Source organism: Pseudomonas sp. XK-1, from assembly GCF_038069885.1.
GTDB lineage: Bacteria > Pseudomonadota > Gammaproteobacteria > Pseudomonadales > Pseudomonadaceae > Aquipseudomonas.
Window position 1 is genome coordinate 219,788 of sequence record NZ_JBBPES010000005.1, and the last position, 54,797, is coordinate 274,584.

The 54,797-nt window shown below is 62.1% G+C and carries 58 protein-coding genes (2 of these 58 running past the window's edge); 21 read left to right on the forward strand and 37 right to left on the reverse strand.

The features are described 5' to 3' along the window. Together WMW70_RS14830 and WMW70_RS14835 are read right to left on the reverse strand one after the other, a co-directional pair. Positions 1-433, reverse strand: partial view of a zinc-binding alcohol dehydrogenase family protein gene (locus WMW70_RS14830; protein ID WP_341438232.1) — the beginning only. The gene continues 584 nt to the left of window position 1, outside the view; 433 of the gene's 1,017 nt are visible here — the first part of the coding sequence; it begins with the start codon at positions 431-433; its stop codon lies beyond the left edge, outside the window. A gap of 11 nt (positions 434-444) precedes the next feature. Continuing rightward, positions 445-738: a putative quinol monooxygenase gene (locus tag WMW70_RS14835; protein ID WP_341438233.1), complete on the reverse strand. Its 294-nt coding sequence runs from the start codon at positions 736-738 to the stop codon at positions 445-447. Positions 739-843: 105 nt separating this feature from the next. Here WMW70_RS14835 and WMW70_RS14840 point away from each other — a divergent pair, with 105 nt between their 5' ends. The 6 genes from WMW70_RS14840 to WMW70_RS14865 all read left to right on the forward strand — a co-directional run bounded on the left by WMW70_RS14840 (position 844) and on the right by WMW70_RS14865 (position 6,953). Continuing rightward, positions 844-1,761 (forward strand): LysR family transcriptional regulator, encoded by a 918-nt coding sequence (locus WMW70_RS14840; protein WP_341438234.1) that lies wholly within the window; start codon positions 844-846, stop codon positions 1,759-1,761. 83 nt (positions 1,762-1,844) lie between these two features. Continuing rightward, positions 1,845-2,231, forward strand: coding sequence for a DUF2946 domain-containing protein (locus tag WMW70_RS14845; protein ID WP_341438235.1), 387 nt, complete (start codon positions 1,845-1,847; stop codon positions 2,229-2,231). 89 nt (positions 2,232-2,320) lie between these two features. Continuing rightward, positions 2,321-3,700: a PepSY domain-containing protein gene (locus WMW70_RS14850; RefSeq protein ID WP_341438236.1), complete on the forward strand. Its 1,380-nt coding sequence runs from the start codon at positions 2,321-2,323 to the stop codon at positions 3,698-3,700. A gap of 78 nt (positions 3,701-3,778) precedes the next feature. Next, a complete protein-coding gene (locus WMW70_RS14855; RefSeq protein WP_341438237.1) occupies positions 3,779-4,261 on the forward strand; it encodes a copper chaperone PCu(A)C in 483 nt (160 codons plus the stop codon). Between the two features lie 132 nt (positions 4,262-4,393). Then, positions 4,394-4,759, forward strand: coding sequence for a DUF2946 domain-containing protein (locus tag WMW70_RS14860; protein ID WP_341438238.1), 366 nt, complete (start codon positions 4,394-4,396; stop codon positions 4,757-4,759). 82 nt (positions 4,760-4,841) lie between these two features. Continuing rightward, on the forward strand, positions 4,842-6,953 hold the full coding sequence (locus tag WMW70_RS14865) for a TonB-dependent copper receptor (protein WP_341438240.1): 2,112 nt from the start codon (positions 4,842-4,844) through the stop codon (positions 6,951-6,953). A gap of 70 nt (positions 6,954-7,023) precedes the next feature. Here the strand turns inward: WMW70_RS14865 and WMW70_RS14870 are convergent, their stop codons facing one another. The 10 genes from WMW70_RS14870 to WMW70_RS14915 all read right to left on the reverse strand — a co-directional run bounded on the left by WMW70_RS14870 (position 7,024) and on the right by WMW70_RS14915 (position 17,670). Beyond that, positions 7,024-7,971: an adenosine deaminase gene (locus tag WMW70_RS14870; RefSeq protein WP_341438241.1), complete on the reverse strand. Its 948-nt coding sequence runs from the start codon at positions 7,969-7,971 to the stop codon at positions 7,024-7,026. A gap of 184 nt (positions 7,972-8,155) precedes the next feature. Beyond that, the gene (locus WMW70_RS14875) at positions 8,156-9,124 is read right to left on the reverse strand and encodes a 2-oxoglutarate and iron-dependent oxygenase domain-containing protein (protein ID WP_341438242.1); all 969 of its coding nucleotides are present in this window, start codon (positions 9,122-9,124) and stop codon (positions 8,156-8,158) included. Positions 9,125-9,315: 191 nt separating this feature from the next. Next, positions 9,316-10,398, reverse strand: a complete 1,083-nt coding sequence (locus WMW70_RS14880) for a BMP family ABC transporter substrate-binding protein (protein ID WP_341438243.1) — start codon at positions 10,396-10,398, stop codon at positions 9,316-9,318. Positions 10,399-10,595: 197 nt separating this feature from the next. After that, positions 10,596-11,522: an ABC transporter permease gene (locus WMW70_RS14885; RefSeq protein ID WP_160016037.1), complete on the reverse strand. Its 927-nt coding sequence runs from the start codon at positions 11,520-11,522 to the stop codon at positions 10,596-10,598. 171 nt (positions 11,523-11,693) lie between these two features. Further along, positions 11,694-12,791 (reverse strand): ABC transporter permease, encoded by a 1,098-nt coding sequence (locus WMW70_RS14890; RefSeq protein WP_341438244.1) that lies wholly within the window; start codon positions 12,789-12,791, stop codon positions 11,694-11,696. An 11-nt stretch (positions 12,792-12,802) separates the two neighbouring features. Then, positions 12,803-14,377, reverse strand: coding sequence for an ABC transporter ATP-binding protein (locus WMW70_RS14895; RefSeq protein WP_445942150.1), 1,575 nt, complete (start codon positions 14,375-14,377; stop codon positions 12,803-12,805). Between the two features lie 274 nt (positions 14,378-14,651). Beyond that, entirely contained in the window at positions 14,652-15,110 is a 459-nt protein-coding gene (locus WMW70_RS14900) for an REP-associated tyrosine transposase (RefSeq protein ID WP_341438245.1), read from the reverse strand. 174 nt (positions 15,111-15,284) lie between these two features. Then, positions 15,285-15,869: an IMPACT family protein gene (locus tag WMW70_RS14905; protein WP_341438246.1), complete on the reverse strand. Its 585-nt coding sequence runs from the start codon at positions 15,867-15,869 to the stop codon at positions 15,285-15,287. Further along, the gene (locus WMW70_RS14910) at positions 15,869-16,540 is read right to left on the reverse strand and encodes a TetR/AcrR family transcriptional regulator (protein ID WP_341438247.1); all 672 of its coding nucleotides are present in this window, start codon (positions 16,538-16,540) and stop codon (positions 15,869-15,871) included. The genes WMW70_RS14905 and WMW70_RS14910 overlap by 1 nt, the downstream gene beginning before the upstream one ends. 209 nt (positions 16,541-16,749) lie before the next feature. Next, positions 16,750-17,670: a LysR family transcriptional regulator gene (locus tag WMW70_RS14915; RefSeq protein ID WP_341438248.1), complete on the reverse strand. Its 921-nt coding sequence runs from the start codon at positions 17,668-17,670 to the stop codon at positions 16,750-16,752. A gap of 137 nt (positions 17,671-17,807) precedes the next feature. Between WMW70_RS14915 and WMW70_RS14920 the strand changes: the two genes are divergently transcribed. The 3 genes from WMW70_RS14920 (at position 17,808) to WMW70_RS14930 (ending at position 21,895) form a co-directional block, all read left to right on the forward strand. Continuing rightward, a complete protein-coding gene (locus WMW70_RS14920; protein WP_341438249.1) occupies positions 17,808-19,154 on the forward strand; it encodes an aspartate aminotransferase family protein in 1,347 nt (448 codons plus the stop codon). Between the two features lie 106 nt (positions 19,155-19,260). Next, complete coding sequence (locus tag WMW70_RS14925) at positions 19,261-20,757, forward strand: CoA-acylating methylmalonate-semialdehyde dehydrogenase (protein ID WP_341438250.1); 1,497 nt, start codon at positions 19,261-19,263, stop codon at positions 20,755-20,757. 355 nt (positions 20,758-21,112) lie between these two features. After that, a complete protein-coding gene (locus WMW70_RS14930) occupies positions 21,113-21,895 on the forward strand; it encodes a gamma-glutamyl-gamma-aminobutyrate hydrolase family protein (protein WP_341438251.1) in 783 nt (260 codons plus the stop codon). A gap of 107 nt (positions 21,896-22,002) precedes the next feature. Here WMW70_RS14930 and WMW70_RS14935 read toward each other — a convergent pair whose 3' ends face one another. The 3 genes from WMW70_RS14935 to WMW70_RS14945 all read right to left on the reverse strand — a co-directional run bounded on the left by WMW70_RS14935 (position 22,003) and on the right by WMW70_RS14945 (position 24,234). Next, complete coding sequence (locus WMW70_RS14935) at positions 22,003-23,085, reverse strand: type I restriction endonuclease (protein WP_341438252.1); 1,083 nt, start codon at positions 23,083-23,085, stop codon at positions 22,003-22,005. An 82-nt stretch (positions 23,086-23,167) separates the two neighbouring features. Next, positions 23,168-23,716 carry an REP-associated tyrosine transposase gene (locus tag WMW70_RS14940; protein ID WP_341438253.1) on the reverse strand — a complete coding sequence of 183 codons (549 nt, stop codon included), beginning with the start codon at positions 23,714-23,716 and terminating at the stop codon, positions 23,168-23,170. A 149-nt stretch (positions 23,717-23,865) separates the two neighbouring features. Then, complete coding sequence (locus WMW70_RS14945; RefSeq protein WP_341438254.1) at positions 23,866-24,234, reverse strand: hypothetical protein; 369 nt, start codon at positions 24,232-24,234, stop codon at positions 23,866-23,868. Positions 24,235-24,455: 221 nt separating this feature from the next. Here WMW70_RS14945 and WMW70_RS14950 point away from each other — a divergent pair, with 221 nt between their 5' ends. After that, positions 24,456-24,872, forward strand: a complete 417-nt coding sequence (locus WMW70_RS14950; protein WP_341438255.1) for a CBS domain-containing protein — start codon at positions 24,456-24,458, stop codon at positions 24,870-24,872. A 128-nt stretch (positions 24,873-25,000) separates the two neighbouring features. On the opposite strand, the gene WMW70_RS14955 is transcribed toward WMW70_RS14950, so the two are convergent. Both WMW70_RS14955 and WMW70_RS14960 read right to left on the reverse strand, forming a co-directional pair. Next, entirely contained in the window at positions 25,001-25,582 is a 582-nt protein-coding gene (locus WMW70_RS14955) for a DUF1415 domain-containing protein (RefSeq protein WP_341438256.1), read from the reverse strand. 100 nt (positions 25,583-25,682) lie between these two features. Next, the gene (locus WMW70_RS14960) at positions 25,683-26,411 is read right to left on the reverse strand and encodes an endonuclease (protein WP_341438257.1); all 729 of its coding nucleotides are present in this window, start codon (positions 26,409-26,411) and stop codon (positions 25,683-25,685) included. Between the two features lie 214 nt (positions 26,412-26,625). Between WMW70_RS14960 and WMW70_RS14965 the strand changes: the two genes are divergently transcribed. Beyond that, positions 26,626-27,408 (forward strand): hypothetical protein, encoded by a 783-nt coding sequence (locus tag WMW70_RS14965; RefSeq protein WP_341438258.1) that lies wholly within the window; start codon positions 26,626-26,628, stop codon positions 27,406-27,408. Between the two features lie 6 nt (positions 27,409-27,414). Here the strand turns inward: WMW70_RS14965 and WMW70_RS14970 are convergent, their stop codons facing one another. From WMW70_RS14970 to WMW70_RS15025, 12 genes are all read right to left on the reverse strand, one after another. Further along, positions 27,415-27,609 (reverse strand): hypothetical protein, encoded by a 195-nt coding sequence (locus tag WMW70_RS14970; protein WP_341438259.1) that lies wholly within the window; start codon positions 27,607-27,609, stop codon positions 27,415-27,417. A 36-nt stretch (positions 27,610-27,645) separates the two neighbouring features. Next, positions 27,646-28,368, reverse strand: coding sequence for a substrate-binding periplasmic protein (locus WMW70_RS14975; protein ID WP_341438261.1), 723 nt, complete (start codon positions 28,366-28,368; stop codon positions 27,646-27,648). A gap of 491 nt (positions 28,369-28,859) precedes the next feature. After that, positions 28,860-29,201, reverse strand: coding sequence for a zinc ribbon domain-containing protein YjdM (locus tag WMW70_RS14980; protein ID WP_341438262.1), 342 nt, complete (start codon positions 29,199-29,201; stop codon positions 28,860-28,862). Between the two features lie 172 nt (positions 29,202-29,373). Continuing rightward, a complete protein-coding gene (locus tag WMW70_RS14985) occupies positions 29,374-29,712 on the reverse strand; it encodes a hypothetical protein (RefSeq protein ID WP_341438263.1) in 339 nt (112 codons plus the stop codon). 193 nt (positions 29,713-29,905) lie between these two features. Further along, positions 29,906-30,388 carry an LEA type 2 family protein gene (locus tag WMW70_RS14990; protein WP_341438264.1) on the reverse strand — a complete coding sequence of 161 codons (483 nt, stop codon included), beginning with the start codon at positions 30,386-30,388 and terminating at the stop codon, positions 29,906-29,908. A 274-nt stretch (positions 30,389-30,662) separates the two neighbouring features. Further along, complete coding sequence (locus WMW70_RS14995) at positions 30,663-31,457, reverse strand: outer membrane protein OmpK (protein ID WP_341438265.1); 795 nt, start codon at positions 31,455-31,457, stop codon at positions 30,663-30,665. A gap of 416 nt (positions 31,458-31,873) precedes the next feature. After that, a complete protein-coding gene (mapR, locus tag WMW70_RS15000; RefSeq protein ID WP_341438266.1) occupies positions 31,874-33,283 on the reverse strand; it encodes a GntR family transcriptional regulator MpaR in 1,410 nt (469 codons plus the stop codon). Between the two features lie 64 nt (positions 33,284-33,347). Further along, positions 33,348-34,763, reverse strand: a complete 1,416-nt coding sequence (gene ccoG / locus WMW70_RS15005) for a cytochrome c oxidase accessory protein CcoG (RefSeq protein ID WP_341438267.1) — start codon at positions 34,761-34,763, stop codon at positions 33,348-33,350. A gap of 219 nt (positions 34,764-34,982) precedes the next feature. After that, complete coding sequence (locus WMW70_RS15010) at positions 34,983-35,888, reverse strand: DMT family transporter (protein ID WP_341438268.1); 906 nt, start codon at positions 35,886-35,888, stop codon at positions 34,983-34,985. Continuing rightward, entirely contained in the window at positions 35,878-37,200 is a 1,323-nt protein-coding gene (ectB, locus tag WMW70_RS15015; RefSeq protein ID WP_341438471.1) for a diaminobutyrate--2-oxoglutarate transaminase, read from the reverse strand. The genes WMW70_RS15010 and ectB overlap by 11 nt, the downstream gene beginning before the upstream one ends. Positions 37,201-37,266: 66 nt before the next feature. Beyond that, complete coding sequence (locus WMW70_RS15020) at positions 37,267-38,610, reverse strand: SidA/IucD/PvdA family monooxygenase (RefSeq protein WP_341438269.1); 1,344 nt, start codon at positions 38,608-38,610, stop codon at positions 37,267-37,269. Between the two features lie 134 nt (positions 38,611-38,744). Further along, on the reverse strand, positions 38,745-39,368 hold the full coding sequence (locus WMW70_RS15025) for a glutathione S-transferase family protein (RefSeq protein WP_341438270.1): 624 nt from the start codon (positions 39,366-39,368) through the stop codon (positions 38,745-38,747). An 84-nt stretch (positions 39,369-39,452) separates the two neighbouring features. Here WMW70_RS15025 and WMW70_RS15030 point away from each other — a divergent pair, with 84 nt between their 5' ends. The 8 genes from WMW70_RS15030 to WMW70_RS15065 all read left to right on the forward strand — a co-directional run bounded on the left by WMW70_RS15030 (position 39,453) and on the right by WMW70_RS15065 (position 47,500). Beyond that, positions 39,453-40,298, forward strand: a complete 846-nt coding sequence (locus WMW70_RS15030) for an AraC family transcriptional regulator (protein WP_341438271.1) — start codon at positions 39,453-39,455, stop codon at positions 40,296-40,298. Positions 40,299-40,717: 419 nt separating this feature from the next. Further along, positions 40,718-41,206 (forward strand): hypothetical protein, encoded by a 489-nt coding sequence (locus WMW70_RS15035; RefSeq protein WP_341438272.1) that lies wholly within the window; start codon positions 40,718-40,720, stop codon positions 41,204-41,206. Positions 41,207-41,540: 334 nt separating this feature from the next. Further along, the gene (locus WMW70_RS15040) at positions 41,541-42,878 is read left to right on the forward strand and encodes a ferredoxin reductase family protein (RefSeq protein ID WP_341438273.1); all 1,338 of its coding nucleotides are present in this window, start codon (positions 41,541-41,543) and stop codon (positions 42,876-42,878) included. A gap of 359 nt (positions 42,879-43,237) precedes the next feature. Next, positions 43,238-43,492, forward strand: a complete 255-nt coding sequence (gene bufA2 / locus WMW70_RS15045; protein ID WP_341438274.1) for a BufA2 family periplasmic bufferin-type metallophore — start codon at positions 43,238-43,240, stop codon at positions 43,490-43,492. A 56-nt stretch (positions 43,493-43,548) separates the two neighbouring features. Continuing rightward, positions 43,549-44,394 (forward strand): MNIO family bufferin maturase, encoded by an 846-nt coding sequence (gene bufB / locus WMW70_RS15050; RefSeq protein ID WP_341438275.1) that lies wholly within the window; start codon positions 43,549-43,551, stop codon positions 44,392-44,394. Further along, the gene (locus WMW70_RS15055) at positions 44,385-45,173 is read left to right on the forward strand and encodes an HvfC/BufC N-terminal domain-containing protein (protein ID WP_341438276.1); all 789 of its coding nucleotides are present in this window, start codon (positions 44,385-44,387) and stop codon (positions 45,171-45,173) included. Before bufB ends, WMW70_RS15055 begins: the two co-directional genes overlap by 10 nt. Positions 45,174-45,308: 135 nt before the next feature. Then, positions 45,309-46,979, forward strand: coding sequence for a nitrite/sulfite reductase (locus WMW70_RS15060; RefSeq protein ID WP_341438277.1), 1,671 nt, complete (start codon positions 45,309-45,311; stop codon positions 46,977-46,979). Further along, on the forward strand, positions 46,976-47,500 hold the full coding sequence (locus WMW70_RS15065) for a DUF934 domain-containing protein (RefSeq protein ID WP_341438278.1): 525 nt from the start codon (positions 46,976-46,978) through the stop codon (positions 47,498-47,500). Before WMW70_RS15060 ends, WMW70_RS15065 begins: the two co-directional genes overlap by 4 nt. Before the next feature lie 13 nt (positions 47,501-47,513). Here WMW70_RS15065 and WMW70_RS15070 read toward each other — a convergent pair whose 3' ends face one another. Both WMW70_RS15070 and WMW70_RS15075 read right to left on the reverse strand, forming a co-directional pair. Continuing rightward, positions 47,514-48,362 (reverse strand): nitrate- and nitrite sensing domain-containing protein, encoded by an 849-nt coding sequence (locus WMW70_RS15070; RefSeq protein ID WP_341438279.1) that lies wholly within the window; start codon positions 48,360-48,362, stop codon positions 47,514-47,516. Positions 48,363-48,367: 5 nt separating this feature from the next. Next, positions 48,368-49,501 carry a methyl-accepting chemotaxis protein gene (locus WMW70_RS15075; RefSeq protein ID WP_341438280.1) on the reverse strand — a complete coding sequence of 378 codons (1,134 nt, stop codon included), beginning with the start codon at positions 49,499-49,501 and terminating at the stop codon, positions 48,368-48,370. A 336-nt stretch (positions 49,502-49,837) separates the two neighbouring features. Between WMW70_RS15075 and WMW70_RS15080 the strand changes: the two genes are divergently transcribed. Both WMW70_RS15080 and WMW70_RS15085 read left to right on the forward strand, forming a co-directional pair. Continuing rightward, complete coding sequence (locus WMW70_RS15080) at positions 49,838-50,377, forward strand: Tll0287-like domain-containing protein (RefSeq protein WP_445942151.1); 540 nt, start codon at positions 49,838-49,840, stop codon at positions 50,375-50,377. Beyond that, positions 50,370-50,639, forward strand: coding sequence for a metal-sensing transcriptional repressor (locus tag WMW70_RS15085; RefSeq protein ID WP_341438281.1), 270 nt, complete (start codon positions 50,370-50,372; stop codon positions 50,637-50,639). The genes WMW70_RS15080 and WMW70_RS15085 overlap by 8 nt, the downstream gene beginning before the upstream one ends. Positions 50,640-50,642: 3 nt before the next feature. Here WMW70_RS15085 and WMW70_RS15090 read toward each other — a convergent pair whose 3' ends face one another. From WMW70_RS15090 to WMW70_RS15115, 6 genes are all read right to left on the reverse strand, one after another. Beyond that, a complete protein-coding gene (locus tag WMW70_RS15090) occupies positions 50,643-50,939 on the reverse strand; it encodes a cyd operon YbgE family protein (protein WP_341438282.1) in 297 nt (98 codons plus the stop codon). Next, the gene (cydX, locus tag WMW70_RS15095) at positions 50,929-51,045 is read right to left on the reverse strand and encodes a cytochrome bd-I oxidase subunit CydX (RefSeq protein ID WP_341438283.1); all 117 of its coding nucleotides are present in this window, start codon (positions 51,043-51,045) and stop codon (positions 50,929-50,931) included. The genes WMW70_RS15090 and cydX overlap by 11 nt, the downstream gene beginning before the upstream one ends. A gap of 72 nt (positions 51,046-51,117) precedes the next feature. Continuing rightward, a complete protein-coding gene (cydB, locus tag WMW70_RS15100; RefSeq protein ID WP_341438284.1) occupies positions 51,118-52,257 on the reverse strand; it encodes a cytochrome d ubiquinol oxidase subunit II in 1,140 nt (379 codons plus the stop codon). A gap of 10 nt (positions 52,258-52,267) precedes the next feature. Then, positions 52,268-53,842, reverse strand: coding sequence for a cytochrome ubiquinol oxidase subunit I (locus WMW70_RS15105; protein WP_341438285.1), 1,575 nt, complete (start codon positions 53,840-53,842; stop codon positions 52,268-52,270). Beyond that, positions 53,839-54,057, reverse strand: a complete 219-nt coding sequence (gene cydP, locus WMW70_RS15110) for a cytochrome oxidase putative small subunit CydP (RefSeq protein ID WP_341438286.1) — start codon at positions 54,055-54,057, stop codon at positions 53,839-53,841. The genes WMW70_RS15105 and cydP overlap by 4 nt, the downstream gene beginning before the upstream one ends. 373 nt (positions 54,058-54,430) lie before the next feature. After that, positions 54,431-54,797, reverse strand: partial view of a rhodanese-like domain-containing protein gene (locus tag WMW70_RS15115; protein WP_341438287.1) — the 3' portion only. 14 nt of this gene lie beyond the right edge of the window; only the last 367 of its 381 coding nucleotides appear in the window; its start codon lies beyond the right edge, outside the window; the stop codon is at positions 54,431-54,433.

Sequence of the window (54,797 nt, forward strand, 5' to 3'; positions counted from 1 at the left end):
CCTGGGTGATTTGCAGGCGCTCGAACAGCAATTCCCAGGCGGTGATCGCGGTCAGCGGCAGGGCGGCAGCTTCGGCAAACCCCAGCGTTGCTGGCATATGCCCGACGATGCGCTCATCCACCACATGCAGCTCACTGTTGGCCCCGGCGCGGTTGATCGCCCCGGCGTAATACACCCGGTCGCCGGCCTGGAACAGGCTGACCTCGCTGCCCACCGCCTTGACGATGCCGCTGGCATCCCAGCCCAGCACCTTGGCGGCACCGTCTGTTGGGGCGACGTTGCGGCGGATCTTGGTGTCCACCGGGTTGACCGAAATGGCCTTGACCTCGACCAGCAGATCGCGCGGGCCTGGCGTGGGCGCAGGCAGTTCGACATCCTGCAGGGCCTCGGCGTGGTCGACGGGCAGGGATTGGTAATAGGCGACAGCTTTCATGGGGGCGCTCCTTAAAGAATGCGTTGCATCAGTTGATGATCGACCTGCTCCAGCAGGCTGCCGCAGGTTTCGCCGAAGTGCAGAAAATGTGCGGTCTGCTGGTGCGCGCTAAGGGCGGCGGCGTCCTGCCATTGCTCGATCATGATGAAGCGGCTGGGCTGCTCCTGATGGCGGTGCAGGTTGTACTGCAGGCAACCGGCTTCGGCCTGGCTCGGCGGCACCAGTTGGCGCAGGCCGGCTTCAACCGCCTCGGCTTGGCCAGGGCGGGCGGTGATAGTGGCGATCAGGGTGAGTGGGCTCGACATGGCTGGGCTCCGGTTCAAGAGGAGGCCATGCTCGGTTATTTGATTGACGAGAAAAACCGTCGGCTACTAGAGTCTCTTTCAATATTTTTTTGATAATGAGCCGCCATGCTGCGTTTTGATGATTTGCAGTTGTTTGTCACCACCGCCGATCTGGGCAATCTATCGGCGGCGGCGCGGCGTCTGGATATTTCCCCGGCGGTGGCCAGTGCCGGGCTTAAACGCCTGGAGCTGCAACTGCAGGTACGCTTGTTCAGCCGCTCCACCCGCAGCCTGCGGTTAACGCCTGAGGGCGAGCTGTTTCTGGGTCATGCGCGTCTGGCCTTGCAGAACCTGGATGACGGTCGGCAGCAATTGGCTGGCAGCAAGGTCGGCATCAGCGGGCCATTGCAGTTGTCCGCGCCTTCGGACTTTGGCCGCAATACTTTGCTGCCCTGGCTGGATGAATTTCAGCAGGCGCACCCACAGGTGCAGTTGCGCCTGCTGCTGGGCGACCGCGTGACCGATCTGTTTCGCGAGCCAGTGGACATCGCCCTACGCTATGGCGCACCGGAGGACTCCAGCCTGGTCGCCTTGCCCGTGGCGGCGCTGAATCGCCGTGTACTGTGCGCCGCGCCGCAGTACCTGCACAAGCATGGCGCGCCGCAAGCGGTGGATGAACTGGCCGAGCACAACTGCCTGCTCTATATGCTCGGCGGACGGCTGCATGACCGCTGGCGTTTCAGCGATGGCAAGCGCGAGCAGGGCATCAGCGTCAAAGGCGACCGGGTCAGTGATGACGCCGATGTGGTGCGCCGTTGGGCGGTGAGTGGTGCCGGCCTGGTGTACAAATCCTGGCTGGATGTGGCCGGTGATGTGCGCGCCGGACGGCTCCGGGTGCTGCTACCCGAGCTACGCGGTGAGCCGACACCGCTTAACCTGATCTGCGCGCACCGCGCGCAACTGAGTAAGCCAGTGTTGTTGCTGCGTGAGTTTGTCCAGGGACGCTGTGCGGAGTTATTGGCGGATGCACCCTGGCCGAACTAAGATTGCCCCGCCAGCGCGCTGCGGCAATCCATCGCAGTGCTGCTGCCTCACATGCGTCCCGGAGCAATGCTAGAGTCGCGCCCATGAAATTGACCCGTACTGACCGTCGCCTGCTGGCCTGGATGCTGTATTTCAGCGTGCTGTTCAGTGCGTTCGCCTGCAGTATCGGCCATGGGCAGATGGCCGGCCTGCAGCTCAGCGGGCTGAGCAGCCAGTATTGCTCCTTCGAGGGTAACTTCGGTGCAGGCGCGGATCTGGATGGCTCCGGTGTTGTCGCGGCCAATCCTGCCACTGGCTCAGGTTGTTCGCTGAGTTCCACCTTCAGCGCCATCATCCTGGCGGCGTTTTTTGGCCTGCTGGGGCTGCTTGCTCCCAGTCGCGCGCCACTGCTGACTTTCTTCTTCACCCCGCGACCTGTCCGCTATCTCTGGCCTTCGGCCAACCCCCGCGCGTCCCCGTTTATTCCATAGCCATCCGGCATTCCGCCCGGATATTCCTGCCGTTGCCGCGCCCGCTAGCCTGCGCGGGGCCGGTATATGCAAGCTATTGGAGTCGACTTATGAGCCAACCTGCGCGCTCTTTCTACAACCTTGCCTGGCGCTGGCATTTCTATGCCGGGCTGTTCGTGATTCCGTTTCTGATCCTGCTGTCGCTGACCGGGATCATCTACCTGTTCAAGCCGCAGCTCGATCAGTTGCTGTATGCCGAGCTGCTGCAGGTGACGCCTGCCGAGCAGGCGATCTCGGCGGACCAGCAACTGGCCCTGGTGCAACAGGCCTATCCCGAGGCTGCGATTAGGCAATACCTGCCACCGCTGACCGAGGGCCGCAGCGCGCAGTTCGTCGTCGAGCAGGGCGGGCAGGGCCTGAGTCTGTTTGTCGACCCCTACCGTGGCCTGCTGCTTGGCAGCCAGGATGCCAGTTACAACCTGCAGGCCATTGCCCGCCAGCTACACGGCGATTTGATGATCGGCACCCTGGGCGACCGCCTGATCGAGCTGGCCGCCGGCTGGGGCATCGTCCTGGTGGTCTCCGGCCTGTACCTGTGGTGGCCACGCGGGCGCTCCGGCGCGGGCGTGCTCTGGCCTCGATTGAGTGCCGGTGGCCGACTGCTGTGGCGCGACCTGCATGCGGTAACCGGCTTCTGGGGCTCGCTGCTGCTGCTGTTCATGCTGCTGACCGGGATGACCTGGACCGGCTTCTGGGGCGCGCAGTTTGCCGGGGCCTGGAACCACTTCCCCGCGGCTATGTGGGATGAGGTGCCGCAGTCCGGCACGCTCACCGGCAGCCTGAACAACAGCAGCCGGCAGACCGTGGCCTGGGCGGTGGAAACCACGCCGCTGCCGGCTTCCGATCCCCATGCTGCGCATAAGGGCCATGCCACCAGCACCGTGCCAAGTGCCGCGCCCCAGGTCAGCCTGCAACAGGTGGTCGACACCGCCCGCGCGCGCGGCGTGCAGCGGGGTTACAGCATCACCCTGCCGAAAGGCGAAACCGGGGTGTACAGCGTGGCCTTGTTCGCTGATGACCCACGTAACGACGCGACCCTGCACCTGGATCAATACAGCGGTGCGGTATTGGCCGATGTGCGCTGGCAGGATTACGGCCCCGTGGCGAGAACCGTGGAGACCGGGGTGAAGTTGCACGAAGGCAAGCTGTTCGGCCTGGCCAATCAGCTGCTGATGCTGCTGGTCTGCCTGCTGATTCTGCTTAGCGCGGTCAGTGGCCTGATCATGTGGTGGCAACGTCGCCCGGCCGGCAAGTTCGGCGTACCGCCGCTGCGTCACGACCTGCCGCGCTGGAAGACCGCCATCGTCATCATCGGCCTGCTCGGTGCCGTCTTCCCGCTGGTGGGGGCGTCCCTGCTGCTGATCTGGGCGCTGGACGGGTTGCTGTCGCGTCTGCCCTGGCAGCGCCTGGCTAACGCCGGAATGGAATAACCGGCGCGGGCCCGGCCCGCGTCAATGCTTCGCCTTACCACATACATCTGGACTGTCAGTCCTCTACAGGAGAACACCATGTTGCTGAAGAAGACCCTGCTGATCGCCGCACTGCTGAGCCCGAGCCTGTTTGCCAGCGCCCATGACTACAGCGTCGGCGAGCTGCACATCGAGCACCCCTGGTCGCGGCAAATGCCGGCCGTGGCACCCACGGCTGCGGCCTATTTCGTGGTGCACAACAAGGGTGCCGAGGACGATCGCCTGCTCAGCGTCAGCACCCCGCATGCCGGCAAGGCCGAGCTGCATGAGCATATTCACGCCGATGGTGTGATGAAGATGCAGCAGGTGCAGAGCGTGGCGATTCCCGCCGGCGGCGAAGTGCAGTTTGCCCCCATGGGTTACCACGTGATGCTGTTCAACCTGCAGCAGCAGGCCAAGGACGGCGAGCGTTTTCCGCTGACCCTGACCTTCGAGAAGGCCGGTGCGGTCGAGGTGGAGGTGGCGGTGCAGAAGGATGCGCCAGTGGCCGAGCCGGCCCAGGGCGAAGGGCACGGGCACTAATCAGCGTCATGCAATCCCGCTGAGTTGCAGCGGGGTTGCTGTTACCCATTGAAGGTCGCTGCCATTGATTTGCATCAGCCGTGCTGCCCAGGCCTTTGGCCATACTCGCCACAGTATTTTTGAGTTGTCGTGATGCCCCGCAACCGCTCCCTTACAGCCCACTACCGCGCGAGCTGGCTGGCCCTGTTGGCCATGCTGTTGCTCAGCGTCGGGCCGTTAGGGGCACAACTCAGTCAGCCTGCCGAACCGGCCTGGCTGACCGAGCTGGCCTGTGGCGAGCACACAGACAGCCAAAAACTGGACCATGAAGCGCTATGGGCCAAGTGCGGCTATTGCACCTTGCTGCTGAGCAGCCCGGCCACCGCTTGTGCCAGCCCGACGCTGGCGCTGGCCGCGACTGTATCTGCGGATCGGCATGCTGCGCCGGTGCGCAGCGGGGTGGCCCGCTCGGCCATTTTCCCCGGTTCACGCAGCCGCGCCCCACCTGTTTATTCCTGAGTCTTATCGCCCTGTTGCCTGTGTCACTGCCGCCTGAGCGGCACTGGCCATTCCCTGGTTTTGTCTCGATTCTGGAATAAGCATGTCTACTCGTTCGCTATTGATCAGCGCCGTACCTTTTCGTCTGGCCCCTCTCTGTATCAGCCTGCTCTGGGCTGCGCAGGCGCAGGCCGAGCAAGTGCCTGAGCCGTCGCTGCTGGAGCTGCCGCCCCTGGTGGTCACCTGGGTCGTGCAGAGTTCGCCGGTCACCGTGGTCACCGATCCCAAGCAACCGCGCCAGCCGGTGCCCGCTGCCGATGGTGCGGACTACCTGAAGACCATTCCCGGCTTCAATGCCATCCGCAGCGGCGGCACCAATGGCGATCCGCTGTTCCGTGGCATGTTCGGTTCGCGTCTGAATATCCTCAGCGATGGCGGCCTGCTGCTGGGGGCCTGCCCCAATCGCATGGACGCGCCGACGTCCTACCTGTCGCCGGAAAACTTCGACCGCCTGACCGTGATCAAGGGGCCGCAGACCGTGCTGTGGGGGCCGGGGGCCTCGGCGGCGACCATCCTCTTCGAGCGCGACACACCGCGCTTCAACGAGCTGGGCGGGCGTGTCGATGGCAGCGTGCTGGTCGGCTCCAATGGCCGCTTCGACCGCCGTCTGGACGCCACGGCCGGCGGCAGCCAGGGTTATATACGGGTGCTCGGCAACACAGCTCAAGCCGATGATTACAGGGACGGTAATGGCGATACGGTGCCGTCGCGCTGGGAAAAGTGGAACGGCGATGTGCTGCTCGGCTGGACACCCAATGACGACACCCTGATCGAACTCAGCGCCGGCCGTGGCGATGGCGAAGCCCGCTATGCCGGGCGGAGCATGGACGGCAGCCAGTTCCTGCGCGAAAGCCTCGGTCTGCGCGTGCGCCTGGACAACCTCGGTGAGGTGTTCCGCGGCCTGGAAGGGCAGGTGTATTACAACTACGCCGACCACGTGATGGACAACTTCAGCCTGCGCAGCCCCAACCCGCAGGACGTGATGGTGATGATGCGCAACCCCATGGCCAGCAACGTCGACCACCGCACCCTGGGTGGTCGCCTGGTCGGCACCTGGGATTGGCAGGCGTTTGAACTCAAGGCTGGGGTCGATGCCCAGCGTAACGAGCACCGCAAGCGCGCCTCCAGCTTCAATATGCTGACCCAGGCCTACAGCGACTATGACCAGTTCCGTTGGGACAAGGATGCCGTCTTCCACAATTACGGGCTATTCGGTGAGCTGACCTGGCAGCTCAGCAAGCGGGAGCGTTGGGTCGCTGGTGCGAGGCTGGACCGCGCCTCGGTCAAGGACTACCGGCAGACCCTCGGCAGCGGCACGACCCTGCGCGCCAATCCGACCGCCGAGCAAACCCGCAGCGACACCCTGCCCAGCGGCTTTCTGCGTTACGAGCACGACCTGTTGCGCCTGCCGGCTACCTGGTATGCCGGCCTCGGCCATACCCAGCGCTTCCCCGATTACTGGGAGCTGTTCTCCGCCAGCCCTGGGCCGATTGGTTTCGTCCAGCCGATGCAGAGCCTCGACCCGGAAAAAACCACCCAGCTGGACCTGGGCATCAACTACAGCGGCAAAAAGCTCGAAGCCTGGGCCTCGGCCTATGCCGGCCAGGTGCGTGATTACATCCTGTTCAGCTATGGCCCGGGGATCATGCCGGGGCATGTGCGTTCGCAGGCCAGCAATATCGATGCGCGCATCATGGGCGGCGAGCTGGGCCTGAGCTATCGCCTGGACAGCAACTGGAAAACCGATGCCAGCCTGGCCTACGCCTGGGGCAAGAACAGCTCCGATGACCGCCCGCTGGCGCAGACCCCGCCGCTGGAGGCGCGCTTCGGCCTGGCCTATGAGCAGAGTGACTGGAGCGCCGGGGCCCTCTGGCGCGTGGTGGCTGCGCAGAACCGGGTGGACGAGGGCAAGGGCAACGTGGTCGGCAAGGACTTCGACAGCAGCAGCGGCTTTGCCGTGTTCTCGCTTAATGCCGCCTACCGCCTGAGCCCGGAAGTGAAGGTCAGCGCCGGCATCGACAACCTGTTCGACAGGGCCTACAGCGAACACCTGAACCTGGCCGGCAATGCCGGCTTCGGCTTCGCCATGGACGATCCGCAGGCCTTTAACGAGCCGGGGCGTACGCTGTGGACCAAGCTGGATTTCAGCTTCTGATCCGGCCAACAGCGTTTGCGTAGGAGCGGGCTTCGCGGGCATGGCCCGCTCCTACGGTATTGCGGCCGCCTTAGACCAGCCTTGCATCCAGGCTGTTCTGCGCCAGGCGCTGGGCCTGTTCCCGGGTCATGCCCAGGCTGTCGTGCAGGGCGACGAAGTTTTCGGTGACGTAACCGCCGAAGTAGGCCGGGTCGTCCGAATTCACCGTCACCTTCACCCCGCGTTCGAGCATCTGCAGGATGTTGTGCTGGCGCATATCGTCGAACACGCAGAGCTTGGTATTCGACAGTGGGCAGACGGTCAGCGGGATCTGCTCGTCGATAATGCGCTGCATCAGTCGCTCGTCTTCGATGGCGCGCACACCGTGGTCGATGCGCTCGATCTTGAGCAGGTCTAGCGCTTCCCAGATGTATTCGGGCGGGCCTTCTTCACCCGCGTGGGCGACGGTCAGCAGGCCTTCGCTGCGCGCCTTGTCGAACACCCGCTGGAACTTGCTGGGCGGGTGGCCCATCTCCGAGCTGTCCAGGCCGACGGCGATAAAGGCATCGCGAAATGGCATGGCCTGTTTCAGCGTGTCGAAAGCGGCTTCTTCGGGTAGATGGCGCAGAAAACTCAGGATCAGGCCATGGCTGATGCCCAGCTGCTTCTCGCCATCGACCAGGGCCTGCTTGATGCCGCGCAGCACCACCTCGAAGGGAATGCCACGGTCGGTGTGGGTCTGCGGATCGAAGAACGGTTCGGTGTGGATCACGTTCTGCGCCTTGCACTTTTGCAGGTAGGCCCAGGTCAGGTCGTAGAAATCCTGCTCGGTGCGCAGCACATCGGCACCGGCGTAATACAGGTCGAGAAACTCCTGCAGGTTGTTGAACGCGTAGGCACCGCGCAGCGCTTCGACGTCGTTCCAGGGCAGGGCGATCTTGTTGCGCTCGGCCAGGGCGAATAGCAGCTCGGGCTCCAGCGAGCCTTCCAGGTGCAGGTGCAGTTCGGCCTTGGGCAAGGCATTGAGCCAGTCGTACATGGTCAGGTCTCGTTATCAGGCATGGTCGCGACAAAGTTTAACCGTAAGGACAGGATTTCGCCGAATCAGTCTGCGTAGGGTGGACATCGCTTTTTATGTCCACCAGGCGGGCGGCGCGGTGCCACAGGTGGTGGATGAAAAAAGCGTCAGCTACGCGCCCCGATCCACCCTACGCCTGACGGTGTTATGCGTCGGCCTGTACTTCGCGCCGATACGCATAGGTGTCGGCAAAGCGCGACAGCAGGTACTCGGCACTGGTCACGCTCGGGTACTTGGGTGGATTGGCGGCGTCCGAGCAGTTGGGCAGGCAGCTGATTTCGGTGTCCGGGTGCGGTTCGGCGAAGAACGGCATGGAGTAGCGATCCACCCCCAGTGGGCTGATCACCCGATGCGGGGTCGAGGTGTAGCGGTCGTTGCTCCAGCGCGCCAGCATGTCGCCGATATTCACCACAAAGCTGCCGGCAATCGGCGGCGCATCGATCCACTGGCCATCGCGGTGGCGCACCTGCAGGCCACCGGCGTCGTCCTGGTAGAGCAGGGTGATGCAACCGTAATCGGTGTGCGCCCCGGCACCCTGCTGGTCGGCACTGCTGGCGGTGTGGCGCGGTGGGTAGTGGATCATGCGCAGCACGCTGATCGGTTCATGGAAGCGGCTGTCGAAGAAGTCGCGGTCGATATCCAGGGCCAGGGTCATGGCGCGCAGCAGGGTCTGCGCCAGCGCCTGCATATCGCGGTAGTGCTGCTCCATCAGCTCTTCCCAACCGGGCAGCTGTGGATGCCGATTTGAGCCGCGCAGCGGCTTATCAGCCAGTACCTCAGGATGATCGGCGGGCATATGGAAACCCATGTCGAAGGTTTCCTTGAGGTCGCTGGGCTTGCTCGGGTCCAGCTGTTCGGTGGCAATCGCGCCGTAGCCACGGTGATGGGCGGTCTGGGTGATGTCGATCTTGAGCTTTTCTGCGGCCGGCAGGGCGAAGAAGGCCTTGGCGGCGCTCAGCAGCTCGGCAATGCGCGCCGGGCTGATCGGGTGCCCGGTGATATAGAAGAAGCCCCATTCGCGGCAAGCGCGGTCGATCTGTTCGGCCACGGCCGGCCAGGCGGATGGATCGGCTGAGTAAAGCGGGGCGATATCGATAATCGGTAGGCTGTGCATAGAGGCTCCGGGTGGGGCGTGCTGCGAGTCTTCTCGTACCCAGGGCAGCGAAAAAGGACGATGCCGGGTTAGGGCATCGTCCTTCTGATGCGGTTCTGCCAGAGGGCAGGGACGGCATCGGTGATTGCTGAAAACTATCGCCGCTAAAGCGCCTCCCACATTGTGGGAGCGGCTTGAGCCGCGATTCCAGCTTACTTCGGCAGTTCAGCCTTTACGTTTTCCACGTAGTAGTTCATCGAGGCCAGTTCGGCGTTGGTCGCGGCGACGCCGGCCGGGATCTTCTCTGCGCCGCTCTGGTCCTTGATCGGCCCGGTGAACGGGTGGAAGGCCCCGCTCTTGATGTCGGTGATGATCTGCTCGGCTTCGGCTTTCACCTCGGCCGGTACCAGATCGCTGATCGGCAGACGGATGGTGTCTTCAGCCAGGCCGCCCCAGAAATCTTCGGATTTCCAGTTGCCGTCGATCACCGCCTGGGTAGATTTGACGTAGTGCGGGCCCCAGTCGTTGACGATCGAGGTGAGCACAGCTTTCGGCCCGAAGTGGGCCATGTCCGAGGCGTAGCCCACGGAATAGACACCGCGACGCTCGGCAGTCTGGATCGGGGCCGGGCTGTCGGTGTGCTGGAATACCACGTCGACGCCCTGGTCGATCAGGGCGTTGGCGGCATCGGATTCCTTGCCCGGATCGAACCAGGAGTTGACCCACACCACCTTGATCTCGGTGCCGGGGTTGTACTTGTCCAGGGCCAGCTGGATGGCGTTGATATCGCGGATCACTTCCGGGATCGGGAAGGAGGCGACGTAGCCGATCTTCTTGGTCTTGGTCATCTTCGCCGCGAGGAAACCGCCGACATAACGGCCCTCATAGGAGCGGGACAGGTAGGTGCCGAGGTTCTTGTCCTGCTTGTAGCCGGTGGCGTGCTCGAAGGTCAGCTTGGGGAACTGCTTGGCCACTTTCAGCGTCGGGTTCATATAGCCGAAGGAGGTGGTAAAGATCAGGTCATAGCCGCCCTTGGCCATGTTGCGGATCACCCGCTCGGCATCCGCCCCTTCCGGCACGTTTTCCACATAGCTGGTCTCGACCTTGTCGCCGAGCTGCTTGATCACCGCCTGGCGACCCTGCTCGTGCTGGTAGGTCCAGCCATGGTCGCCAATCGGGCCGATATAAACGAAGCCGACCTTCAACGGATCGGCGGCGACAGCGCCCAGGGTGGCGCTAAAGCCAAGGGCGGCGACGAGGGCACGCAGCAGGGGTTTTTTGCTCTTCTCGAACATGGTCGGTGGAACTCCGATGTGTGTGGGTACGTTGTTGTTAAACAGCTGCCGGTTGGATTGCAAAAAGCTGACCAACTGGACAATTAGCGTGTAATGCCGCGCTATTACGCAGAACCCCGCCGGGGCGGGGTTCTGCGGTAGTGCTGTGCTGGTGCGTAAGGAGCAGGTCGTGCTGCCTGCTGGTGCGTAGGCGTAGCTTAGTGTCCCGGCTGCCAGGGCTTGCCCAGTGACACCGGGGCAAACAGACGTGTCTTGATTGCATCCCTTGAGAGCAGAACCAGCACCAGAATCGTCGCCACATACGGCAGCATCGCCAGCAGGTTGGAGGGGATCGACAGGCCGATGCCCTGGGCCACCAGGTGGATGATGCTGGCCAGGCCGAACAGGTAGGCCCCGAGCAGCACGCGCAGCACCCGCCAGCTGGCAAACACCACCAGCGCCAGGGCGATCCAGCCGCGCCCGGCGGTCATGTTTTCCGCCCACATCGGCGTATAGGCCAGCGACAGGTAACCGCCGGCAAGCCCCGCCATGGCACCGCCGAACAGCACCGCCAGGGTGCGCACGCGCAGCACCGGCAGGCCCATGGCGCTGGCGGCGTCGGGGTTTTCGCCGACCGCCTGGATGATCAGGCCGATGCGGCTTTTCAGCAGGACCCAGGCCACCAATCCGAACAGGGCGAAGGACAGGTAGACCAGGATGTCCTGGGCAAACAGCATGCGTCCGATCAGCGGAATCTCGCTGAGCAGCGGAATGGCGATGGGCTCGAAGCCTGCCAGTGGCTTGCCGACCCAGGCCGCGCCGACAAAGGTCGACAGGCCGACGCCAAAGATGGTCAGCGCCAGGCCGGTGGCCACCTGATTGGCGTTAAAACCCAGGGCCACGGCGGCGAACAGCATGGACAGCAGCATGCCGGCGCTCATCGCCAGCAGCACGCCGAGCCACAGGTTGCCGGTACTCAGGGCGACGATAAAACCTATCACCGCGCCGAACAGCATCATGCCTTCCTGACCGAGGTTGAGCACACCGCTCTTCTCGCAGATCAGTTCACCCAGGGCCACCAGCAGCAGCGGCGTACCGGTGCGCACCATGGCGTAGAAAATATTGCTTAACAGGTCGAGGTCCATCGGTTGCTCCGGATTTGGCTATTGCTTCAATTCATCTGCAGAGGCTTCCCCCCCTCACCCCAGCCCTCTCCCCGGAGGGGCGAGGGAGCTGTACCGCGTTGACTCGAAGTCGCGCGCCGCTTCTGTCCCCTCTCCCTTTTGGGGAGAGGCTTAGGGTGAGGGGGCGTCCGTTCAGGCTGCCACTTTTTTCAGTACCGGAAGGCTGGTCCATTTCCACTTCAGCCGTGGCCGATAGAGGATCAGCACGTCACAGGCGAGCAGGAAGAACAGCATCATTCCCTGGAACAGCTGGGTGATCGCCTGGGGCAGGTTCATGGTCATCTGTGCGTTCTCGCCGCCCAGGTAGAGCAGGGCCATCAGCAGGCTGGCGCAGACGATACCGAGCGGATTGAGGCGGCCGAGAAAGGCCACGGTGATCGCCGCGTAGCCATAGCCTGGGGAGACCTGCGGCACCAGCTGGCCAATCGGCCCGGCCACTTCACCGACCCCCGCCAATCCGGCCAGGCCGCCGCTGACCAGCAGGGCAAACCACACCAGGCGCTTCTCGCGAAAGCCGACAAAACCGGCAGCGCGGCGGTCGAGGCCGAGTACCTTGATCTGAAAACCAAGAAAGCTCTTGTGCAGCAGCACCCATACCGCCACCAGGGCCAGCAGGGCGAAGTACAGGCCGGCGTGCAGGCGGCCATCTTCACTCACCAGAGGCAGGCGGCTGGCATCGCCAAACATCGCCGACTCGGGGAAGTTGAAGCCGGCCGGGTCCTTCAGCGGACCATGCACGAAGAACAGCAGCAGGTTCAGCGCGATGTAATTGAGCATGATGCTGGTGAGAATTTCGTTGGCATTGAACTGGGTGCGCAGCCAGGCGGTCAGCCCGCCCCAGGCTGCGCCGGCGGCCATGCCGGCGAGTACCACCCAGACCAGCGCCCAGCGGCTGTCCCAGTCGATAAGCTGGATCGCCATGGCGCTGCCGGCCAGTGCGCCGAGCAGCAGCTGGCCTTCCGCGCCGATATTCCAGATACGGGCCTGGTAGGCCACGGCCAGGCCGAGGGCGCAGAGCAGAATCGGCAGCGCCTTGACCAGCAGTTCGGAGACGCCGTACCAGTCGGCCAGCGGCGCAATCAGCAAGGTGTGCAGGGTCTGCAGCGGATCGTGGCCGAGCAGGGTGAACAGCAGCGCGCCGCTGCACAGGGTCAGCACGGCGGCGAGCAGCGGCGACAACCAGAGCATGGCGCGCGATTGCTGACCGCGCGGTTCGAGGGATAACAGCATGGGAAACTCCGTCAGCTCAGGTGGGCAGCAGGGGCTGCCAGCGGGCTTGTGATGGGGGGCAGCGGGGCGAATTCGCCGGCCATCCAGCGGCCGACTTCAACCGCTTCAGTTTCTGCGGTGGCGGCCAGGGGCGAGAGCTTGCCGCTGCACAGCGCGCCGATGCGGTCGCTGATCTGGAACAGCTCGTCGAGGTCTTCGGAAATCACCAGGATCGCTGCACCGGCATCGCGCAGGGCAATCAGCGCGCGATGAATCGCCGCCGCCGCGCCCACGTCCACGCCCCAGGTCGGGTGCGCCGCCACCAGCAGTTTGGGCTGCTGCAGAATCTCGCGGCCGAGGATGAATTTCTGCAGGTTGCCGCCGGAAAGGCTGCGCGCCAGCGCATCGGCATCCGGCGTTTTCACCGCAAAGCGCTGGATGATCTGGTCGGCCAGGGCGCGCACCTTGCCGCGCTGAATCAGGCCCTTGCTCAGCAGGCCCTGCTGGAAGGCAGTGAGCAGGGCGTTGTCGGCCAGGCTCATGTCCGGCACCGCGCCATGGCCCAGGCGCTCGGCCGGGACAAAGGCCAGGCCGAGTTTGCGTCGCGCATCCGGGTATAGGTGGGCGATGGGCTGTTGATCGAGGCTGATGCGCGCGTGCTCGTTGCGCGGCAGCCGGGTTTCGCCGCTGAGCAGGGCGAGCAGTTCATCCTGGCCATTGCCGGCCACCCCGGCGATGCCGACGATCTCACCGCTGCGCACCTCCAGGCGGATCTGCCTGAGGGTGCAGCCGAACGGATCGGCGTCGTGCCAGCTGAGGTCATCCACCCGCAGTCGCGGCAGGCCGCCACTGGCTTTCGGGTAACTGCTTTCCAGCCCTTCGGCGTCCCCGACCATCAGCCGCGCCAGCTGCAGGTCGCTGCATTCGGCCGGTACGCAATGCCCCGACACCTTGCCGCCGCGCAGCACCGTGGCGCTCTGGCACAGGGCACGCACTTCGCCGAGCTTGTGGCTGATAAACAGAATGCTGCAGCCCTCTGCTGCCAGGCGGCGCAGGGTGACAAACAGCTCGTCGGCCTCCTGCGGGGTGAGCACCGAGGTCGGCTCATCGAGGATCAAGAGTTTGATGTCCTGCATCAGGCAGCGCACGATCTCCACCCGTTGCCGCTCGCCGATGGACAGGCTGTGCACCAGCCGGCCCGGTTCCAGGGCCATGCCATAACGCTGCGAGACTTCGCGAATCTTCGGCTCCAGCTGCTTGGGTGTGCCGGCCGCCGCGCCCATGGCCAGGGCGATGTTTTCCGCCACCGTCAGAGTTTCGAACAGCGAGAAGTGCTGAAACACCATGCCCACACCGAGGCTGCGCGCCATGGCCGGGTCGCGCATCTTCAAGGCTTCGCCCTGCCAGCGGATCTCGCCGCTGTCGGGCTGGGTGACGCCGTAGATGATCTTCATCAGGGTGCTTTTGCCGGCACCGTTCTCGCCGAGCAACGCATGGATTTCCCCAGGGGCAATGCTCAGGTCGATACGGTCGTTGGCCTGGCAGCCAGGGTAGCGCTTGCTGATACCGCTCAGCTGCAAGCGTGGAACAGAGGGGGAACTGGACATGGGCAGTGGCTCAGGAATGACAACTGGCCTGGCTAAAGCAAAAAGCTGGCCAGTGGGTCAGAAAAGCCAGCGGCCCGCACTCGTGCAAGCCCCGCCACAACGCCGCGCCAGCGGGTGGCTCCAGCTTGGTGCGTGGTCTTGATGGCTGGTGCGTTTTGGCGCATCGCGGGCAAGCCCGCTCCTACCAAAGCCCGCAGCGCCAGGTAGTCGCTGTTACACCGCTATCCTTGTAGGAGCGGGCTCGCCCGCGATCATTCGTCAGACCGACGCAGGCTCATAACCACACCGCATCCCATAACGGGTAATCGCCAATACGTGCCACCAGGCCTGCTCGCAGCGGATTGGCGACGATATAACGAGCCGCCGATTGCAGGTCTTCATCCCGGCGCAGCGCGCGGTCGTGGTAACCCGGCTGCCAGATCGGGCCCTGTGTGCCCAGGCGCTGATTGATCAGCCGTGCGCTGTTGCTTTTGATAGGGCGCATCAGGTCATCCAGAGAGCCTGTTTGCAGTTGTACAAGCCAATGCAGGTGATCGGGCGTGACTACCCAGGCTAGAGATGCCACCTGATGTTGTTCATGGGCTGCGCGCAGCTCTGCCACCAGTAGACGCGCCAAAGCGAAGTCATAAAACAGCGGGCGGCGCTGTAACAGTGTGGTGGTCAGCAGGTAAAGGCGTCCCGGCTCTGAATAGCGGCCACGCCGCAGGCTATGGCCATGGGGTTTCGCAGGCATTCCATTGCCTCCATGGGGTATTCGAAATGGATCGCGGCCAAGGCCGCTCCTACAAAAGCGTGCCGCGCCCGGCAATCGCGGTCACGCCGCTATCCCTTGTAGGAGCGGGCTTGCCCGCGATAATTCGTGAAGTTGGTTGCAGACTCACAGCCACAATGCAGAAGCGTAGTGCACCTATAGCGGTAGCAGCTCGATCCGCCCACGGCTGATATCCGCCAGCAACCGCTGCAGCTCGGCGACCCGTGGGGCAGGGATGGCCAGCTGCAGTTCGGCCCCCGTGGCGTCGTAGCTTTCGCTTTCCAGCAGGCAGTCCAGTTCCGCCAGACGCGCCTTGAGCAGCGGCAGTTCGGCGAACAGGCAATGGCAGCGGTACTGCTCGCGGGCCACCAGCTCGATGCGCGGGGCGCTTTGCAGGCATTTGTTGGCGCTGCCGCCGTAGGCGCGGGCCAGGCCGCCGGTGCCGAGCTGGATACCGCCGTACCAGCGGATCACCAGTACCGCCACCTGGTCCATATCCTGGGCTTCGATCGCCGCGAGTATCGGCCGGCCAGCGGTGCCGCCGGGCTCTCCGTCATCGCTGAAACGGTACTGCTGGCCAACCTTCCAGGCCCAGCAGTTATGGCTGGCGCTGGCATCGCTGTGCGCCGCGATAAACGCCTGCGCCTCGGCCGCGCCGGCAACCGGCACGGCGAGGGCGAGAAAGCGGCTTTTGCGAATCTCCTCGCGGTAATCGCAAGGGCCGAGCAGGGTAAAGGGCATCAGGCGTCTTTGACAGGAGGCGTCAGACCGCAGCCCTTGAGGATGATGCGGATCAGGTTGTCGCCGGCCACTTCATAGTCCTGCTTGGTCAGGCGCGAGGTGCCGGTGACACGGCAGATCTGCGAGGCAAAGTCGGCGTAGTGCTGGGTGCTGCCCCACAGCAGGAAGATCAGGTGCACCGGGTCGACCGGGTCCATCTTGCCGGCGGCGCTCCAGGCCTCGAACACCGCGGCGCGACCACGGAACCAGGTCTGGTAGTCCTGGCTGAGCATCTGCGAAAGGGTTTCGCCGCCGCTGATCACTTCCATGGCATAGATGCGCGAGGCTTTCGGATGGCGGCGGGAGAATTCCATCTTGGCGCGGATATAGCGGGTCAGGGCTTCGGCCGGGTCGTCGTCGACGGTCAGGTTGTTGAAGGTGCTGTCCCACAGTTCGAGGATATTGCTCAGCACCGCCTGGTACAGGCCCAGCTTGTTGCTGAAGTAGTAATGCAGGTTGGCCTTGGGCAGGCCGACGTTCTGCGCGATGGTGTTCATGCTGGTGCCCTTGAAACCGTGACGGGCGAACTCCTCCTCGGCGGCCTTGATGATCGCTTCTTCGTTTTTCTGCCGAATCCGCCCGGCGGGTTTGGCGCTCGGGTCGGTACAGTGGGCGAGTACTTCAACAGTCATGGGCGCTTCCGCAGTGGTCAGGTTTTCGGACGACTGCACTGATAACCCACACTCGCCGAAGTGACAAGCGCAAGGGGCAAAAAAACGCGATAACCGCCATTTAGGCGGGCATTTGCACCGTATTCGTGCATGCTCAGCCCCTTGGTTAGCAGGCCGTTTTTGCCTTGTCTTGCCAACGTAGGTAGTTTTTCAGCGGTCTGTTAGGGTGTTCAGGCGCTGGCGGCCAGCGCCTCGAGAAAGCTTTCCAGCACCAGGTGCGGGCGGCGGCCCTTGCGGGTGACCGAGGCCAGGCTGATGTCGTAGAAGCGGCTGGTCGGTTTCAGCACCCGCAGGCGGCCCTGCTGCACCCAAGCCTGGGCGTAATGGTCGGGCAGGTAGCCGATATAGCGCCCGGTGAGAATCAGAAAGGCCATGCCTTCGCGGTCCGAAGCGCTGGCGGTGCAATTGAGCGCCTGGTAGTGGCTCTGCGCCTCGGGCGGCAGGCGAAAGGTCGGGGCGATGGCTTCCTGAGCGTTCAGCCGTTCATCTTCCAGCTGCTGATCATCGACGTAGAACAGCGGGTGGCCGACCGCGCAGTAGAGCAGCGAGCGCTCATCGTACAGCGGCTGGTAGTCCAGCCCGGACAGCGCCGTCACTTGCGGCACCACGCCGATATGCAGACGGCCATCGAGTACGCCTTGTTCGACCTCGCTCGGCGGGGTCATGCGGATATGGATATGCACGTCCGGGCCACGCTCTTTCAGGCGCGCCAGGGCGTTGGTGATGCGCATATGCGGCACCGTCACCAGGTTGTCGGTCAGGCCGATATTCAGCTCGCCGCGCAGGTGCTGGTGCAGGCCGTTGACCTCGGTACGAAAGCTCTCCAGCGCCGCCAGCAACTGCTGGGTGCTCTGGTACACCTCGCGGCCTTCTTCGGTCAGGGCAAAGCCGGCGCGGCCGCGTTGGCACAGACGCAAACCGAGGCGCTGTTCCAGATCGCTCATCTGCTGGCTGATCGCCGAGCGGCCGATCCCTAAGGCGCTTTCCGCAGCGGAAAAACCGCCGCATTCCACCACGCTGCGAAACAGCTTGAGCAGGCGAATATCAAAATCACTGACCTGGGCCAGCGGGTCGGGGCGACGGGTGCTCATGTTGGGAGGCTCATTGTTTAGTGAGGGCTTAACTAAAGATAAGAAGAGTCTGGTTTTCATGACTCTAAGCCCGTGGCACCTTTACTGGCAACTGCTTCTCTATCTAAGAACACCGCCCTTCCTTGCGAGGCCGCACCATGAACATGCCGCAGACCGAAGTCCCGTCCCTGGCCAGCCAGCTCAAGCTGGATGCGCACTGGATGCCGTTCTCCGCTAACCGCAACTTCAAGCGCGACCCCCGCCTGATCGTGGCTGCCGACGGCAACCACTTTATCGACGACAAGGGCCGCCGCGTGTTCGACAGCCTGTCCGGGCTGTGGACCTGTGGTGCCGGACATAACCGCAAGGAAATCCAGGACGCCGTGGCCAAGCAGCTGGGCACCCTCGATTACGCCCCGGGCTTCCAGTACGGCCACCCGCTGTCCTATCAGCTGGCCGAGAAAATCACCGAGCTGACTCCGGCCGGCCTCGACCACGTGTTCTACACCGACTCCGGCTCCGAGTGCGCCGACACCTCGGTGAAGATGGCCAGGGCCTACTGGCGCCTGAAAGGCCAGCCGAGCAAAACCAAGTTTATCGGCCGCGCCCGTGGTTACCACGGCGTGAATATCGCCGGCACCTCGCTGGGCGGTATCGGCGGTAACCGCAAGATGTTCGGCCAGATGATGGACGCCGACCACCTGCCACACACCCTGCAGTCGCACCTGGCCTTCACCAAAGGCATGGCCGAGACTGGCGGCGTGGAGCTGGCCAACGAGCTGCTGAAACTGATCGAACTGCATGACGCCTCGAACATCGCTGCCGTGATCGTCGAGCCGATGTCCGGTTCCGCCGGCGTGATCGTGCCGCCTGTTGGCTACCTGCAGCGCCTGCGTGAGATCTGCACCCAGCACAACATCCTGCTGATCTTCGACGAAGTGATCACCGCTTACGGCCGCATGGGCAAGTGGACCGGTGCCGAGTTCTTCGGCGTGGTCCCGGACATCATGAACACCGCCAAGCAGGTCACCAACGGCGCGATTCCGCTGGGCGCAGTGATCGCCTCCAGCGAGATCTACAACACCTTTATGAACCAGGCGATCCCCGAGCACATGGTCGAGTTCGGCCACGGCTACACCTACTCGGGCCACCCGGTGGCCTGCGCCGCCGGCCTGGCAACCCTGGAACTGCTCAAGCGCGACAACCTGATCGAGCAATCCGCCGCCCTCGCGCCGATCTTCGAAGACAAGCTGCACAGCCTCAAGGGCAGCAAGAACGTGGTCGACATCCGCAACTGCGGCCTGGCCGGCGCGATCCAGATCAGCCCGCGTGATGGCGACCCGGTGATCCGTCCTTTCGAGGCCGGTATCAAACTGTGGAACGCCGGTTTCTACGTGCGCTTCGGTGGCGACACCCTGCAGTTCGGGCCAACCTTCAACACCAAGCCCGAGCAGCTGGACTCTGTGTTCAACGCCGTCGGTGATGTGCTGAACAACCTCGACTAAGCCACCCACTATTCCCTGTAGGAGCGGCCTTGGCCGCGATCAAGCCACCAGCGAATCGCGGGCAAGCCCGCTCCTACACAACAAGATCCGTTATTAAGGAATTGCCATGACCATCGTTAACCACCTGATCCACGGCGAACTGACTACCGGCACCGGCCGCAACGCAGACGTGTTCAACCCGTCCACCGGTGCAGTCACCAAGCAGGTCGCCCTGGCCGACCGCGCCACCATGCAACTGGCCATCGACTCGGCCAAGAGCGCCTTCCCGGCCTGGCGCAACACCCCGCCGGCCAAGCGCGCCCAGGTGATGTTCCGCTTCAAGCAGCTGCTCGAGCAGCACGAAGCGACCATCTCCAAGCTGATCAGCGAAGAGCACGGCAAGACCCTGGAAGACGCCTCCGGTGAACTCAAGCGCGGTATCGAGAACGTCGAATTTGCCTGCGCCGCCCCGGAAATCCTCAAGGGCGAGTACAGCCGCAACGTCGGCCCGAACATCGACGCCTGGAGCGACATGCAGCCGATTGGCGTGGTGGCCGGCATCACCCCGTTCAACTTCCCGGCCATGGTGCCGCTGTGGATGTACCCGCTGGCCATCGTTTGCGGCAACTGCTTTATCTTGAAGCCGTCCGAGCGTGACCCAAGCTCCACCCTGTATATCGCCCAGTTGCTGATCGAGGCCGGTCTGCCCAAAGGCGTGCTCAACGTGGTGCACGGCGACAAGGAAGCCGTGGATGCGCTGATCGATGCGCCGGAAGTCAAAGCCCTGAGCTTTGTCGGCTCCACGCCGATTGCCGAATACATCTACAGCGAAGGCACCAAGCGCGGTAAGCGCGTGCAGGCTCTGGGCGGCGCGAAGAACCACGCCGTGCTGATGCCCGATGCCGACCTGGACAACGCCGTCAGCGCACTGATGGGCGCGGCCTACGGCTCCTGCGGCGAGCGCTGCATGGCCATCTCCGTGGCCGTATGCGTAGGCGATCAGATCGCCGATGCACTGGTCGAGAAGATCGTGCCGCAGATCAAGGCCCTGAAAATCGGTGCCGGCACCTCCTGCGGCCTGGACATGGGCCCGCTGGTTACCGGCGCTGCGCGTGACAAGGTCAAAGGCTACATCGACGCCGGCGTGGCCCAGGGCGCAAGCCTGGTAGTCGACGGCCGCGATCTGGTGGTGGCGGGCAACGAGAACGGCTTCTTCGTCGGCGGCACCCTGTTCGACAAGGTGACCCCGGAGATGACCATCTACACCGACGAAATCTTCGGCCCGGTGCTGTGCATCGTCCGCGTCGGCAGCCTGGAAGCCGCTATGCAGCTGATCAACGACCACGAATATGGCAACGGCACCTGCATCTTCACCCGCGACGGTGAAGCAGCGCGGCTGTTCTGCGACGAAATCGAAGTCGGCATGGTCGGCGTCAACGTACCGCTGCCGGTACCGGTCAGCTACCACAGCTTCGGCGGCTGGAAGCGCTCGCTGTTCGGCGACCTGCACGCCTACGGCCCGGACGGTGTGCGCTTCTACACCCGCAAGAAGGCCATCACCCAGCGCTGGCCGCAGCGCGCCAGCCACGAAGCGGCGCAGTTCGCTTTCCCAAGCAACGGTTAAGCAATATCCAAGGGGGCTGATCGCAAGATCAGCCCCCTTTTTTAGATGTGGATGACGACCTGTAGGAGCCAGCTTGCTGGCGATCTTTCGCGACCAGCAGTAACCCTCAGGCGCAATTATTCTGTAGGAGCGGCCTTGGCCGCGATCAAGGCCACCACCGAATCGCGGGCAAGCCCGCTCCTACACAAGCAGCATCGCAACACGTTTACGCAACAAACCAGCCGCGCGGGCGCGGCGTTGGTGCAGTGACCGCAGGTTACGGCACCCCTTGGGTGAGCGGGTTCAGGGTTTCCTGGCCTGCAAGCCCGCTCTCCCAAGGGCAGCCCACTTCAATTGACTATGAAGAGGACTCCCTATGACAAAACCCATGATTGGCCTACCCCTGTGCCGCTGGCAGCTGACCAGCCGTGATATCGGCTGGTTTCACCTGGTCGGCGAGAAGTACATCCACGCCGTCACCGGCTACGGTGCCTTCCCGCTGATGATCCCGGCCTTCGGCGATGATCTGGACATGGACACCGTGCTGGATAGCGTCAGCGGCATCATGTTCGGCGGCTCGCTCTCCAACGTGCACCCCAGCTTTTACGGCGACGAGCATCCCGGTCTCGGCCTGGCCGACAAGCCCCGCGATGAAACCGTGCTACGCCTGATGCGTGCCTGCCTGGAGCGTGGCATTCCCTTTATCGGCATCTGCCGGGGCGTCCAGGAAATGAACGTACTGTTCGGCGGCACTCTGCACCGTGAAGTGCATGAAGTGGAAGGGCGTCTCGATCACCGCGAAGTGAAGGACGTACCCGACGACGTGGCCTACGGCCCGATGCACAACGTGGCCCTGACCGAAGGCGGCGTGCTGCACTCGCTGTTCGGCGAGCGGCAGATCAAGGTTAACTCGTTGCACGGTCAGGGGATTGATCGCCTCGGTGAGGGCTTGCAGGTTGAAGCCGTGGCCGAGGATGGGCAGATCGAGGCGGTCAGCGTGATTGGTGCCAAGGCGTTTGCCGTTGGGGTGCAGTGGCATCCTGAGTATCGCTATTGGGAGAAGGCGGATTACAACGCGCTGCTGGGGGCGTTTCATCAGGCGGCGAGGGAGTATCAGGCGAAGAAGCTTGAGCGTCGTAGCGAGGCGGCGGTGGCCTAAACACTGCGCTGATGATTGAAAGCAAAAGGCCCGTCGATTGACGGGCCTTTTGTTTTGAGAATTGATGGGTATCGCTGCGCTTAACCCATCCTACGTGCTACGTGCAGTCAGTAGAAACTTATGGTTTTTTTCAATTGATCAGCAAAATCATAAATTTCGTCGAGTGAGCTGATTGGGTGACGTGTTTCGTTCTTTTCTTGGTCAAAAATACCGATATATTTCTGGGTGCGGTTGAAGTGCAAACGGCATATCGGTTTGCGATTGTTGTCGTCTAGCAGTATTCCAAAGTAGCTTTGGGTGTCGCGTTGAATGATTCGTTTAGAGTCGACAGCGGAGCGCACAATTGCTTTGACGATATGGTAGCCCTCAAGCTCTTCTAAAGTTGTCAGAACCTTATCTTCTGCCGCTTCGTCAGTTTTCTCATTTGAAGGGTCTGCTGGCGATGCGGTAGTGGCAGCGTAGCTGGGTTGAATTGCCCCGCTCATTGCAGATTTCAGTCGGTCGTTGATTTGGTCGTTCAAGAACTGTGCGACTGCCTTACGGGTCAGTTCTGTAAATTGCTCGCGTACTTTCTGAGTGATCATTCCTTCGTAAACGCGGGATGCAAAGAATTTTACGAAGTCGTCGTCTGGTTTAGTGAATTGAAGTGCGATCTCTTTCTTTATTTGGCTGACGTATTTTAATTCCCCAGCAGCACTGACTATCGACTCAACATCGAAGGCTGACTTCGTAAGCTTTATAAGTTCAGGTACCGCATGCTCATCAATGTCTAAGAGGTCGAGCTCAAGGAATGGCTTTTCATCCATCTTGTTTGGGGCGTCAAGGTCAGTGAAGAATTTATAGACTTGACCATTGGTGAGGATGGAAATTCGAGCATTTGTTACATGGAAATAGCGAAATAATTGAGAGGCGTGATTGATGTTAAGAGGTTCGCCGATCTTCTTGCATTCGATCAGTATCTGAACTTCGCCATCTTTTAATATGGCGTAGTCAATTTTTTCACCCTTCTTCGTGCCAATGTCACAGACGAATTCTGGGGTTACTTCCCTTGGGTCGAATACGTCATAGCCGAGGACGGTGTTTATAAATGGCATGACAAAAGCGTTTTTCGTTGCTTCTTCCGTTTTAATTGCACTTGCCTGCTGTCGGATTTTTGCAGAAAGGCTGTTTAGCTTCTCGAAGAACTCCATTTTTTGCTCCTTGCTATGTCATGCGTTATTTTTCTTAGAACCCGTAGGATGGGTTGAGCGTAGCGATACCCATCAATAATGGCTATCTGAAATCATCGCTGCTGCGCTCGCCAACGGCTTCATCTATCTCTTCGCTACCCGCCCAATCCCCCGGCAATAAACCCGCTCGCACATACCGGTGAAACGACGACCACGGCCAATCGGCTACGTGCTGCACATGCCCGTGCTTGCGTGGATTGTGGTGGATGTAATCGATATGGCGGTTGAAATCCGCCTGGTCACGGATGCGATGTTCCCAATAACGGCGCTGCCAAATGCCGCGCTCGTCTTTGCGCTGGCGGCTGGCGGATATGTGCTCGCCATAAGGCAAGGCGCGGGAAAAGCCGGTTTTGATCAAGCGCCAACGTACGGCGAAATCGGCATCACCAACGGGCAGGGTGCACAGGGCATGCAGGTGATCCGGCAGGATTACGATGGCGTCGATTTGCCAGGGATGTTGGCGCATGACCTTGCGAAAACTGGCGCGGAGCAGATCGATCTGTTCGGTTAATAACGCCTGGCGGCGGTCGGCCAAATTTAGGGTAAAGAACCAACTGGCTCCTGGGGTGTGATCGCGGCGGTAGTCGGTCATGGCTGCAGTCCTTTGCAGAGGCGGGTGTTGGCTGAGTGTAGTCGTGCGAGCGGCGTGCGATTGGGTGATGGGTATCGCGTTGCTCAACCCATCCTACGGGTGGGGGCGGGCGCACAAACAACAAACCCCGCCGAAGCGGGGTCTGGTGTTTAGCGGCGGTTGTCATATTGGCCGTGCTGGCCACGGTGGTTTTGGTAGCCGTTATGGCTGTCGTGGCGGTGGTGCTGTTTATGCCAGCGCTGGTGTTTATGCGGCTTGGCCTTGTAGTAGATCGGGGCCGGTTGGTAGTAAACCGGGCTGGGCTGGTAGTAGGCCACCCGGGGCTGATGGTAGACCGGTGGTGGCGCATGGTGGGGCACCTGCACCTGGCGGGTCTGGCTGGCGATAACGCCGCCGACTACGGCACCGATAACCACGCCGGCAATCGCAGCGTCGCGGTTGGAGGCTTGGGCGGGAGCTTGGGCGATCAGCGCGAGGCTGGCCACCAGGCCGGCGATAAGCGGGATACGTAAGCGCATGAGCGGAACTCCTCTTGGGCACCGGTTTGTCCGGTTAGTAAGTTCGACTGCGCTCTGGCGCTGGCATTGCGTAAGCGAAGGTAAAGCCTGTGTAAACAGTTAGTGGTCATCGTGGGGGGATTTGGTGGGTTCTGCGGGAAATGGGTGTGGAACTTGCTAAAGCTAAATTCCCGGCCGCAGAGCCGGATGCCTATGACGCCAATTTTTGCGGAGCCCGTTTGATGATCACTGCCTCTATCGCCGATTGCATGAGCAAGGAATTCGCCCGTATTCACCCGCAGATGCCGGTGGTGCAAGCCGCCAATCTGCTGCTCCGCCATGCCGCCCTGGGCGGGCCGGTGGTCGATGACGATGGCCTGTTGCTGGGCTGGTTGTCCGAGCAGGATTGCCTGCGGGTGGCGGTGCAGGTGGCCTATTACAACCAGCGGGTGGCCACGGTGCGCGACATCATGCGCAGCGATGTGCTCAGCGTGCGCGGCGATATGGACCCCATGGCCCTGGCCCAGCAGATGCTCGGCGACAAGCCCAAGAGCTACCCGGTGGTGGATGCCGCGGGCAAGGTGCTGGGGGTGATCAGCCGTCGTCATGTGCTGCAGCAACTGGATCGGGTGCTGGATAAATTGTCCACGCCAGCCTGACTCAGCTGCGCACCGCTGCGGTGCATGGTCGCGGCGAATAGCGGCGGCCTGCACCAAAATGCGCTGGCGGGCGCTGGTGCCGACCCATGCGGCGCGCCGTCGGCTGTGCCCTGAGTTTTAACAGCCTGTTAGCTGTCCTTGGCATCCTCGCGGCACTGCGCCTGCAGGGCGGCCCAGCCGTCTGCACCGAGTGCTTCCAGGGTTTCGATATTGGCTTCGAAGATCGCCTCCGGGTCGGGAAAGGCGGCTACGGCGCGGTCGATGCTGGCTTCGCGGAGGAGATGCAGGGTCGGGTAGGGCGAGCGGTTGGTGGCGTTGCCCATATCCGCGGCATGGGTGTCGGCAAACTGGAACTGCGGATGGAAGCTGGCCACCTGGAGGATGCCGCTGTAGCCGAGGTCGTCGAGGCTGTCGTCGACCACGGCGAGGAAGTCGTTGAAGTCGAGAAAGTCGCCGAGGACCGCGGGGTGGATCAGCAGGGTGGTGTCGGTTTCCTGCGCGGGGCAGTTGGCCAGGTGGTGCAGTTCGTCGATCAGCATCGCCAGCAGGTCGGCGGGCTCGGCGCTGGCGCAGACCACATAGCGGACCTGGCCCTTGACCTGCACCGCCTTGGCGAACGGGCAGAGGTTCAGGCCGATCACGGCACGTTCGACCCAGGCGCGGGTTTCGGCGATGGCGCGGGCGGCGCTCGGGGTAGTGGTGCTGGACATAGGGTGAACGACTCGGGCTGGCTGGGATGGCGTGAAGTTTAGCGCCAATAGCGGCGCGTCGGGTTTTTGCGCGGTTGTCGGGGCTGGCAACCGCGGGGGCTTAGCCGCTGTTGCGTTGCGGGTTGCCAGCGCGGCGCAGCGGGCTGCAGCGCGCCGTGTCGACGGCCCCGACATAGGGGTTGCCGTGGCCCATCACGCAGCCGACCTTCTGGTTGCGCCAGCGCTCCCACTCACTGACCGGGTACTGGCGGTTCCAGGCCTCGTAGGTGCGCCGGTCGAGCTTGGACAGGCGCAGTTGGTAGTGGTCGGCCATATACAGGTAGATACGCGCCGCGGCTCCGCGTACCGGTTGCGGCGGCATGGCGGTTTTCGCCTTGAAGTTGACCACCATGGGGCAGGCCCCGTACTGCGTGGGTTTTTCACCGAGCATGCCGAGGGCGTAGTTGGAACGGTCGCCGTTGACCTCGCCGATACTCGGCACCAGGTTGTGCAGGTCGGCTTCGGCGGCCTTGAAGGTGGCGTCGCTGCGGGTGCAGTTCTTGCGCCCACCGTTTTGCCAGCACTGGCGCTGATGGCCGATCACCCAGGCCGGCACCACGTGCTCCCATTCCACCCGGGCGGCGCGTCGCTGCTGCTTGCGCACACTGTAGCCGCAGCTTCCGAGATCGACCCGGTTGCCCTGGTAGGCGCAGGCGCAATAGAAGGTGCTGGGCCGTTCGGCGTACAGCCGCCAGGCGATTTTCTTGGCGGCGGCGAAGTTTTGCGGGGCGTCGGGGTAAACCGCTGGGGCGACCAGCAGCAGGCAGAGCAGGGCAAGCAGGCGGGACATGGGCGACTCGGGGCAAAAAAGCCGCGCATCATAACCGCAGCGGCCTGCTGCCGTGAGGGCTTTCCTGGTGGCTGCGCAATCTGTTGTGTCGCTTTAAGTTACGTGGCTAGGTGCTTGATTGCGTTGCAGGTCATATTTTCTGTACAAAAAACGCACAGGACGGATTTTGTTGCTAGCGTTACTCCATCGGATCGCCGCGAAGGGATTGCCTCTGATGGGATTTGGCTACCGCTGGATACGGCCGCATGGCCCTCTGCACACCTGGCTCGGGCTGTCGTCGACGCGCCTTTGCCGGGCCGTGGCGCTGGCGTTGCTGGGGCTCGGCCTGGCGGGGTGCGTTGGCCAGGATCATCAGTCGATTGTCGGTAACCGCAGCCCGATCAAGGCCACCGAGCTGCTGCAGAGCAATGCCGACCGCATGGCCACCCTGAGCATGCGCAACAACCTCAATAGCCTCTATCGGCTGATGGACAAGCTCTACGCGCGCAACCCGCAGGAGTGGCGCAAGGGCGGCTTTGCCGACCTGCCCGCGGCCAAGCGCGCGGTGCATGTCGCGGTGGAGCAGAACCAGCCACTGGCGGAACTGGGCGGGCGCACCGATGTGGCGGCCCTGAGCTATGCGCTGAGTGCGCAGTACCAGGGCGACCGGGTCGCGGCCTTTATCTATGCCATGGCCAGCATGCTGATCACCGCCCACGGCGGGCGTACCCAGTACTACCTGACCGATTCGCTGGATGCGCAGTTTATTCACAACGCCGCGCGCAATATCGAGAAGGCCCACTGGATGCTGGTCAACCGTCGCGACAGCCAGGGCCGGCCCTGGCTGCTGTCCAACGAGATCTCGGCCGAGGGCTATAACCTCAGTTATGCCGTGGAGTTCGGCAAGATGGTTGCGCGCCTGGATCTGCTGACCGATGTGCTGGATGAGCGTTACCGGCGGATCGGCGTTAACTACGCCCACGGCCTGCTGTTCCTCAATTTTCTGCCGGTGCAGTAGCGGGGCTTAGTAGGCCTCTTCGAGACGCTTGTTGTTGACCTGGTTGGCCTGCTCGATCTGTTGCTTGAGCTGCTCCATCTGCTGCTGCGCCTGGGCGGCCTTTTTTGCCTGCAAATCAGCGACAACCGCGGTTTCGCCTGCGCCGCAGGCCCCGAGGGCGAGCGTGGCGGCAAGTAGCAGCGAGTGGAGAAACTGACGCATGGCGGACTCCGAGGCGGGATGGCTGACGAGGGCCGATTATTGCCAGCGCTGGTAGATCTGGTCCAGTTTGCCGTTCTGCCGCAGGCGCTCCAGGGCTGCGGCAAACTGCTTGGCGCGAACGCTGTCGCCCTTGGCGAAGGCCACATAGCGCGGCATTTCCACCAGCGGTTTGGGCAGGATGCGCACGTGTTGTTCGGCACGCTGCTCGCGGACGAAATACATCAGCTGCACCCGGTCGCCGATGATGATGTCGATGCGTCCGGCCAGCAGCATGGACACCAGTTGCCGCGGGTTCTGCGCGCTGGTGTCGCGGGCCAGGTCGGCTTTGTCGAAGTCCGACTGGTAGGCATAGCCCCTGACCTGGCCGATCACGTAGGGCGACAGGTCGTCCAGCTGTTTCCAGTCGCCGATGGCGGTCTTGCTGGTGGTCATAAAAACCGTGGAGCCGGTGCGCAGGGGGCCGATCAGCTCGTATTGCTGCATGCGCTCCGGGGTGCCGGCGAACTGGAAGGCCATGGCCACCGTGCCGCGGTCGAGCATGCGCTTGACCCGCTCCCATGGATAGAGACGCAGAATATAGGGGGTTCCCGCTTCCCCCAGCACCGCCTCCACCAGTTCGACATCCAGCCCGAGCGGGGTGTCGTTTTCGAGGGTGACATAACTGTAAGGGGCGAACTGCTCATCGCCGACCACCCGCCAGGGCTCGGCCTGCACTACGGAGGTGAATAGCAGCAACAGACAGAGCGCAACACGCGGCATGACGGTCTCCTGAACCCTGCACGCGATCCGGGCGTGCAGTGCATTAACAAGGCTAGCCAATGGCGGGAAAAATGCTGCGCTTGCCGAGCGATTGAGCCGGAGCGGAAACCGTAGGGTGCGCCGTGCGCACCGAGATTGACTCCTCTACCTCAGGCGCAACGCGATGCCTGCGGGGCCTGCCATGGCCTGTTGGGCTTCGCGGCGCTCAACGCCAACCTGTCCGCGTGGGCCTGATCCCTGGGCGTGGGGGAGAGCCCGCGGTCACGTCGGTGCGCACGGCGCACCCTACCTGTTGCACGATTTTCCCGCGTACGCCGATGAGTCCCCTCGCCCCTTGGGGGAGAGGGTTAGGGTGAGGGGGAGCGTTCGCCGCACAGTCACGATACTCATAAGAGATCGCGCCTAAACAGTCAACGGCCACACCGCCACAAAAAAGCCCCGGCTGCTGGGCCGGGGCTGGGGTGTTGCGGGCGCGGGTTGTTAACAGGCTGTCAGACCTTGCGCACAAACTCGGACTTGAGCTTCATCGCGCCGATACCGTCGATCTTGCAGTCGATATCGTGGTCGCCGTCGCACAGGCGGATGCCCTTGACCTTGGTGCCGACCTTGACCACCAGCGAGGAGCCCTTGACCTTGAGGTCCTTGATCACGGTGATGGTGTCACCGTCCTGCAGCACATTGCCGACCGAATCCTTGATCACCTTGGTATCGTCCGCGGCGTCTGCACCGGCGCTGGCCGACCACTCGTGGGCGCACTCCGGGCAGATCAGTAACTCGCCGTCGGCATAGGTGTATTCGGAATTGCATTTGGGGCAGGCTGGCAACGTGCTCACGCGAGGTCCTCGGCTTGGGAATAATCAAAGCCGCATAGTATATAGGGTTTTATCGCGAGTCGGCGGTGCGCATGGCCGCAGGTGCGTCGCCAGGGCTCTGTAACGGGCTGCGCGCGGCAGGCCGCCGCGCTTTTAGCGGCAATAGGTGCCTGCGCCATGGGGGCTTGGCCTACTACCAGCTGTAGTAGTCGCGGTCGTAACGATGATGTTTGCGGTGATGCCTGTGGTGCTTGTGATGACGCGGTTTGTAATAGCGGTGCTCGACCACTACCGGGTAGGGCTCGTAATAGCGTGGGCGGGGTTCGTAATAGACGACCTGAGGTGGCGGCGGTGCCACCTCGACATAGACCGGCGGAGCATGCCGGCTGCTGGCAATCACGCCACCGACCACGGCCCCGACTACGGCTCCGGCAATCAGCGCGTCGCTACGTGAGCCATGGTCGGCTGCCGCCTGACCGGCAAAAGCCAGGCTGCCAACAAGCACCGTGATTAAGGGAATGCGGCCAATCATGAGTGAAAATCCTCCAGGGGGGCGGCACGCGCCGATTAGAACTTTTGACCCTGCGTCCGGAAAAAATTCCGCTGGAGATTGTGTAAAGCTTTTGTAAAGAGAGTGCCCGGCCGACCAGTGGCGATATCCCTGCGCCGGCGATAGCCGGGGCCCGTAGGGTGCGCCGTGCGCACCGGGGCGGCCGCCGCAGCTGTTAGCGCGCGGCCGGCTCGGGCCAGTTGAGGCTGCCGCTGTCGCTGAAGCGCCGGGTGCCTAACAGGCCGCCGGCCAGTTTGCCGCGCAGTTCATAGGGCAGGCCCTTGGCCCCCTGGTAGCCCGCTGCGCCCCAGGCCTGGCGCATGGCCGAGTAGGCGGAAATGCTCACCGGGATGCTGATAACGGTCTCGCCAAAGCGCGGCACCTGGCCGCTCTGGTTGCTGACGCCGCTGGCCAGCGGCTGTTTGTTGATATCCAGCTGCACGGCCACGCCGTTGAAGTCGATGGGGGTTTCGTTGGGGTTCTGCACCCGCAACTTGAGGGCGAAGCGCACCTCCAGGCCCTGGCCGGGCAAGGGTTCCAGGCCGACCAGGTCGATATGCAGCGGGTCGCGCGGGGCCAGGGTGCTGCAGGCGCTGAGGCCGAGCAGCAGCAGGGCCAGGCCCAGGGGACGTAAAGGCTTGATCAGGGTGGCGGGCATGCTCGGGTTTTCCGTTATGGCGGTCAGGGCAGGATAGTAGACCCTGCGCCTCGGCTTTTGCTCACCGCATAGTCGCCTGATGTTGCACCACAGCTGAGCAGAGGCCCATGCGGTCTGTTGTATGGGCTGCCCTTGCGGGTGGCGATTGGCGAAGTCAGTGGCAGCACGGCGTGGTTGCGTATCGCCCACAGCGCTGCTGAAGTGCCCGGGAACGGGCGGGGGGGCTGCAGCTACGCGCTCGGCCCGGGGTTGCCCGGACCGAGACGGCAGTGGATCAGAAGTGTGCTTTTACCAGCAGGCTGGCAGTGTTCTGATCGGTCGGGCCGACGAAGTTGTCGCTGACAAAACCGCTGTTCTGGATGCCGTACTTGTCCTTCCAGTAGTCGTATTCGATGCCGACATACAGCTGCTTCTCGCCCCAGTTCATGGCCTTGCCCAGGTCGTACTTGATCTGCGGGTTGAAGTGCAGGTTGGCGTGGTAGCTCTCGTCGTTGTCTACCACCCAGTCCATAAAGCCGTCGATAACGATGTCGGATTTGCCCACCGGAATGGTGTAGCTCCACACCGGGGTTACCTGCCAGACGCCACTGCCATCACGGTCGCCGTCGGTTTCGCGATGGTAGAAGTTCAGCGAGAAGTAGTCGAAGCCGGGGATCGCCAGATCGAAGCCCGGGCCGATCAGGTAGGACTCGACATCGTCTTCGCCGAACTCGTAGGTAGCGGCCAGCAGCACGTCCTTGACCGGGCCGAATTCCAGCTTGCTGTCGAACAGCTTGCCGAACGACAGGCGCGGTGAGAACTCACCGTAGAAGGTGTGGCCGTCGCCCGCGCCATTGGTGGCGTCGGTGTTGTACTTGATGGTGTCGACGAAGAAGAACAGGTCGCCGATAGCCCAGCCGCTGGCGTGTTCGAAGGTCACAGTCTGCTGGATTTCCGGGTCGATCTTGAAGTCCTGGCCATAGAGGTAGGTCAGGCTGTTGTTCTGCCAGTGCATCAGGTCGCCGGCAATAGCCTGGCCGCCCGCCAGCAAACCGCCGGCCAGGACCAGGGAGGAAAGGGTACGGTTCATCGAGTGGTGCTCCCCAAAGTGCTGAATTATGGTTTTAAACCTGTCTGAGTGGTCAGGCTGTCGGAGCTAGAGCAAGAACAAGGCCAAGTCCTGGGTTTTTCTCCGGCAACGCTTTAGCGCGGGGGAAGAGGTGCTGGCGCGTGATCATCGCGGATGTGGCGCGGGCGGCAATCAAGGGTCGATATGCCCCTTTTTTTGACCGATAGGACAATTTTTGCCTTGAGTTGGTGCGCGCCGAGGGCTATCGCTTGCCTTGGGCGGCGATTCAGGCTCTGCAGGCCCTTGAAAAATGTAGGCGAGGCAGCCGAGGCAAGGCGAAAACAGGCGAGGAAGCGGAGTTTACGAGCTGTAAATGAGCATTCCGAGTCTGTTTTCAACGCCGTATCGGCAACGTAGGTAGTTTTTCAATGGCCTGCTCAGAACGAGTCGATGATGCGCCCGAGCACGGCCATGGCCTGTTCGCTCTGGGCGCTCCAGGGATGGCCGTAGTTCAAGCGTGCGCAGTTGCCGAAGCGGCGGGTGGCGGAGAAGATCGGCCCCGGGGCCAGGCTGATGCCCTGGGCCAGGGCCAGCTGGAACAGCTGCAGAGAGTCGACCCGCTCGGGGAACTCGAACCAGAGAAAGTAGCCGCCGCTGGGCCGGGTGACCTTGGTGCTGGCCGGGAAGTGCCGTGCGGCTGAGGCGAGCATCGAGGCCTGCTGGGTTTCCAGGGCGTGGCGCAGCTTGCGCAGGTGGCGGTCATAACCGCCGTGCTGCAGGTAATCGGCCAGGGCGGCCTGAGCGGGCACCGAGGGCGAGATGGTGGTCATCAGCTTGAGCCGGCTGATCTGCTCGGCATAGCGCCCGCCGGCCACCCAGCCGACCCGGTAACCGGGGGCCAGGCATTTGGAAAACGAGCCGCAGTGCATCACCAGGCCGTCGCGGTCGAAGCTCTTTACCGGCTTGGGCGGCTGGCTGCCGTAGTACAGCTCCGCGTACACGTCATCCTCGATCAGCGGCACCTGATGGCTGTGGAGCAGCTCGTATAGCTCGGCTTTCTTCGCCTCACTCATGCTCGCGCCCAGGGGGTTCTGCAGGCTGCTCATAAACCAGCAGGCCTTGATCGGCAGACTGGCCAGGCGCTCGCTCAGTACATCCAGATCGATACCTTCACGCGGGTTGACCGGGATTTCCACCGCCTTGAGCTTTAAGCGCTCCAGTACTTGCAGGGTGGCGTAGAAGGCGGGGGCCTCGATGGCCACCAGATCGCCCGGCTGGGTCACGCACTGCAGGCACAGATTGAGCGCCTCCATGGCCCCGCTGGTGATCACCAGTTCCTCCAGTGGCAGCCTCACGCCGCTGACCATATAGCGCAGGGCAATCTGCCGGCGCAGGTTGGGGTTGCCCTCGGTCATGTCGGCGATCACCGCCTGCGGCTGCATATCGCGCAGGCTGTGCGCCATGGAGCGGGCCAGGCGCGGCAGGGGAAACAGGTCGGGGCTGGGAAAGGCCGAGCCGAACGGCACGGTGCCCGGGTCCTTCAGCGAGGCGAGTACCGAGAACACCAGTTCGCTGACATCCACCTCGGTGGTCTGCGTCGGCTGCTGGCTGGTTTCCGGTTCGGCCAGGGAATGCCGCGCCAGCTCGCGCACGTAGTAGCCGGAGCGCGCGCGGGCCTGGATCAGGCCACGGTCTTCCAGCAGGTAATAGGCCTGGAACACCGTGGACGGACTGACCCCATAGGTGCGGCTGGCGTGGCGCACCGAAGGCACCTTCTCGCTGGGGGCGAGCATGCCGCTGCGGATCAGCTCGGCAATCTGGTCGGCGAATTTCTCGTAGCGTTTCATCGTATTCGTAGGTGCGCTGAGCATTCCAACGTACTCTACGGGGAGTTGCCGCGCCATGCGACTGTCAGCGCCCGCGCGGGGCGATGAATACGCTTTGGCTGTGTGCGCGCTCATCCGCATCGGCCAGGTTGCTCAGCTCGAAACGCACCGGCCTGGTCGCGCCGCTGGCCTGCTCGACCAGCTGCACCACCGTCACCGGCACATCGAGAATTTCCCCGGGGTTCAGCTGCAGCTGCTGCGGGGCGTCGAGGCGCAGGCCGGGGCTGTCGACCAGCGTCAGGCCATAGCGCTGCGGCTGCTGGGTCTTGTTGATCACCTTGAGCAGGTAGGTGTTCTCGATCTGCCCCAGCTGGTTTTCGCGGTACATGCTGCGGTCCTTGGCCGAGTCGATGGACAGCATCGAGCGCGCGCTCAAAGCCCAGACAAAGGCTCCGATCATCAGCACCAGAGCGATGCCATAGCCGACCAATCGTGGCCGCAGCCAGTGGGTCTTGCCGCCTTGCAGTTCACGTTCGGAGTGATAGCCGACCAGGCCTCGGGCGTAGCCCATCTTGTCCATGACCGAATCGCAGGCGTCGATGCAGGCACCGCAACTGATGCAGTCGATCTGCAGGCCATCGCGGATATCGATACCGGTCGGGCACACCTGCACGCACATAGTGCAGTCGATGCAATCGCCCAGGCCCTCGGCCTTGTGGTCGCTGTCCTTTCTGCGCGGGCCACGGCCTTCGCCGCGCTTGGCGTCGTAGGCCACCAGCAGGGTGTCATCGTCGAACATCGCACTCTGGAAGCGCGAGTAGGGGCACATATGCACGCAGACCTTCTCGCGCAGCCAGCCGGCGTTGAGGTAGGTGGCGGCCATAAAGAACAGCACCCACACCAGGGTGCCACCCTCCAGCTGCAGGCGCAGCAGGTCGCTGGCCAGCGGGCGGATCGGCGTGAAGTAACCGATAAAGGTCAGCGCCGTGAGCAGGCTGACCGCCAGCCAGATCCCGTGCTTGGCGCTGCGCCGCAGCAGCTTGTTCAGCGACCAGGGCGCGGCATCCAGCTTGACCCGCTGATTGCGCTCGCCCTCGGTAACCTTCTCCGCCCACATGAAGACCCAGGTCCACACACTCTGCGGGCAGGTGTAGCCACACCACACCCGGCCGGCCACCACGGTGATGGTGAACAGGCCGAAGGCGGCGATGATCAGCAGCGCCGAGAGCAGGGTGAAATCCTGCGGCCAGAAGGTCGCGCCGAAGATGTAATAGCGATGCTCGGCCAGGTTCCACAGCACCGCCTGGCGACCGTCCCAGTCGAGCCAGGCGGTGCCGAAGAAGATCAGAAACAGCAGGCCCGCACCGTACAGGCGCAGATTGCGAAAGCGCCCGCTAAAACTGCGGGTATGAATCGGCCCGCCGGCCAGGGAAGGCGTCAGGCGGATAGGCTGGCGCGGGTCGATGGTCTCGATGATCTGCGCGGGAATACGTTCGCTCATTACGGGCCTCGTCGGGCTTTATCAGGCGAGGCGAATGATGCGAGCGCGGGTATTTGGATAACAGACTCAGGTTTTCAAATAAAAAGCGGATCAGAATTCTGATTCAGGAGCCCCCGCTGCAATGGCTAGAAACGGTTAGGCGAAGCCCTTGCGGGTCTGCGCCTAAGTCGTGGTTGGTTCCAGCCCGTTGACTACGTGCCGGCCGCGGCAAACCTCGCCTCAGGCCGTCTCGGGTACAGGCTGCGCTTTCTCCGGCGGTTTAATCGAGCCGATGTACACCGCGAAGATGGTCAGTAGTGCACCGCAAATTTGCAGTGCGGAGCTGGCCTTGCCGAGAAATGCGATATCGATGAAGTAGGTGATCACCGGCTCCAACAACAGGATCAGACCGGCCAGCCCCAGGCTGAGCGCACCGATCGAGCGGTTGACCAGCAGCCAGCCGACGAACTGCACCAGTACCCCGTAGATGATCAACATCAGTAGGGTCTGCCCATCCACGATCGCCAGGCTCTCCCCGGTCGCCAATGCATACACCAGCAACACCAGCGCCGCCCAGAGACTCAAATTGAGCATCTGTGCGATCTTGTCGCCTCCGCCGTCAGGTAGCTGTGTATTGATCTTCAAGAAGTACACGCAGATGGCGTACGCCAGCCCCGATAACACGCCATACACCACGCCCTTGATCCCCACCGCGCTGTTCATTTCTGGCAGCAGCAACAGGTACAGCCCAACGAATGCCAACGTGATGGAAATCAGGAAGTAGATCGAAGGTTTTTCCTTCAGCAAGTAAAGGCCCAGCAGGGTCATGAAAAACACCTGACAGTTGGTCAGGATCGAGCCGATACCCGGACCGACGATATAGATGCTCTGGTGCCAAAGCACTAGGTCGATGGCCAAGAAGACCCCGGCCAGCGCGGTGTACAGCTGCGCCTTGGAGCTTTTGAGCAACACCGGAATTCTGCGCACCTTCAGCAGCAGAAAAAACAGAATCGAGGCGAACAGCATCCGGTAGAGCCCTGCACCGCCTGGGCCTATATGGGCGAAGGCGACAGCCAAGGCAGACAAACTGAGCATCAGCCCGCCGATGGTCAGCTCGATGATCGGGCGATTGCGATTAGGCGACATGAGAGGCCTCATTGATAAAGAGCGAAGTGGGCAGATCGCTGTCCAGCTCGCCGAACGAGACCTGTCCCAGCACCTGTTGCATGGCCTCGAAAATACTGTCCAGGCCGGCCTGCAGGGTGTCCGTTCCGATCGTCAGGGCCGGCATCAGTTTGAGCACCTGATCCTCAGAACCGCAGCGCTCAATGATCAAACGACGTGCAAAGCAGCCACGCACTACAGCTGCGGCCAACAACGCATCGTGGAACTCGATGCCATAGAAAAGGCCGCGTCCACGCACCTGCTTGATATGTACAGCGAAGCGCTCGGACACTACGTCCAGCCAGGTATTGAGCAGTGCTTCATTGTCTTGGATGTGCTTGACCAAACGGTCGTCGCTCCAGAACTCCTGCAACGTCTTGGTCGCCGCGACGAAGGCCAGGGTGTTGCCGCGGAAGGTCCCATTGTCTTCGCCGGGTGCCCACTGATCCAGCTCCGGGCGATGCAACAACAGAGCGAATGGCAAGCCATAGCCACTGAGGGACTTTGATAGGCAGACCATATCCGGCGTAATTCCGGCCGGTTCGAAGCTGAAGAAGGTGCCCGTCCGGCCACAACCGGCCTGGATATCGTCAATGATCAATAGGATGTCGTGATCGGAGGTCAGCTTGCGCAGACGCCGTAGCCAGTCAGAGGACGCTACGTTGATCCCGCCTTCGCCCTGGATGGTTTCCAGGATCACCGCGGCCGGAATATCCATGCCAGAGCTATTGTCGTTAAGCAGGCGCTCGAAATACTCGACGGAATCCAGTCCCTTCAAATAACCGTCATAAGGCATGCGGAACACATAAGGGTCGACGCCTGGCTGGCGATTGTCGCGGTTACCGGTCAACCCCAACGAGGTATTGGACATGCCGTGAAAGCCATTGGTGAAGGCCACAATATGTCGTCGTCCGGTGACCTTGCGCGCCAGTTTGATCGCTGACTCCACCACACTGGTTCCGGTGGGCGATGTGAACTGCATCTTGTACGGCAAAGCTCGCGGCTCGAGGATGATCTTGCGGAAATTGAAGATAAACTCGTGTTTGGCTCTGCTGTGCATATCCAACGCGGCCTGAATACCATCACGTTGCAAGTACTCGATCACTGCTGCCTTGATCGGCTTGGGGTTGTGACCATAGTTAACCGAACCGGCGCAACTTAGAAAATCGATATACGCCAGTCCCTTGAGGTCATATAGATAGCTGCCTTGAGCTTGGTCGAAGACCACCGGGAAACTGCGGCAATAGCTGCGCGCCTGAGACTCGACCTCAGCAAATACACCCAATTCATCCATTCCTGAAATTTCCATCACTGCCTGCTTACATAAGGGTTGAGACTCGAAGTTCGATTCAGCTATCGCTCAGGCGATTTTTTCGGTGCGCCCCACCAGCCCCAACTGTTCGCTCAACGAGTTGAAAATATCTCGGCTACGCAACGACAGCAGGCTGAAGGAACCCGCATCGCCGTATCCGTGGGAGGACTCGCATAAGCCATTGAGATAAAGCGCCGGCAGGCTGCAGCCCTTGCGCGCCGATAGGCGATAGTCGCGACCGATACGAATCACCCCCTGCGTATCGCAGTCCAGGCGTTCGGCAAGGTCTCCGAGAATGGCTGGGAAACGTTCGTCCTGCTCCCCTGTCCCTAGGTTGCGGAACCCTGTGGCCAGTATGATGGCGTCCAAGTCGTGCAACTGTTCAGTGGTTTGGCATTGAGTGTCGAGTACCGTCAATGTGTAGCCCTGAGCCGAGGGCGTACAGCTCTGGATTTCGCTGAGGTTCTTGATCGCGACTCTGTTCTTGCCCTGTAACTTGTCTTCGTACATGCCTACATACAGCTCCGAGATTACGTCGGCGTCGGCGGCAGAATAGTTGGTGTAATGCAGGTGACGATTGATGTTCTTTTTGGCCTCGGTGGAGCTGTTGTAGTACTGGTCGACAAACGCTGGGAAGTACACATGCTCGCTGAACTGGCTGGTATCCTTGAGGCGGAAACCATAGCCGCGCTGCACGTTGATGATTTCCAGTTGCGGATAGCTATGCCGCAGATGCAGCATGATCTCGATCGCACTTTGGCTGCCGCCAACCACGGCCACCCGCTTCAGCTCGCGTTGCTGAGCCAGTTGTGCCAGGTGCCCTAGGTATTGGGTAAGGTGAAATACCCGGTCCGGAGCACAGTCGGCAAACGCTTGTGGAATCACTGGCGTGCGACCTGGGGCGAGCACCAACGAGCGGGCGAAAAACTGATTCCCGGCCTCATTAGTCAGGCAATACAGTTTGCTTACAGGATCCACCTGGATGCTCATCACTGTTTGGTTGTAAGCAACATCCTTGGCAAAGAAACCCGCGACCCAGCGCACGTACTCAGCGAACTCGCTACGCAGGGGAAATTCCAGGCCGAGGTTGAGGTGCTCGAAAAGCCGATCATGCTCGAATAGAAAGTTGGTAAAGGTGTAGCGGCTGCGAGGGTTGCGCGGAGTCACCAAGTCTCGGCTCGGATGATTCTGAATATCGCTCCCCGCCAACATCATTTCTGGTTGCCATTTCGTGCTGGAATGGCGCTCAAGGAACAGCCGTGTTCCAGTAAACCCCAGCTCTTCAAAGGCAATGGCCAAGGCAATATTCGCCGGACCAAACCCTATGCCGATTACGTCGTAGACTTGCTTGTTACGTCCAGTATCCCTGGCATTAACCTTCTGAACACTCATATGGTTACTTCTTTCCATAAAATACAGACTCGACAATGCAGAAAAGACCAAAGGTCTTTTCTGTTGTCAGTCAAAATTATTAATTTATATCTGGCTGAATTTATAGTTTCAATTCACGCCGCGCCTTAAGGTTTTCAGGCTTCTTGTGTAGCTAACTTCAACCATTCTTGTACAGGTGCGTACGCCAGAATATTTTCAACATACCCCTGGAGTCGTGCGGGTACGGCAACACCATAACGACGGAAGCGAAACACCACAGGAACAAACATTGCGTCAACAATGCCGAAGTCACCACAGAGGAACTGCTTTGAGCCGCTCACCTCGCGCAACTGGTTCCAGATGGCGAAGATGCGCTGAATGTCTTCCTGGGTCTCGGTGGTCAGGCTTTCAGGGGTGTCACCGGTATTCAGACCGAACGACATCTGCGTGCGCAGGTGGGTAAAGCCGGAGTGCATTTCTGCCGCTGCGGCCCGGGCTAGGGCCCTGGTCGCCGAGTCTTGGGGCCATAGGTTGGCGGCAGGATAAGTCTCGGCGATGTATTCGCTAATGGCCAGGCTGTCGTTGATAACGATGCCGTCCTGCAATAGTGCCGGCACTTTGCCTGAAGGGGAGTACTCAAGAATACGCTTGCGCGTCTCGCTCTGTTCCAGCTTTATCTGAAGTGTTTCAAACGAAACGTCAGCCGTTACAAGAACCAGCCATGCGCGTAATGACCATGACGATTTACTAAAATCCCCAATAACGAGTTTTACGGACATCAACTTCCCCTAGCTTACGTGACGAAATGGGTGCTAAATTTAGCTGCCTATTTTTCAAACGTATTGCACAAAACTGGACAAGTCATGGAAGAGAATCAACGCAATAATGGCCCTCGAGAAGTCAAGGATTTTGTTCAGTTCTGGCGCATCCCCGAAGGCGACTGCGAGTTGCTATCCGCGCGTTACAGTACTCAATCTTTCGGTAGGCATTCACATGACCGATATGCGATCGGCGTTATAAGTAGTGGCGTTGAAAAGCTGTTCTATCGAGGCGGCTACTACTTGGGAAGCGCGGGCAGTGTGGTCACCATTAGCCCTGGCGAGATTCACGACGGCTTGCCGGGGCACGACCAGGGTTGGGCATATCGAATGCTCTACATCGATCCGCAATGGGTCAACCGGGTGGTGTTCCAAGAGCGCTGTTCGGCTGATCATATCCACCTTTTCCAGGCAGCCTTGAGCCAGGCCCCGGACTTTGCCCAGACTTTTTTGCATCAACATCAAATCATTGAAAGATCCAATCCCAGTCTTGAACGGGAAACCATTCTGCTGGATTTGCTGGCGCAGCTCTTCGAACGCAGCGGAGCCCCCATCGCGCCGGTCAGTGCCGCTGAGCAGCACGCGGTGAAAATGATCAAGAGGAAACTCGAAGACGAGTTCGACAAGCAGATCCCCCTGGAAGAACTGGCTCAGTTGGTGAACCTTGATCCGCTCTACCTGATCCGGGTGTTCAAGAAGAGCGTAGGAGTCTCGCCCCATAGCTATCAAATCCAGAAAAGAATTGCCCAGGTCCAAAAGCTGTTACGCACAGGGGCCAGCCTTGCTGAAGCGTCATTCGCTTGCGGTTTCTTCGATCAAAGCCACATGACCCGAGCGTTCAAAAAAGTAGTCGGCATCACGCCCGGCAGCTTCCGAAACAACCGCGCCTGAATCTATACACAATCCCACGCTAGGCTCGTTTACGTGAGCCATGAAACGTGGAGCGCCCCTGGCTGTTGGGCAACTATCTACGTAGGAAAGATACCCCCGTTAACCGGCAGCGTAATTGTCAATAAGGGATTCGATCTTCCACCCTGAGCTCGCGTAGGGTCTGGGTGGCTCCAGCCCTGCAGAGTGCCGACGCGGCTGACCCGCTGGAGCTGTTCTAGCGGCCATGGCCGAGCAACAGCCTTGAACAATCGGGGATCACGATATTTGTACTGCTGCAACGTCCACCTCTAGCGCGGAAGCGAACATTTAGACCCGGAAAAATCCCCTTTGGCCGACGACCCCGGCCAAGACTGAATACAATACGCGCCCGATTACCCTGGGCCATAAATATGGCTGCATCGCACAAGGACCTCGCCTCCATGGCCTCCGCAGATAAACAGCAAAAACGCGCCCAGCGGGCCAAAGCCAAGGCCAAGCAGAACCGTTCGGGCAAGGCCAAAGCCAATGTCGTCCATCCGCTGCTGGCCAATCCGCTGATCAATGAGCCGTTCGATGATGTGGAAATCGACCTGAGTACCTTCGACTTCAAGGACATCGAAGAGAACGGCTTCGACCCGGCGCACTTCGACGATCTGTTCCAGACGATGAAGCTTGGTGAGGGCATCAGCCTGCTGGCGATGTGCCTGGTGTTCCTGCAGTACCCGGTGCTGGAACTGGTGGTTGCCGAGGAAGCGGAAGACGCGGCCACCGACTTTATGATGGGCCTGCTGATCACCTACCGCGGGATCTTCCACGATGAAGACGAAGACACGGCAGTGGAGTGGATCGGCAGCGATGCCTTCCAGCATGCCTACAACGAAGCGTCGATGATCCTGCAGAAGAAGAACGCGCGCGGCCCCCGCGTTTAGCCGCGCGCCGAGCAGCCGCTGTTGGCAAGGCCGTTCGGCCGGTTCCCGTGCCGGCCGGGAGGTTGATTGCGCCTGATCAGGCCTACGGAGGTCTTCTGGGCGGTGAGGCAATCCCCCGAATTACTTGCTGCGTTTTTACACCGGCCCGGTCAAAAGCCGTCACTCAAAGTCGTCTCCGCAAACCGGCGAGCGCTCGGCTAGCCCGCTGACGCTGCCCCTTCACCGTGTGATTAATTGACCTGCAGCAGTGTTTTGTTTGATTGGCCGATAACTGGTTCCACGGTGGCTATTTTTGTTTGAGCATGTCTGCCGAAGCCTCACCGCAGAGTCTGAAATGAAGAACATCAAGATAGCCTTGTGGGCGTTGCTGATAGGGCTAACCCTGCTATGGGCATTGGCAGATACCTTCCTGCCGCAGCCGCTGACCTATTTCTCGTTGCGCGCGGTACTCGTGCAATACACCGGCATCATCGCGATGGCGGCCATGAGCGTGGCGATGATGCTGGCTGTGCGTCCGCGCCGCGCCGAACCGTTGCTGGGCGGACTGGACAAGATGTACCGGCTACACAAGTGGCTGGGCATCAGCGCGCTGGTGTTTGGCAGCATGCACTGGGTTTGGGCCAAGGGGACCAAGTGGGCGGTTGGCTGGGGGTGGCTGAGCAAACCGGGCAAGGGGCGTGGTGCGGGCCTGGACCTTGGCTCCCTTGAGCAGTTGCTGCGCAGCCAGCGTGGGTTGGCCGAGACGCTTGGCGAGTGGGCATTCTACGCTGCCGGGGTGCTGATCATCCTGGCGCTGGTCAAGCGCTTCCCCTACCGCTGGTTCGCCAAGACCCACACCATCCTGGCCGCGCTCTACCTGGTGCTGGTGTTCCACACTGTGGTGCTGATCAAGTTCGCCTACTGGTCCGAGCCGGTTGGCATCGTCACTGCCCTGCTGCTGGTGGGTGGCAGCCTGGCGGCGTTCCAGGCACTGTTCAACCGCATCGGAGCCCAGCGCAAGGTGCAGGGCGAAATACAAACCCTGATCCAGTACCCGGAGCTGCGCGTGCTGGAAACCCATATCGCACTGCAAGCAGGCTGGCCGGGGCACAAGGCCGGTCAGTTTGCCTTCGTCACCTCGTCCAAGCCGGAAGGCGCGCACCCCTATACCATCGCCTCGGCCTGGAACCCGCAGCACGCGCAAATCACCTTTATCACCAAAGCCCTGGGCGACCACACCAGCCAACTGCCGCAAACCCTGCACGTGGGCGATCAGGTGACGGTAGAAGGGCCGTATGGCTGTTTCACCTTCGACGACCAGAACCTGCGGCAGATCTGGATCGGGGCCGGCATCGGCATCACGCCCTTTGTGGCGCGGCTAAAGCAACTGGCGCTGGAAGCTGATCATCAATACAGCATCGATCTGTTCCATCCCTCCACCGAATATTCGCCTCAGGCCATTGATAAGTTGCGCGCCGATGCGGCCGCCGCCGGAGTCCGCCTGCACCTGCTGGTCGCCGACCAGAATGGCCGCCTCAGTGGCGAGCGCTTACGCAAGGAAGTTCCAGACTGGCAGGCTGCCAGCGTCTGGTTCTGCGGGCCTACGGGCTTTGGCCGGGCCCTGCGCAGTGACCTGTTGACCCATGGTTTGAAGCCGGAAGACTTCCATCAGGAATTGTTCCAGATGCGTTAAGTCCCCATTTTCAGTAACGAGAAAAACTGAGAAGGAGACAGATCCAATTGCCGCTGACTGACGGTTTTGGGCTCCTTCAGGCTCAAGAATGTTCTGCCTATAGAGCCTTGCCTCAGGCCGCCGCCGACTGCGGACCAGGCCATCTGCTGCGTATTTTTCCGCTGGACTTGCAGCGAATAAGATTTTTCCTGCTCTAAACGTCCGCTTCGGCCCGGACCGGTTAGTGGGTGCTCCCCGATTGTGAGGGGTGGATTTTTTTCAGCGTCGTTGTAACGCCAGCGCCACTCGTCGCTCTAGTTGAATGCCGGCACGCAAAACCCCTTTCGCCCGGCCAACCAAGATTTATCGAGGATACGCAGATGACCATTAAAAACACCGCCGCTGGTGCCGCTATCGCCTTCGCTGCTGCTGCCATGTTTGCCGGTATGTCCGGTACTGTTGTGGCGGCTGAAGAAGCCAAGGTGCATTGCTACGGCGTAACGTCCTGCAAGGGCCAGAACGACTGCAAGACTGCCGAGAACGCCTGCAAAGGCCAGGCTGCCTGCAAGGGCCACGGCTTCAAGGCCATGACTCAGGCCGAGTGCGATGCGGCGGGTGGTACTGTCGGCGAATAAGTGAGCCGGGGCGACCGCCGCGCGGTGGCCCCGCATCACCGAGCAAGGAGTCAGCGATGAATGCTCAACACGGCAATCTAGGCTTTGGCCTGGGCCTGCGCAGCACCTACTACCAAGCCATTCTCGAACAACGGCCGGCCATCGACTGGTTCGAGATCGTCTCGGAAAATTACCTGGTGGATGGCGGCAAAGCCCTCTACTTTCTTGATGCCATCGGTGAGCAGTACCCGCTGGTAATGCATGGCGTATCGTTGTCGATTGGTGGCCCGCACGAACTGGACCGCGACTACCTGCGCCAGCTCAAGCAGCTGGCCGCACGGGTGCAGCCGGCGTGGATCTCCGATCACCTGTGCTGGAGTCGGGGCAATGCCCATCAGCTGCATGACCTGCTGCCGCTGCCCTACACAGAGGAAAGCCTGCAGCATGTGGCCGCGCGTGTGCGCCAGGTGCAGGACGTAATTGAACGGCCGCTGGTGCTGGAAAACGTCTCCAGTTACCTGCGCTGCGCCGATGACCAGTTCAGCGAATGGCAGTTTCTCAGCGCGCTGTGCGAACTCAGCGGCTGCGAGCTGCTGCTGGACGTCAACAATGTCTACGTCAGTGCGCGCAACCATGGTTTTGATGCCTGGGAGTTTATCCGCAGCCTGCCTGGGCAGCGCGTGCGCCAACTGCACCTGGCGGGCCACAGCGACTATGGCCGCTATTTGATCGACACCCATGATCAGCCGGTCAGCGACCCGGTCTGGCAGCTCTACCAGCGCACGCTTGAGCACCTCGGCCCGGTTTCCACGCTGCTTGAGCGCGATGACCATTTCCCGGATCTGGACGAGTTGCTCGCAGAGTTAGACAAGGCTCGCCGGGTCGCTGCCGAAGCACTTCCAGGCGCTGCCCGATGCGCCTGAGTGACTGGCAGCGCGAGGTGCAGGCCTACCTGCTGAATCCCGAGATTCAGCCTAACCCGGCCCTGCAGGCGAGCCTGCTGGGCAGTGCTGCGCTGAGTGCCGAGCAGGGCCTGGCGATTTACCACAACGCTTACCGGGCAAGGCTGCTGGAAGCCTTGCGTGGCGACTATCCGGCCGTACATGGCTGGCTCGGTGATGAGGAGTTCGACTCGCTGGCGTTGGCCTATCTCAACGCTCACCCGTCACAGCATTACAGCTTGCGCTGGCTCGGTGCGCAGCTGGCGGACTTTATCGACGGCTATCTAGTGCCCGCGCAGGCCGCGCCGTTGAGTGAGCTGGCGCGGCTGGAGTGGGCCTTTACCCTGGCCTTCGATGCGCCGGAAGGGCAGCCCTTGAGCCTGGCGCAGATGGCCGAGCTGCCGGCCGAAGACTGGCCCACCTTGCAGGTGCGCTTGCTACCCAGCGTGCAGTGGCAGGTCTGCCGGCATAGCAGCCTGGCGATCTGGCAGGCTTGCAAGGCGCAGGATGCCTTTCCCGGCAGCCAAGTATTGGCCGATAGCGAAGTCTGCCTGATCTGGCGTCAGCAATTGGTTACCCGCTACCGCAGCCTGGCGGCAGATGAAGCCGCCGCGCTGCAAGGCATGAGTCAGCAGGGCTGGAGTTTCGCCGAGCTGTGCGGCGAGCTTGCTTATCTGGGCGAGCAGGCCCCCGTACAGGCCGTCAGCTGGTTGCGCCAGTGGTTGAGCGATGGCCTGTTGCAGCGTTTTTACACGACCTGATAACCGCCGCCGCCAACTGCCGGCTGCCGACTGCGGACCAGGCCATCTGCTCCGTATTTTTCCGCTGGATCTGCAGCTGTTTCGCGATCGGGGCCGCGCGCATAGTGTGGCCGTCGATAACAGCCGAGGCCGCCGATGTACCAATACGATGAATACGACCGCGCTCTGGTGCGCGAGCGCGTGGCGCAGTTTCGCGATCAGATCGAGCGGCGGCTCAGCGGCGAGCTGAGCGAGGAGGAGTTTCTGCCGCTGCGTTTGCAGAACGGCCTCTATATGCAAAAGCATGCCTATATGCTGCGCGTGGCGATTCCCTACGGCACCCTGTCCGCGCGGCAACTGCGCACCCTCGCGGGCATTGCCCGAGACTACGACCGCGACTACGGGCACTTCACCACCCGGCAGAATATCCAGTTCAACTGGATCGAGCTGGAGCAGGTCGGCGATATTCTCGAACGCCTGGCCGAGGTCGAGATGCATGCGATCCAGACCTCCGGCAACTGCGTGCGCAATATCACCACCGAGGCCTTCGCCGGGGTCGCCGCCGACGAGCTGCTCGACCCGCGGCCCTTGGCGGAGATCCTGCGTCAGTGGTCGACGGTCAACCCGGAATTTCTCTACCTGCCGCGCAAGTTCAAGATCGCCCTGTGCGCCGCGCAGGAAGACCGCGCGGCGGTGATGATGCACGACATCGGCCTGTACCTGTACCGCGATGCGGCCGGCGAACTGCTGCTGCGGGTGATGGTCGGCGGCGGTCTGGGGCGCACCCCGATCCTCGGCCAGCAGATCCGCGAGGGCCTGCCCTGGCAGCATCTGCTGTCCTACGTCGAGGCCGTGCTGCGGGTCTACAACCGCCACGGCCGGCGCGACAACAAGTACAAGGCGCGGATCAAGATCCTGGTCAAGGCCCTGGGCATCGAGGCCTTCGCCCGGGAAGTCGAGGCCGAGTGGCAGCAGATCAAGGACGGCCCGGCGGAGCTGACCGCGGCAGAGTATCAGCGTGTCGCAGCGGCCTTCGTCGCGCCGCCCTATGCCAGCCTGGATGACGCCGACCTGGCCTACGGCAGCGCCCTGGCACGTGATCCGGGCTTTGCCCGCTGGGTCTCGCGCAATGTGCGCCCGCACCGGGTGGCGGGTTACGCCTCGGTGGTGCTGTCGACCAAGCCGGCCACCGATTCGCCGCCCGGGGATGTGACCTCGGCGCAGATGCACGCCATCGCCGACCTGGCCGAGGACTGCGGCTTCGGCGAGATCCGCATCGCCCACGAACAGAATGTGGTGCTGCCGGATGTGCCCAAGGCCGACCTGCATGGCCTCTACCAGCGCGCCCTGAGCCATGGCCTGGGCACCGCCAATATCGGCCTGCTGACCGATATGATCGTCTGCCCGGGCGGCGATTACTGCGCCCTGGCCAATGCCAAGTCGATCCCCATCGCCCAGTCGATCCAGCAGCGCTTCGCCGACCAGGACGTCCTGCACAGGCTCGGCGAACTGAGCCTGAATATCTCCGGCTGCATCAATGCCTGCGGCCATCACCATATTGGCAACATCGGCATCCTTGGCGTCGATAAGAACGGCAGCGAGTGGTACCAGGTGACCATCGGCGGGGCTCAGGGCAAGGCCAGCGCCCTGGGCAAGGTGATTGGGCCTTCGTTTAGCGCGGCGCAGATTCCCGAGGTGATCGAAGGCCTGGTCAAGACCTTCAGCGACTACCGCGAGGTCGACGAACGCTTCGTCGATACGGTGCAGCGCATCGGCCTCGAACCCTTCAAGGAACAGGTCTATCGCAAGGCGCAGGTGCCGGCATGAACAACCTGATTCGCTTGAGTGCAGGCCAGGCCCGGGTGGTGGCGGATGATCCCTGGCAGTGGCTGCGCGAACCGGACCAGGCGCGGCCCGTCGGTCCGTTGATCCTGCCGCTGCCCGCCTGGCTGGCGCGCCAGGATGAGGCGACGCTTGCGGGCCGGCGCTTCAGCCTGGATGGCCTGTGCCTGGCCCCGGACGACGAGGTCGAGCGCATTGCGGCCTATCTGCCGGTGTTGCCGCTGATTGCCATCGAGTTCCCCAGTTTCCGCGACGGCCGCGGTTACAGCCAGGCCTACCTGCTGCGTACCCGGCTGGGCTGGACCGGCGAGTTGCGTGCGCTCGGCGATGTCTTGCGCGACCAGCTCAGCCATATGCGCCAGTGCGGCTTCGATACCTTCGCCGTACGTGAAGACAAATCCGCCGAGGACGCGCTCAAGGGCCTGGCCGGCATGAGCGTGCTCTACGGCCGCTCAGCCATCGAACCGCGACCGCTGTTTCGCCGCCGGGGCGGCGCTGGAACATAAGTCCGGCAGGCTTCTAGCGGCCGTTCTGTAGTTGCTGGAGTGCGCCGTCGACCAGGGCCAGCAGTTCATCGATGGCCTGGGTGGCGCGCTGGAAGTAGGCCTTGGCGGCTATCACTGGCTGTTCCCGGCCCAGCAGTTCCTGTTCGATGCAGTGCACGAAGTCTTTCACCACCTGTTCGCAGCGGCGCAGGTTGAAGGCGCTGGCCTGCGGGTGCTGGGCCGCGTGCTGCTGCAGGGTGTCGAAGGCGCTGCCGGCCTGCAGCTGGATCTTCTGCTGGAGAAAGCGCAGGCGTACTCGCTGCTCGGCACTGCTTTGCCCAGCGGCGGCGATGCCGGTGCCCAGGGCGCGGGCCTGGCCGGCCCATTCCGCCGCCTGCAGCACATCGCGCCAGATGCACGGCAGGTAGCTCAGCTCGGCGCGGCCGTTGCTCAGGTCGATTTCGCTGGCCACATCCTCCATCAAGAAGATGCTGTTGCGAATGATCAGGTGGTGCTGCGCCAGGTTGTTGGCCGGGTCGCTGCTGCGGCCGTCGCGCATCCGCGACCAGTGATCGATCAGGCCACTCCAGGCATCTTTATGAGTGCTGGCGAGGGCCTGGGCCGTGCCGATATGGCGGTCCAGCTCCTGGCGGGTGGTGGCCAGGTCCTGGCTCAGGCTCTGGTCGCCGCAGAGCACGCCATTGCTCAGGCCGCGGTGGCGCTGCAGGCCGGCAATCAGGGCGCGCAGCAGGCTTAGCTGGCGGATATTCAACTGCCTGTGTTGCAGCTTCTGCAGGCGCATGCGCCGGTGCAGGCCGTAACAGAGCAGGCCGAGCAGCAGCAGGGTGGCGGCGCTGGCCAGTAACGTGGTGAGTTCAGGCATGTTGCTTACCCCGTCAGATGAGCCAGATGGTGGGCGATGGTGCGGGCCTGATCGGCCGCCTGCAGGTTGTCGGCATTGCCCTGGCGCACGCGGTCGGCCAGCTCGGCGATTTCCGCCACGGCCTTGCCTTGCTGCTCAGTGCTGACCGCCACCTGTTCGACCTGTTCGGTCAGGTGGCGGGTGCGCTGCTGCACCTGGCCAAGCAGCTCGCGCACCGTGGCTGAACTGTCTGCACTGCGGTGGGCCAGCTCGGCGAGGCTGGAGACCTGCACCGTGGCACTCTGGATATGCGCCTGGACGGATTCGATATTGCGGCTGATTTCCGCTGCCGACTCCTGGCTGTGCAGGGCCAGGCGGCGTACCTCGTCGGCCACCACGGCGAAGCCGCGGCCGCTTTCCCCGGCGCGCGCGGCCTCAATGGCGGCATTCAGCGCGAGCAGATTGGTTTGCGTGGCGATGCCGCGGATGGTGCCGGACATTTCATTGATGGTGTGCGAGTTGCTGTGCAATTGCAGGATCAGCTCGTTGGTGGCGATGGCCTGCTGCGCCATTTCGGACACCTGTCGCACCAAATTGGTGAGTTGTTCGATGCTGTCGGCCAGCTGCCCGCTGGCCAGTACGCTGGTCTGCCGCGACTCATCCGCCAGCACCGCCACCTGGACAATGCTGACATTCAGCTGCTCGACTGCCGCCGCCGCGACGGTGGCCGACTCGCTCTGCCCCTCGGCATTGCGGGTGACCAGGGCGGCGCTCTGTTCGAGCTCGTGGGAAGAGTGGGAGATTTCATCCAGACGCTGCTGCAACAGCTGCTGCTGGCGCTGGGCCTGATGCAGCCACTGTTGCAGGCTGCGCCCGATAGGTTGCAGCAACAGCCACTGCGCGCCGCCGAAGGGTTGCTGCGCACCTTGCGGCGTGGCGCTTTCACAATACTGCTGGAGACGCTCGAGCTCCTGCGCCAGCGACCATAGCGAGGCAATGGCCAGGTAGGCCAGCAAGGCCCAGAGCGGGGTGCTGGGCAGCTGGGGGAACAGGCCCATCGTCACGAAGCCGGCCAGCGCCACCAGCAATTGCAGGCGCAGCATGCCGGTCATGCCCAGTTCGCGCAGGAGCAGAAGCCCGGGGTAGGTAAGCCACTTCATGGTTGCGGTACTCCATTTACCAAAAAAAAACGCCTGAAGCCCTGCGCGCTATCCGCAGCGGGTCCAGGCGCCATTGCCTTGCAGGAACGAGTTCTGTCGATCTGATGGGTCGATGCAGAGTGTTAGGCAAGAGTGATGCCATGCAGGTCGGCGGGTGGTGGCAGTGCGGCAGGCTGCAGAGGAGGACGTGGCCCTGCACCTGCTGGTCCATGCTCTTCGACCAATGGATCAGCCGCGGCGCTTTTATCCTTGAGTCAGCTTTCGGCAGCTGTGGCAATATACCCCTACGGGTATATTCAATGGGCAATGGGAGGATGTATGCGCTGCACGACTGCAATGCTTTTGGCTTTGCTGAGCATGGGGGCTTATGCCGACAATTATCAGGCTCTGACCGCCGAGGGGGCCGCGCTGATTCCGCCCTTTCAGCAGCAGCTCCTGGCGACGGTCAAGACGGCAATGCAGTCCGGCGGACCGGTCAAGGCTGTGGAGGCCTGTCAGTTGCTGGCCCCGCAGATCGCCAGCGAGCACAGCCAAAGCCCTTGGACGGTTGGGCGCACGGCCTTGAAGGTGCGCAACCCGGCCAATGCCGCGGATGCCTGGGAAAAACGGGTATTGGAGCAGTTCGCCAAGCGCGCCGAGGCGGGTGAGCCGCTTGCCGATATGCTGCACTCGGAGGTGGTCGAGGGTGAGTTCCGCATGATGAAGGCCATTGCCACTGGCGAGCCTTGCCTGGCCTGTCACGGCAAGAACATAGAGCCGGCGCTGGCCGCAGTGATTGATGTAGGCTACCCGCAAGACGAGGCTCGCGGCTTTGCCCTGGGCGAGCTGCGCGGTGCCTTCACATTGCGGCGTACTGTAGATGATGGAAATGATTGAAACCGAACAGTTGCAACACCGGGATGCCCTGCTCAAGCGTCTGGCCCGTGTCGAGGGGCAGGTGCGCGGCATTCAGGCCATGATCAAGCGCGGCGATGAATGCGAGGCCATTGCCCAGCAGTTCAGCGCCGCGCGCAAGGCGCTGGATAAGGCCTATCAGGAAATGCTCATCTGTCTGGCCGAGGAGGCCATCCTCAGCCCGGAGCAGAGCAACCAGGAAAAGCTCGTGCAGCTGCGAGCCATCTTCACCAAGTACAGCTGATTGCTAAGCGCTCTGGGCTTGCCACAAGATGGCGTAACCCAGCCCCATCAGCAGCCATCCCGCAACGGGATGGAAGAGGGTCTTCCACAGTCTGCTGATCGGGTCGAAGCCCACGCCGTGGATAAAGCCGCTGGAGATGCCCAGCATGCTCAGCATGATCAGTCGATGGTTGTAGTGGCCATCCGCGGTCAGCATGGCTGCGGGGTGGATCAGGAATATCAGCGTCAGCGGCGTCGCCAGCAGCAGCGATACGGCGCGGCAGTAGCCGCGCTGTAGCCAGGGGCGCGGCTCAGTTGTCACCCGCCACCTCTTCGTCGAGGTTCTGTGTCGTTTCCAGCCACAGGGCGTTGATGATGCCGAAGCTACATGCCAGCAGCACGCCCAGAATCCAGGTGAAATACCACATTGCGTTCTCCTTGCCCGCCGAGGCGGGGGTTGTGCGCTTCGGCTGCGCGCTGTGCAGGCCGAAGCGCAGCGATTAGTACAGCCCGTGGGGGTTGGCTTCGATGCTTTGATCGGTCAGGCGTCCCCACATCCGGGTGTAGCACCACAGGGTGTAAGCCAGAATCAGCGGGACGAAAATGCAGGCCACCACGAACATGATGCCCAGGGTCTTCTGGCTCGATACGGCATCCCATACGGTCAGGCTCGAGGTCGGATCGATGCTTGATGGGAAAACGAAGGGGAACAGCGCGAAACCCGCGGTACAGATCGTGCCGGCGATCATCAGGCTGCTGCCGATAAACGCCACCGCCCCGCGATTGAGCTGAGCGCCGAGCAGGGCGAGCAACCCACCGAGCAAGCCCAGTACGGGCGCGAGCATGGTCAATGGATACTGGCTGTAGTTGCCGAGCCAGCCGGTGTTGGTCGCTGCCACCTGTTTGGCCAGCGGGTTGATCGCGCCACCGAAGTCGACGCCACCGGTTAGCGTCATGCCCGCCATGCCCAGACTCAGCCAGACACCGGCACCGGCGAAGGCGGCCAGATAAGCGATGGCGCAGAGCCGCGTGGCACTGCGCGAGCGGGCGTGGAGGTCGGCGTCGGTGCGCATCATCAGCCAGGCACCGCCATGGGTGGAGAGCATGCTCAGGCTTACCACGCCCGCCAGCAGGGCGAAGGGGTGCAGCAAGCCGAAGAACGAGCCTTCGTAGCTGGAGCGCATCAATTCATCGAGGCGGAATGGCAGGCCGAGGAACAGGTTGCCGAAGGCCACGCCGAACAGCAGGGCAGGGGCCGCGCCGCCGACGAACAGCGCCCAGTCCCAGGTCGTGCGCCACTTCTGGTTCTCCAGCTTGCTCCGGTAATCGAAGCCCACCGGGCGGCAGAACAGTGCGAACAGCACGGCCAGCATCGCCCAGTAAAGCCCGGAAAAGGCCACGGCGTAGACGATTGGCCAGGCGGCGAACAGGGCACCGCCGGCGGTGATAAACCACACTTGGTTGCCATCCCAGTGCGGCGCGATGGTGTTGATCGCCACGCGGCGTTCGTTGTCGGTTTTACCGACGAAGGGCATAAGCGCCATGGCACCCATGTCGAAACCATCGGTCAGGGCGAAGCCGATCAGCAACACGCCAATCAGCACCCACCAGGTCAGTTTCAGTGTTTCGTAATCAAACATGCTGTTCTCCCTAAGCGCTGACGGCTTGAGCGCTGGTACCACGCTCGAAGTGATAACGACCGGTATGCAGGCTGGACGGGCCAAGGCGGGCAAACTTGATCATCAGGTACATCTCGACCACCAGCAGCAGGCTGTAGAAGGTGATCAGTGCGGCCAGTGAACCCCAGACATCGGCAGCCGATATCGACGAGGCTGACAGGTGTACGGGCAGGACTTCGGCGATCGACCAGGGCTGGCGGCCATGCTCTGCGACGATCCAGCCGGTCTGCGCGGCAATCCACGGCAACGGCAGGCTGAGCAGGGCGAATTTCAGCAGCCAGGGTTTGTTCTCGGCATTGCGTTTTACCGAGGCCCAGGCGGCCAGGGCGAACAGCAGCAGCATCAGGAAGCCGGAGGCGACCATGGCGCGGAAGGTCCAGAACATGGTGGCAACGTGGGGGATGGTATCCAGCGAGGCCAGCCTGATCTGTTCCTCGCTGGCATCGACCACCGCCGGGGTGTATTTCTTCAGCAGCAGGCCGTAGCCGAGGTCCTGTTTGACCGCATTGAACGCGGCAATGTTGGCCTCGCTCTTGTCGCCGGCGCGCAGTTTTTCCAGCAGACCATAGGCGATCATGCCGTTGCGGATGCGTAGCTCATGTTGCTTGATCAGGTCCTTGATGCCGGTGACTTCCTGGTCCAGCGAGCGCGTGGCGATGATGCCCATGGCATAGGGGATCTTCACCGCGTAGTCGGTACGCTGGGCTTCCTGGTTGGGCAAGCCGAACAGGGTAAAGGCGGCGGGAGCTTCTTCGGTTTCCCATTCGGCCTCGATGGCGGCCAGCTTGGTCTTCTGCACGTCGCCGATTTCATAGCCGGATTCATCGCCGAGGATGATCACCGAAAGGGTCGAGGCCAGGCCGAACACGGCGGCGATGGCGAAGGAGCGACGGGCGAAGGGCAGGTCGCGTTTCTTCAGCAGGTAGTAGCTGGAGATGGCCAGCACGAAGATCGCCCCGGTCACGTAGCCGGCGGAAACGGTATGGACAAACTTGACCTGGGCCACCGGGTTGAACAGCAGGGCACCGAAATCGGTCAGCTCCATGCGCATGGTTTCGAAGTTGAACTCCGCACCCACCGGGTTCTGCATCCAGCCGTTGGCGATCAGGATCCACAACGCCGACATATTCGAGCCGATGGCGACCAGCCAGGTCACGGCCAGATGCTGCACCCGGGTCAGGCGATCCCAGCCAAAGAAGAACAGGCCGATAAAGGTCGATTCCAGAAAGAACGCCATCAAGCCTTCGATGGCCAGCGGTGCGCCGAAGATATCGCCGACGTAATGGCTGTAATAGGCCCAGTTGGTGCCGAACTGGAACTCCATGGTCAGGCCGGTGGTAACGCCCAGGGCGAAGTTGATGCCGAACAACTTGCCCCAGAATTTGACCATGTCCTTGTAGACCTGCTTGCCGGTCATGACATAGACCGACTCCATGATCGCCAGCAGAAATGCCAGCCCCAGGGTCAAGGGCACGAACAGGAAGTGGTACATCGCAGTTATGGCAAATTGCAGGCGTGAAAGGTCAACGACGGATTCCGAGATCATCTCGGTTTCTCCTCAGTGGGTAGTGGTGAGGGAGGCGGGACAAGGGGGCCGAACAGGTGGCTAGCAAGCCGCTCGGTGCCGTTTTCCGGCACTGTGGGCTCGGTGAACCAGATGGCTTTGATGCTGAAAAGGATGACCAGCTTGATCAGCAGAATGACGCCGATCTCGCGCACCAGCGCAATGCGCCAGGGAGACTTGGGGGCGTGATTGGTCATGCTGGTACTCCAGGTTCTACTCGGGCTCTGGCAGGCAGAGCAATACTACTTCATACCCCGTGGGGTATGTTGGTGGTGCTATTGATGCAGGTCAGTGGAGTGACGAATACCTTGAAAAAGGATATGTACCCGTCACCTGTTGAAGCGCTGTGAAGCGCAAGATGATGTCCAGGGGGCCCTGACTCGTAGTGACGCCAACACCGTCCGAAAATCCACCCGCGGAAGTGGCGCGCGCTTGACCCGCCTGTCAATGGAACGCGTGCGCCTATGGTGGGTTACGCCGCGTGCCGGGTGAGGTGATGTTTGGTAATCCCCATATGCCGCTAACCCACCTTACGAAAGCTGCTTGCACCAGCTAATTGGGGCAATAGCCTTAATCAAACGCCGGCAGCTGTGGGTTGGCGACGGCTTTGCCGGCTGCGCTCCAGGCCTCGAAACCGCCCTCGATCGACTGCACCTGCAGGTAACCCATCTCTTGCAGCGAGCAGGCGGCCAGCGCCGAGCGGCCGCTGTTCTTGCAATAGAGCACCAGCTTGAGGTCGCGCGCGGCCAGTTCGGGTTCGTTGCTCAGCTTGAACTCCAGTAGGCCGCGGGGGATGTTGATGGCCCCCGGAATATGCCCAGCGTGAAATTCATCGGCTTCGCGCACATCGATCAACGCGTCGGCCTCGCGAATCGCGGCTTCGGCGGTTTGCAGATCGACCTCGTGGATCTGGGCTTTGGCGGCGGTTACCAGGTCG

Bases quoted from the DNA above. Each gene is read 5' to 3' on its own strand.
- WMW70_RS14835 (WP_341438233.1), bottom strand. From the start codon at position 738: ATGTCGAGCCCACTCACCCTGATCGCCACTATCACCGCCCGCCCTGGC.
- WMW70_RS14840 (WP_341438234.1), top strand. From the start codon at position 844: ATGCTGCGTTTTGATGATTTGCAGTTGTTTGTCACCACCGCCGATCTG.
- WMW70_RS14845 (WP_341438235.1), top strand. From the start codon at position 1,845: ATGAAATTGACCCGTACTGACCGTCGCCTGCTGGCCTGGATGCTGTAT.
- WMW70_RS14850 (WP_341438236.1), top strand. From the start codon at position 2,321: ATGAGCCAACCTGCGCGCTCTTTCTACAACCTTGCCTGGCGCTGGCAT.
- WMW70_RS14855 (WP_341438237.1), top strand. From the start codon at position 3,779: ATGTTGCTGAAGAAGACCCTGCTGATCGCCGCACTGCTGAGCCCGAGC.
- WMW70_RS14860 (WP_341438238.1), top strand. From the start codon at position 4,394: ATGCCCCGCAACCGCTCCCTTACAGCCCACTACCGCGCGAGCTGGCTG.
- WMW70_RS14865 (WP_341438240.1), top strand. From the start codon at position 4,842: ATGTCTACTCGTTCGCTATTGATCAGCGCCGTACCTTTTCGTCTGGCC.
- WMW70_RS14870 (WP_341438241.1), bottom strand. From the start codon at position 7,971: ATGTACGACTGGCTCAATGCCTTGCCCAAGGCCGAACTGCACCTGCAC.
- WMW70_RS14875 (WP_341438242.1), bottom strand. From the start codon at position 9,124: ATGCACAGCCTACCGATTATCGATATCGCCCCGCTTTACTCAGCCGAT.
- WMW70_RS14880 (WP_341438243.1), bottom strand. From the start codon at position 10,398: ATGTTCGAGAAGAGCAAAAAACCCCTGCTGCGTGCCCTCGTCGCCGCC.
- WMW70_RS14885 (WP_160016037.1), bottom strand. From the start codon at position 11,522: ATGGACCTCGACCTGTTAAGCAATATTTTCTACGCCATGGTGCGCACC.
- WMW70_RS14890 (WP_341438244.1), bottom strand. From the start codon at position 12,791: ATGCTGTTATCCCTCGAACCGCGCGGTCAGCAATCGCGCGCCATGCTC.
- WMW70_RS14895 (WP_445942150.1), bottom strand. From the start codon at position 14,377: ATGTCCAGTTCCCCCTCTGTTCCACGCTTGCAGCTGAGCGGTATCAGC.
- WMW70_RS14900 (WP_341438245.1), bottom strand. From the start codon at position 15,110: ATGCCTGCGAAACCCCATGGCCATAGCCTGCGGCGTGGCCGCTATTCA.
- WMW70_RS14905 (WP_341438246.1), bottom strand. From the start codon at position 15,869: ATGCCCTTTACCCTGCTCGGCCCTTGCGATTACCGCGAGGAGATTCGC.
- WMW70_RS14910 (WP_341438247.1), bottom strand. From the start codon at position 16,540: ATGACTGTTGAAGTACTCGCCCACTGTACCGACCCGAGCGCCAAACCC.
- WMW70_RS14915 (WP_341438248.1), bottom strand. From the start codon at position 17,670: ATGAGCACCCGTCGCCCCGACCCGCTGGCCCAGGTCAGTGATTTTGAT.
- WMW70_RS14920 (WP_341438249.1), top strand. From the start codon at position 17,808: ATGAACATGCCGCAGACCGAAGTCCCGTCCCTGGCCAGCCAGCTCAAG.
- WMW70_RS14925 (WP_341438250.1), top strand. From the start codon at position 19,261: ATGACCATCGTTAACCACCTGATCCACGGCGAACTGACTACCGGCACC.
- WMW70_RS14930 (WP_341438251.1), top strand. From the start codon at position 21,113: ATGACAAAACCCATGATTGGCCTACCCCTGTGCCGCTGGCAGCTGACC.
- WMW70_RS14935 (WP_341438252.1), bottom strand. From the start codon at position 23,085: ATGGAGTTCTTCGAGAAGCTAAACAGCCTTTCTGCAAAAATCCGACAG.
- WMW70_RS14940 (WP_341438253.1), bottom strand. From the start codon at position 23,716: ATGACCGACTACCGCCGCGATCACACCCCAGGAGCCAGTTGGTTCTTT.
- WMW70_RS14945 (WP_341438254.1), bottom strand. From the start codon at position 24,234: ATGCGCTTACGTATCCCGCTTATCGCCGGCCTGGTGGCCAGCCTCGCG.
- WMW70_RS14950 (WP_341438255.1), top strand. From the start codon at position 24,456: ATGATCACTGCCTCTATCGCCGATTGCATGAGCAAGGAATTCGCCCGT.
- WMW70_RS14955 (WP_341438256.1), bottom strand. From the start codon at position 25,582: ATGTCCAGCACCACTACCCCGAGCGCCGCCCGCGCCATCGCCGAAACC.
- WMW70_RS14960 (WP_341438257.1), bottom strand. From the start codon at position 26,411: ATGTCCCGCCTGCTTGCCCTGCTCTGCCTGCTGCTGGTCGCCCCAGCG.
- WMW70_RS14965 (WP_341438258.1), top strand. From the start codon at position 26,626: ATGGGATTTGGCTACCGCTGGATACGGCCGCATGGCCCTCTGCACACC.
- WMW70_RS14970 (WP_341438259.1), bottom strand. From the start codon at position 27,609: ATGCGTCAGTTTCTCCACTCGCTGCTACTTGCCGCCACGCTCGCCCTC.
- WMW70_RS14975 (WP_341438261.1), bottom strand. From the start codon at position 28,368: ATGCCGCGTGTTGCGCTCTGTCTGTTGCTGCTATTCACCTCCGTAGTG.
- WMW70_RS14985 (WP_341438263.1), bottom strand. From the start codon at position 29,712: ATGATTGGCCGCATTCCCTTAATCACGGTGCTTGTTGGCAGCCTGGCT.
- WMW70_RS14990 (WP_341438264.1), bottom strand. From the start codon at position 30,388: ATGCCCGCCACCCTGATCAAGCCTTTACGTCCCCTGGGCCTGGCCCTG.
- WMW70_RS14995 (WP_341438265.1), bottom strand. From the start codon at position 31,457: ATGAACCGTACCCTTTCCTCCCTGGTCCTGGCCGGCGGTTTGCTGGCG.
- mapR (WP_341438266.1), bottom strand. From the start codon at position 33,283: ATGAAACGCTACGAGAAATTCGCCGACCAGATTGCCGAGCTGATCCGC.
- ccoG (WP_341438267.1), bottom strand. From the start codon at position 34,763: ATGAGCGAACGTATTCCCGCGCAGATCATCGAGACCATCGACCCGCGC.
- WMW70_RS15010 (WP_341438268.1), bottom strand. From the start codon at position 35,888: ATGTCGCCTAATCGCAATCGCCCGATCATCGAGCTGACCATCGGCGGG.
- ectB (WP_341438471.1), bottom strand. From the start codon at position 37,200: ATGGATGAATTGGGTGTATTTGCTGAGGTCGAGTCTCAGGCGCGCAGC.
- WMW70_RS15020 (WP_341438269.1), bottom strand. From the start codon at position 38,610: ATGAGTGTTCAGAAGGTTAATGCCAGGGATACTGGACGTAACAAGCAA.
- WMW70_RS15025 (WP_341438270.1), bottom strand. From the start codon at position 39,368: ATGTCCGTAAAACTCGTTATTGGGGATTTTAGTAAATCGTCATGGTCA.
- WMW70_RS15030 (WP_341438271.1), top strand. From the start codon at position 39,453: ATGGAAGAGAATCAACGCAATAATGGCCCTCGAGAAGTCAAGGATTTT.
- WMW70_RS15035 (WP_341438272.1), top strand. From the start codon at position 40,718: ATGGCCTCCGCAGATAAACAGCAAAAACGCGCCCAGCGGGCCAAAGCC.
- WMW70_RS15040 (WP_341438273.1), top strand. From the start codon at position 41,541: ATGAAGAACATCAAGATAGCCTTGTGGGCGTTGCTGATAGGGCTAACC.
- bufA2 (WP_341438274.1), top strand. From the start codon at position 43,238: ATGACCATTAAAAACACCGCCGCTGGTGCCGCTATCGCCTTCGCTGCT.
- bufB (WP_341438275.1), top strand. From the start codon at position 43,549: ATGAATGCTCAACACGGCAATCTAGGCTTTGGCCTGGGCCTGCGCAGC.
- WMW70_RS15055 (WP_341438276.1), top strand. From the start codon at position 44,385: ATGCGCCTGAGTGACTGGCAGCGCGAGGTGCAGGCCTACCTGCTGAAT.
- WMW70_RS15060 (WP_341438277.1), top strand. From the start codon at position 45,309: ATGTACCAATACGATGAATACGACCGCGCTCTGGTGCGCGAGCGCGTG.
- WMW70_RS15065 (WP_341438278.1), top strand. From the start codon at position 46,976: ATGAACAACCTGATTCGCTTGAGTGCAGGCCAGGCCCGGGTGGTGGCG.
- WMW70_RS15070 (WP_341438279.1), bottom strand. From the start codon at position 48,362: ATGCCTGAACTCACCACGTTACTGGCCAGCGCCGCCACCCTGCTGCTG.
- WMW70_RS15075 (WP_341438280.1), bottom strand. From the start codon at position 49,501: ATGAAGTGGCTTACCTACCCCGGGCTTCTGCTCCTGCGCGAACTGGGC.
- WMW70_RS15080 (WP_445942151.1), top strand. From the start codon at position 49,838: ATGCTTTTGGCTTTGCTGAGCATGGGGGCTTATGCCGACAATTATCAG.
- WMW70_RS15085 (WP_341438281.1), top strand. From the start codon at position 50,370: ATGATTGAAACCGAACAGTTGCAACACCGGGATGCCCTGCTCAAGCGT.
- cydX (WP_341438283.1), bottom strand. From the start codon at position 51,045: ATGTGGTATTTCACCTGGATTCTGGGCGTGCTGCTGGCATGTAGCTTC.
- cydB (WP_341438284.1), bottom strand. From the start codon at position 52,257: ATGTTTGATTACGAAACACTGAAACTGACCTGGTGGGTGCTGATTGGC.
- WMW70_RS15105 (WP_341438285.1), bottom strand. From the start codon at position 53,842: ATGATCTCGGAATCCGTCGTTGACCTTTCACGCCTGCAATTTGCCATA.
- cydP (WP_341438286.1), bottom strand. From the start codon at position 54,057: ATGACCAATCACGCCCCCAAGTCTCCCTGGCGCATTGCGCTGGTGCGC.